This is a genomic window from Agrobacterium sp. ST15.13.013 (genome assembly GCF_027956525.1).
GTDB classification, from domain to species: Bacteria; Pseudomonadota; Alphaproteobacteria; order Rhizobiales; family Rhizobiaceae; genus Agrobacterium; species Agrobacterium salinitolerans.
The window spans coordinates 57,672-107,183 of the sequence record NZ_JAQKGP010000020.1; the positions used below are offsets into that span (position 1 = coordinate 57,672).

The window sequence follows — 49,512 nt, forward strand, 5'->3', positions numbered from 1 at the left end:
TCGGCATCCGTGCTCTGGCCGGTCTTGTGGACGAGGGCGCGCATGCGCTCCACCTCGGCCGGCTTGGCGCGCATGGCCGCAAGCTGCGCCAGTTGCGGCTCGATGCGAAGACGCACTTCCATGATTTCCATGATATCCGTGCCGGCCACCAGTTCCGTCACCTGGGCGGACCAATCGTCGGGCTTTTCGCCCACAAAGGTTCCCGCCCCCTGCCGTCTCCAGATCAGACCTTCGGCTTCGAGAACCTCAAGAGCGCGACGGACCGCACGTCGGCCGACATTGAAGGTTTCCGCAAACGCCCGCTCCGTCGGCAGGCGACGGTCTTTCGCAAGATCCTGCGCCTGAATATACGCGCGCAATTTTCCTAGCGCATAGTTGGAGTTGTCGTTGGGGTTCACCGTCACGTCGCACCATTTACTGAACCAATCTCACATTGGTTCATTTGGTTCGAAATTTTCGCCGACGTCAAGCCTATTTTTGAGCGATAATTACTGACGCTCAAAATATGGGCATTTGGCGGTTTTTTGAAGTTTGCCGTTCGGCGGAGGGCGTTTGGGCGTCACAGGCGCACCCGCTCCTCCTAAAGATCGATGGAGAGCCTGATGCGCCCCGACAGGCGCTCGCCGGGGGCAACCGTCCCGAGACCCTGCCCTTCCCGCTGCGCCTGCGACAAACCAAGCGCTCCGGCGGCCATGGAGACCGGCTCAAGACAGAGGTAGCGCTGCATGCGGTGCACGGCGAGATGGCCGAAAACGGGATCGGCCTCGAGCCGCAGTGAAAACCGGTCGAAGTCGACCTGCGCGCTTGACCAATCGGTAAAATGCAGTGTGTATCCCGTTGCGGCGGGAATGGCAGGTTTCGGGCGAGGCGCCGCCGGCTGGCCGGTTGGCACGTTTTGCGCATCCAGCGGATATTGCAGCTTGGCGTCCGTCCGGGCATTGCGACCGAGCCCTGCCGCCAGATAGGGGTGCCAGCCTAGCGCCATCGGTGCTGGCACATCCGCGAGATTGGTTATCGACAGTTCCACGGCGAGGCTTTCGTCTTCCAGCAGGAAAGACTGCTCGGCGCGAAAAGAAAAAGGCCACTCCCCGTCGGCCTCGTAGTCCAACATCAGTGAAACCCGATCCGAAGACAGATCTGAAATCGCCCACGGCCGGCGGTGAGCCGGGCCATGCATGGCATCAGGCGCAAGCGCCGGATGCGGCAGCAGGTCATGGCGGATACCGGCATGGATGAAGGACCCGCCATAGAGCCGGTTGTGATAGGGAAACAAGGGGTATGCGCCAGCCCTTGGCCAGTTGAACGGCTCGAATTCCTGCTCCATTGTCGGCACCAGAATATCGCCGTAGTCAAAGTGCCGCAGATGGGTCATTCTGCCACCCCAGGCGGGGCGCAGGCGGGCGGAGAGCCGCCCGCAGGCAATCGCAACCGTTTCAGGCGAAGGCATATGAGCCGTCAGGCCGTTTCGGCACCCGTCTTTGCCAATGAACATAGCCATCCTCCTGCATGGCTTTTTCATCCATCTCGACACCCCAGCCGGGACGGTCCGGCCTCAGTTCCAGATATCCGTCCTTCGGCAGGTAGGGGTCGACGACATAACGGGTTTCATCCTCGCGTTTTTCGAGATCGGTGCCGCCATAGACGTAGCATTGCCCTTTCGGCAGGCGATATTCGAGAATTCGGAAATTCTGCTGGGCAGCGGAAAAATGCACATTGACGGCGGTGGCGAGCGGTCCCATAGGGTTATGCGGCGCGATGCTGACAAAATGGGCTTCCGCAAGCGTCGCGATGCGGCGCATCTCCGAAATGCCGCCGACGACGCAGATATCGGGCTGGATGATATCCGCACCTTTTACTTGAAGAAGGCGAAGGAACTCATTGCGATTATATAGACTTTCACCCGTTGCCAGCGTGCAGTTCAGCCCCTGTTTGAGGTCTCCCCACATCTCGATGTTTTCGGGACGCAGCGGCTCTTCGAAGAACAGCGGATCGTAAGGGGCAAGCGCGTTGCCAAGTTGGCGGGCGGCCGCGGGCTCGAAAATCTTGGCATGGGCGTCGAAGGCGATGTCGTAGTCAGGGCGCACGGTTTCACGAAGGGAGCGGAAATATTCAGCGGAACTGCGCACCACCTCGCCCCAGCGATGGGCATGGATATCGACACGCCATGGGCTGAGCTTGAAGGCCGTGAAGCCCCAATCCTCGTTGAGACGGTCGAATTCCTCCCTTGCCGCTGGCGCATCCGGGGCCGTGTAGACACCGGCATAGACCTTGATACGGTCGCGTACTTCGCCGCCCAGCAGCTTGTAGACTGGTACGCCCGCCGCCTTGGCTGCGAGGTCCCACAGGCAATGATCGAGCGCCGAGATGGCCGACAGACCGAGCGCTCCGGGCGGAAAGCGGTTCTGCTGAAGCAGGAGGTTATAGAGATACTCCACCCGCGTCGGGTCCTGCCCGGCTAGGAAGCCATAGAGGTAGTCCAGCACCGGCGGTAGGGCGAGATCGGGGCCGTGATTGTAACATTCACCCCAGCCGGTCAAACCGTCATCGGTATCGAGGGCGACGATGACGCGGGGGCGGTCCTTGTCGCGGGTGACGAATACCCGCATGCGGTCGATTTTCATGCTTCAGTCTTCCTCATGAATTGCAGCGTGCGGCATGCCCGGCACTATCGGGCGACGGCCCCGTTCTTGGCTTCGGATGGTTCGACGTAGCGGAATCTGCGCGTGCGATCCCGGTCGCGCGGATCCGGGCGCGGAATGGCGGAAAGAAGCGCCTGCGTGTAGGGATGGTCCGGCGCGTTGCAGACCTTTTCGGCGTCTCCCACTTCCACCAGCTTGCCGCGATACATCACGCCCACACGGTCGCACATATAGCGGATGACGCCGATGTCATGGCTGATGAAGATATAGGCGAGGCCCAGTTCATCCTGCAGCCGCATCAAAAGATCCAGGACCTGGAACCGCACCGAAACATCTAGCGCCGACGTCGCCTCATCCGCCACGATGACGCGCGGCTTCAGGGTTATGGCGCGGGCGATGCCGATGCGCTGGCGCTGGCCGCCGGAAAAGGCGTGCGGATAGCGTTCGCGCCCGCCCGGATCCAGTCCCACCTGCTCCATCAGCGCGCAGACGCGGTCATCCAGTTCTCTGCCTTTGGCAATGCCGTTGACCAGCAACGGCTCGCCGATGACCTGCGCCACCGTCATGCGCGGATTGAGCGAACCGAAAGGATCCTGGAACACCATGCGCAACTCACGCCGCGCGGCTTTCAACTCGGAACCTTCGATTTTGGCCAGATCGACCACCGTGCCATCCGCTCGGCGATATAGCATTTCGCCGCCCGTCGGATCGTAAAGGCGCATGATCGAGCGGCCCATCGTGGTCTTGCCGGAACCGCTTTCGCCGACAATACCGAGCGTTTCGCCCGGCAGAAGCTTGATCGAGACGCCATCCAGCGCCTTCATCTCGCCGAAGTGCATGGAGAGGTCATTCACTTCGAGCACGGGAGCAGCCGCAAGGTCGAGCGGAGGCCGCGCAAGGCGGATTTCCGCCTTCTGCTCCAGCTTCAGCACGGAGCCGATCAACATGCGGGTATAGGGGTCCTGCGGATTATGGAATATCTCATCAACGGTGCCATATTCCTTGGCGACGCCGTGATGCATGACCAGCACGTCATCGGCAATCTGCGCCACCACGCCCATGTCGTGGGTGATGAACAGCACCGCCATGCCATGCGCCTTTTGCAGCCGCGATATCAGGTCGAGGATCTCGGCCTGTGTGGTCACATCGAGCGCCGTCGTCGGTTCGTCGGCGATCAAAAGCTGCGGCTTGCAGGCCAGCGCCATGGCGATCATGGCGCGCTGGCGCATGCCGCCGGAATACTGGAAAGCGTAACGATCCAGCGCCTTTTCAGGGTTAGGGATCTCCACTTGCCGCAACAGCTCTATGGCCTCGGCCCGCGCCTCTGCCTTACTCATCTTCAGATGCAGACGCAGGACCTCCGTGATCTGGTCCCCGACCGTATGCACGGGTGAAAGCGACGACATCGGCTCCTGAAAGATCATCGCGATATCAGCGCCGCGCACCGAGCGGATGGCCCGGCTGCGCGGATCGAGCTTCGCCAGATCGAGGGACGTGCCGTCGGCACGGTTGAGGATGATCGATCCGGACGCAATGCGGCCGGGGCTGTCGATGATCTGCAGGATCGAACGGGCGGTGACGGATTTGCCCGAGCCGCTTTCGCCGACGACGCAAAGCGTCTTGCCGGGATCGATGGAAAAAGACAGGTCATTGACCGCCCGGAAAATGCCGTTTCTCACCGGAAATTCAGTGACCAGATTGCGGACTTCAAGCAGCGGTTTGGCTGGCTTCATAGAGAGAATATCGCTCATCCGGGGCCTCACTTGTTATAGGGATCGGCTGCGTCGCGCAGGCCGTCACCGAGCAGATTGAGCGCCATGACGGCAATGACGACCGCCACACCGGGCAGGAACAGCCAGGGTGCAGTCGCAATCGAGCGGATATTCTGCGCCTCGCGAAGCAGCACGCCCCAGGAAATGGTGGGCGGCTGAAGGCCAAGGCCGAGGAAGGACAGCGAGGTTTCCGCGAGGATCATCGCCGGAACCGCAAGCGTGACCGAGGCGATGATATGGCTCGAAAAACTCGGCAGCATATGGCGGAAGATGATGCGCCCTTCCGGCACGCCATCCAGCCGCGCTGCGGCCACGAATTCTTCGGTCCTGAGCGACAGGAACCGTCCGCGCACGACGCGGGCAAGCTGCGCCCAGCCGGTCAGGGACAGGATGATGGTGATCATCATATACTGAAGCGTGGCGGGCCAGCCCTGCGGCAGTGCGGCGGCCAGCGCCAGCCAGATGGGAATGGTGGGCAGCGAGAGTACGAAGTCGATCACGCGCTGCATGGTGAAATCAATGCGACCGCCATAATATCCCGATATGCCGCCGAGAACGACGCCGAGCAGCAACGAGAAGAACACGCCGACAAGACCGATCGACAAGGAGACCTGCGCCCCCTGGACCACGCGGCTGAAGACATCTCGCCCAAGGCGATCCGCGCCGAAGAGGAAGAGCGGCCGCGTCTTGTCGGCGGACGCCAGCAGATGGATATCCGTGGTGAACAAGCCGAATACGGAATATTCGTAACCGCGACCGAAAAACTGGACCGGGATTTTCTTCGCCGTATCCTCGACAAAGACCGCCGCCAGTGTCTCGGGGTCACGGGTCAGCTTCAGCGGATAATAATGCAGCCCGAGCGAGAAACCCTCGGTCGTATCGATGAAATGCACGCGCTGCGGCGGATGGAAGGTGGCGCGGGCATTCTGCAATACCGGATCGTTGATGGCGAAGAAGCCCGGTACCAGCGCAACGATATACATGGCGATGGTGATGAACATGGCGGCCATGGCCAGCTTGTGGCGCTTGAAGGCCCACCAGATGAGCTGCCACTGCGAGGCGACGGCCGCGCGGTCCTGCCGGGCATTGGCGGTGATGGTGATATCGCTCATGGCGCCCTCCTATTCGAGCCGGATGCGCGGATCGACCAGCGCAAGCAGGATGTCGCTGATCAGCGATCCGATCAGCGTCAGCGCACAGATCAACAGCACGAAAGCGCCCGCAAGATACATGTCCTGCGCCATCAGCGACTGCAGAAGCAGCGGCGCGGCCGTCGGCAGATTGAGCACGATGGCGACAACGACGGAGCCCGAAATAAGATTGGGCAACAGCCATGCGATGGTGGAAATGAACGGGTTAAGCGCAATTCTGAGCGGATATTTCGTCAGCAGTTTGAACTCGGACAAGCCTTTTGCCCGCGCGGTGGTGACATATGGCTTGGGCAATTCATCCAGCATATTGGCGCGCATGACGCGGATGAGACTTGCGGTGGAAGACACGGCAAGAATGGCGACCGGCAGCCAGATATGGGCCATGAGGTCCATCATCTTGGCGATGCTCCATGAGGCAGTCTCATATTCGGCTGAAAACAGCCCGCCGACATCGGCCCCGAACTCCACCGCAGCCACATACATCAGCACCAGCGCCAGCAGGAACGAGGGTATGGAGAGGCCGAAGAAAGAAAAGGCAGTGAAGAGATAATCGCCAATCGAATATTTGCGGACGGCGGAAAAGACGCCGATCGGAAGCGCGATGGCCCAGGTTGCAAGAAGGCTTGCGATGGCAAGAACGAGCGTCAGCGCCATGCGTTCCCAGATAAGGCCCGAAACCGGCTGCTGCCACTCGAACGAAATACCGAAATCGCCGCGGCTGATGATGCCCCATATCCATTTAAGATATTGCACGATCATCGGGTCGTCGAGGCCAAAGCGCTCGCGAAGCTGCGCCGCCGTGTTGTGGTCGATGACCTCGTTGGAGGCGGCCAGTGTGGCGATATAGGTCGTCACATAGTCGCCGGGCGGCAGCTGGATCAGGACAAAGGCAAGGAAACTGACGGCAAACAGGGACGGTATCATCCACAGCAGGCGTTTTACGATAAAAAGCAGCATATCGTTCTCGCAATCACATTGTGCCGCACGCCCCGTCTCCTTCCAAGGAGGCGGGCTGCGGGTGGTCGAAACAACCTGAGAGGCGTCGCCGCGTTTCGGCAGCGACGCCCATGTGGCGGTATCAGCTTGTGAAGGTGAACTGTTGCGGCAACGCCGGGCCGGGGTTGGGCCAGGTCCAGCTGTCGGGTTCCGTTTCCGGCACATTGCGCAGATTATTGCGGATGATGCCGAAACCACCAACGGCAAGGCAGAGGCCGATCGTCTCGAACTCTTCCGCCGCGATATCGAAGATTTCCTTCATCTTCTGACCGCGCTTGGCAAGGTCGGCCGTCGAGCGCGCCTCGTCGAAAAGCTTGAAGCGCTTCTTCTGGCTCTCCGGCGGCTCTTCGCCCTTCTGGCCATTCGACGTGTACCAGAGCGCCCAGGGAATGGCGTAACGCGACCCCTGCGGATGGAAGGCGAAGAAATCGCGCGGATCAAGCATCGGATCAAGACCGCCGGGGCCGGGCCAGACGGCGGCATCATGGGCGTTGTCATCACCGCGTGTATAATAGAGTGCACGTTCGATGGTGTTGACCTTGATGTCGACGCCGATCTGCGCCCATTGCGCCTTCACCAGTTCCAGCGCATCGACCAGATCGGGATAAAGCGTCGGGATGACATCGATCGAGAAGAAGATCGGCTGGCCGTCAGGTCGCAACCGCATGCCGTTGCCGTTCTTCTTGTCATAACCGGCCTTGTCGAGAAGCTCGTTCGCCTTGTCCGCATTATATTCGGTGAATTGTCGCGCCAGCTTTTCATTGTACCAGGGATGTGTCGGGCGCGGCCCGGCCTGATAACCCTCGCTCTGGCCGAAATAGACGATGTCGATGATTTCTTGCCGGTTGAGCGCGATGGACAATGCCTGACGGAACGATTTGTCGGCAAACATCTTGCGCATTGCCGGGTCTTTGTGGGTGATGTTGAGATAGATCTGGCACTGCTGCGCGGCAGACGGCACCAGCGTCAGCAGCCGGTAATCACCCTTTTTCATGTTCTGTGACAGGGTCGGCTTGTTGGCAAGAACGCTGATGTGGCGCTCCTGAATGTCAATCTTGCCGGAAATCACGTTCAGCATCAGCGATTCAACATCCTGCGAAATGCCGAAATTGATTTCATCGATATAGGGCAACTGATTGCCTTCGGTATCGACCTGCCAGAAGTAAGGGTTGCGGGTCATGACCACCCGTGTCGCACCGCCGGAATAGGGCTCCTTCACCACCCATGGATCGAGCGTCGGCTTGTCGACATTCGACCAGCGGGAGGGAATTTCGATATCGCCGCATTTGGCCCGGAACAGTTCCGTCCAGCTCGAGACACCCGCCGCCTTCACATCGGCATCGAGCGACGTATTGTATTTCGGCAGGAACTTGCTGCAATAGTGCTTGGGAAACAGCGTCGGATGCTGGCCGAGCGGCGTGGCGAGATTTTCGAGATAAAGCGCATTCGGCGCTGCGAATTTGAACTTTACCGTGAAATCATCGACTTTTTCGACATCGACCGCCTTGCCGGCCACGGAAAGCTGCGCCGGCGTGGCGCTGTAAAGCTCCTTGTTCTTGATGCAGTCCTCGATGGCGAACACCACGTCATCGGCTGTGAAGGGGTGGCCATCCGACCATTTTGCGCCCTCCAGCAAATGGAAGGTGAATTGCGAGGCATCGTCGTTGACTTCCCATTTCACCGCAAGGTTCGGCAGAACCTCGGTAAAATCCATGTTCCAGCGGACAAGGCCCTGATTGCCGACCATGCGCAGGATGCCGTTATGGTCCGATGAACCGCGCAGGCCACGACGCAATGTGCCGCCATAGGCGCCGATTTTCTCGTGCGGCGTCACCACCATCGGATTTTTCGGCAGGCGTTCGGCCAAAGGCGGCAATTTGCCGTCCTTTACCAGCGCCTCCAGTTCCGGCGCCTGCTTGCCGGCAGCAGCCCGCGCCGAGGTCCCGATGACGGAGAGCGCGGCCACGCCGCCAACACCCGCCATAAAGGTTCGGCGCGTTACGCCCAGTGAAAATGTATCGCCATCGCGCATCGACAATCCTCCCAAAAAATCACCGGCAGCGAGACGGTTTTCACCGAACCGCGACGGCCCTCCCGGCCAGCCAGCACGCCGATCCTCCATCGGCAGGGGCAGACCATATGGGCGTTTTCAGATGATTACAAGTATTGACAGATTTTTACATCTTTTTTATTTGTAGACCGGTTTTCAGGATCAGGCTTGAAGGAAAATCGGTCAGGACAGCCCCCTCGCTCACAAAAACCCGGTATTTCTGTTGCGATTGAAATGCAGGAAACCCATTAACTTCAGCGATTTGCAACGGAAGGGCTGCTGATGGACAATCACACTGCATCTGCCGCCGCTCGAGGCGAAACTCGGCTGAGCGACATCATCTACGAAAAAATCGTGGGCATGATTTCGGACGGGCGGTTTCCCGTGAACGAGCGGCTGCCATCGGAACAGAATCTGGCATCGCTGTTTGGCGCGTCGCGACCGGTTGTGCGGGAAGCGCTGGAGCGGCTTCGGAACGACGGGCTTATCGTTTCGCAAAAGGGATCCGGCTCCTATGTACGCCAGCAGCCGGACTCTTCGGTCTTGCAGCAGGTGCCGGTCGGCTCGCTGGCAGATGTGCAGCGTTTTTTTGAGTTCAGGGCCGGATTGGAGGCTTCCGCGGCTGAGCTTGCGGCCCGCAATTGGCAGGCAACGGACAAGGTCCGCATAGAGCAGGCGATTGCCGCGCTGGAACAATGTCTCGAGCGCAACGATCTCGGCGCGGAGGAAGACTTCGCCCTGCACGAAGCAATTGCGAAAGCGAGCCATAACCAGTTCCACATTACGGTGCGGATCTGGTTCAAGCCTCATTTCGCCATCGGCCAGTCGGTGACACGCAGCCTCAGCCTCAAGCGGACCCCGCAGCATGTGCGCGAGGTGCAGGACGAGCACACGGCGATTGTGGAGGCGATTTTTGCGCGGCGCGAGCAGGCCGCGCATGACGCGATGAAAGACCACATATTGAAGGCGCGCGCCCGCATGTTTCAGGGCGTCGGCAGTTAGGCCGCACCCTGCAATGTCGAAAATAGAATCATAAAGCGCGGATGAGGGAGAGGAACCAGTGAGCCAGCCGCATATCGTCGAACCGAAGCTTCGTTCCCTGATCGATACCCCGTTGAGGGTTGGCGAATCGCCGGCCTGGGATGAGCGAACCGGCGATCTGTGGTTTGTCGATATTCTCGCACCCGCCATTTTCCGTCTCTTCCCCGACGGAAAACTCGACCGATACGACATGCCCGCCCAGGTCGGCTGTCTCGGCCTCTGCGACAATGGCTTGATCGTGGCGGGCCTCAAGAGCGGCGTGCATCTTCTCGATCCCGCGAGCGGCAAGCTCGATCTTCTCTGCGACCCGGACGACGGGCGGCCTGACAGCCGCCTCAACGACGGAAAGGTTGGTCCGGACGGCCATTTCTGGGTGGGGACCCGCGACGAGGCCGCGATACAGACAGGCAATGCACGCCTCTATCGCGTCGCCCCGGATGGCGGCATCGAACGCGTCATCGATGGCGATATGTTCACATCGAACGGGCTTGCCTGGAGCCCGGACGGCAGACGCATGTATCATTCCGACAGCAGCGGCCTCATGTATCAGGCATTCGATTTCGACGCCGCGACCGGCAGGATCGGCCCAGCGGAACGGCTCCACGATTTCGCGCCGGATGAAGGCAGGCCGGATGGTGCAGCGACCGATTGCGAAGGCTGTTACTGGAGCGCCGGCGTTCAGGCGGGGCGCCTCAACCGCTTTTCGCCGGACGGCGAATTGCTCGAGGTCTACAGGCTGCCGTTCAAGGGGCCGACCATGCCGTGTTTCGGTGGTCCCGACCTCAAGACGATCTACGTCACAAGTCTCGTGACCGAGACGGGCGGAATAACCACCGCTGGAACGCTCGTCGCATTCGACGCCCCGGTCTCCGGCGCGCCTGTTCACAAATTTTCCATCTGAAGATGACTTTTGATCTTAAGGAACCCAGTTGATGACGACATTCGATTTTCGCCAGGCCCTGCAGGGCATCTCCGGCGTTCCGGTAACGGCTTACGATGCAGGCGGCGAAGTGGAGACCGGCGTTACCGCCGCGGTTTACGCCCGCGTCGCAAAGGCAGGCATCCACAATATCGTCGCGGCAGGCAATACCGGCGAATTCTACGCCTTGACGCCCGCAGAAATTCTGAAGGTTTATGAGGCTGCGATAAATGGCGTCAGTGGCAAAGCCCCGGTCACGGCGGCTATTGGACGCTCGCAGCGCGAGGCGCTTTCCATGGCGCGTCAGGCAAAAGAAATGGGCGCATCCGCCGTCATGTCGCATCAGCCGGTCGACCCTTTTGCAGCCCCGCAATCGCAGATCGACTATTTTATCGGCCTTGCGGAGGGCAGCGAATTACCGCTGGTCGCGTATGTCCGGGCGGACGGCTTCTCGGTCAATGACATGGTAAGGCTTTCCGGCCACCCGAATGTCGCAGGTATAAAGTTTGCGACGACCGACATCATGCTTCTGTCGCGCGCGATTGCCGCTTCCGATCCGAACGGCGCTCTATATGTCTGCGGACTGGCTGAAAGCTGGGCGCCGGCCTTTTCGGCGGCTGGCGCACGCGGCTTCACCTCCGGTCTCGTCAATGTCGCACCGCAATTTTCCCTGCAGGTTCATGACGCCCTGACGGCCGGCGATTTCCCGGCGGCACGGAAGATCATTGAAAAGATCGAGCTGTTCGAACGGCTACGGACACGATACCGCAACGGCGCAAACGTGACCGTGGTGAAGGAAGCCATGGAAATCCTGGGGTTCGAGGTTGGCCCCGTTCGCGCGCCTGGGCTTGCCCGTCTGGACAAGGAAGATCGCGCAACGCTTGAAGGACTGCTTGCCAGCTGGCGTTGATGGAAGCCTTGCCGGCAAGCTGCACGTTTTCGCTTTTATCTGTTTATATGCCGGCCATGAGCCGGCATATTTTTTTCGGCCGTGCATCAATCCTGCACGACCGAGGCCGATGGACGTCAGCCGAACAGGGCAAGGCTGCTTTTCACGGTAACCCACACACCCCACAGAAGCGGAATACCGACGGCGACCCAGGCAAGCGCCGCCTTGGTGTCCAATCCGCCCCGTCCGATGCCGAAGGAGCCTGTCGGGCCGGCATTGGCGGCAGCGGTCTTTGCCTGCAGGGCTGCAACTTCCGCATCCGGCATGAACCACTTGTCCGAGAGCGGCCGCACGAAGGCATTGGCCACGAGGCCGATCGCCAGCATGCCTGCCAGAATGTACATGGTGCTGGTGTAGAGCGCGGGTCCTGGCGCCACACCCGCCGCAATCTGTGCCTCTCGGATGTAGTTGACGACGACCGGACCGGCAATGCCCGCAGTCGCCCACGCCGTCAGCAGGCGGCCGTGGATTGCGCCGACGAACTGCGTGCCGAAAATATCCGCGAGATAGGCCGGTATGGTGGCGAAACCGCCGCCATACATGGACAGGATGATACCGAAGGCCAGAACGAACAGCGCCTTGTTGCCCATCGTCGCAAGCGTCGGCGCCAGCGCATAAAGAATGATGCCGAGAATAAAGAAGCAGAAATAAGTGTTCTTGCGGCCGATCTTGTCAGACATCGACGCCCAGAAGAAGCGGCCACCAATGTTGAAGAGCGAAAGAAGCCCGGTGAAACCGGCGGCAATCGCCGCGATCTGCGCCTTCTGTCCGGCATCGAGATCTGCAAAGCCCACGCCCGGCAAGCCGATCAGCGAGCCAGCGAAGATTTCCTGCAGCATGGGCGAGGCCATACCGATGACGCCGATACCCGCCGAAACATTCAGGCACAACACCGCCCAGATGAGCCAGAACTGCGGCGTCTTGTGCGCATCGCGCAGATGTACATGACGATGGGTTATCATGGCGCTTTTGGCAGCCGGCGCCGTCCAACCTTCGGGACGCCAGCCCGATGGCGGAATGCGGTAACCGAAGGCGCCCGCCATCATGAAGGCGAAATAGATCAGCGCCATGACGACGAAAGTCTGCCAGACGCCGACAGAGACATCCGTCTTGAAGTTGTTCATCAGGAGATTGGCGAGCGGCGCACCAATCATCGCACCACCGCCGAATCCCATGATAGCCATGCCCGTCGCCATGCCACGACGGTCCGGGAACCATTTGATCAGCGTCGACACCGGCGAAATATAGCCAAGGCCGAGCCCGATGCCGCCAATGACGCCAGCGCCCAGCCACATCAGCCAGAGTTGGTGCGTGATGACGCCGACTGCCGCCACCAGAATACCGCCGCACCAGCAGCAGGCGGAAACGAAGCCGGCCTTGCGCGGCCCCACTCTTTCCAGCCAGCCGCCCCAGATGGCCGCCGAGCAGCCCAGAAGAACGAAGAAAAGCGTATAGATCCAGCCGAGATCGGCCACGCGCCAGTTGCACTCAGTGGTGAACAGCGCACCCAGCAGGGTGAGGCTGGAGCAACTGGGGTCCGTGGCCGGCAGCGCCTTGGACAGCGGCAGCCAGAACACGCTGAAACCATAGGCCATGCCGATGCATAGATGGATGGCAAGGGCAGCCGGAGGCACCAGCCAGCGATTGAAACCCGGTCTTGCGATTATTCGTTCGCGGTCCAAAAAGCCGGCTTGCGCCGCTTCTCCCGCTGTTGCACCTGCTACTGCCATTGACATTACCTCCCTCGTGGATGTCTGGACATGTCACGTTCGCCCCGCCAGGCGAACACCGATATCGCCGAACGTCCCCCGTCCGGTCGAAAGTGTGATTATGCGGTCACGCCGCTCAAGCCTGTGTGCTTTCCGGGACGCTCGGCTCTGAAAGGGACTCTCCCGCAACCGGTCCTTTGCCACCCGGCGCACCCTTGGCATCGTCGCCGAGCCCCACAGCATCGGGCGCCGGATCGTCGGGCCGCTTGATCTCCTTCGACGCGGCAAGCACAAGCGGCAGAAAATCACCTGCCCCGGCATCCGCCATCTCGAAGAACCGGCGTCGCATGCGCGGTTCCCAGAACTTGTTGATGTGGGTGGCGACACCCTCGATGCGAATATCTTCCGGCTGCGACAGAAAGAACGTCGCGATCTGGTTCGCCATTCTCACCAGCTTTTCATCGGTGTGGTTGAGCAACATGACCTCTTCCCCCGCGTCGGCTGCCGGCCGACGCCTCTATGTGTGACAAGGCCGGGCGCACCCGGCCCTCCTTATTCCGCCGCTTCGAGCTTGCCGCTGATCCGCCGCGAACGGCGACCAAGCGCATCATATTCCTCCTGCCATTCCGTCGGACCGTTGGACGGCGATACCTGCACGGCGGTCACCTTGTATTCGGGGCAGTTGGTCGCCCAGTCGGAGAAGTCAGTCGTAATGACATTCGCCTGCGTGCCGGGATGGTGGAAGGTCGTATAGACCACGCCCGGCGCCACACGGTCGGTGATCAGCGCCCGCAGCGTCGTGTCTCCTGACCGGCTGGCAAGCTTGATCCAGTCGCCGTCCTTCACGCCGCGCTGTTCGGCATCGTGCGGGTGGATTTCAAGACGATCCTCCTCATGCCAGACGACGTTTTCGGTGCGCCGCGTCTGCGCGCCGACATTGTATTGCGACAGGATGCGGCCGGTGGTGAGAAGCAGCGGGAAACGCGGACCGGTGCGTTCGTCCGTCGCCACATATTCGGTGCGGATGAACTTGCCCTTGCCGCGCACGAAACCGTCCACATGCATGATTGGCGAACCATCCGGGAATTTCTCATTGCAGGGCCACTGCACCGAGCCCTTTTCTTCCAGATAGTCATAGGAAACACCGGCAAAGCTCGGTGTCGTCGCCGCGATCTCGTCCATGATCTCGGACGGATGCATGTAGTTCCACGCAAGTCCCATAGCCTGTGCCAGCTTCTGCGTCACTTCCCAGTCGGCATAACCGTTTTTCGGCGACATGACCTTGCGAACGCGGTTGATGCGGCGCTCGGCATTGGTGAAGGTGCCGTCCTTTTCGAGGAAGGTCGAACCCGGCAAGAAGACATGGGCGTAGTTCGCCGTCTCGTTCAGGAAGAGATCGTGCACCACGACACATTCCATCGCGGCGAGACCGGCCGAAACGTGCTTCGTATCCGGATCGGACTGGAGAATGTCCTCGCCCTGAATATAGATGCCCTTGAAGCTGCCATCCACGGCCGCATCGAGCATGTTGGGAATACGCAGCCCCGGTTCGTTGTTCAGCTTCACGCCCCAGAGTTTTTCGAAGATGTCGCGCGTGGCGTCGTCGGAAATATGCCGATAGCCCGGAAGCTCGTGCGGGAAAGACCCCATGTCGCAGGAGCCTTGCACATTGTTCTGCCCGCGAAGCGGATTGACGCCCACACCGGGCCGCCCGATATTGCCGGTCGCCATGGCCAGATTGGCGATCGCCATGACGGTCGTCGAACCCTGGCTGTGTTCTGTGACACCAAGGCCATAATAGATCGCGCCGTTGCCGCCCTTGGCATAAAGCCGGGCAGCACCACGCAGATCTTCTGCAGGAACGCCCGTGTAACGTTCCGTCTCTTCCGGGCTATGCTGGGGTTCTGCAACGAACGCCGCCCAATCCTCAAATTCCGACCAGTCGCAGCGTTCGCGGATGAAGGCTTCGTTGAACAGGCCTTCCGTGACGATGACATGCGCCAGCGCCGTCAGCACCGCAACGTTGGTACCCGGCAGCAGCGGCAGATGGAAAGCGGCCTCCACATGCGGTGTGCGCACAAGATCAATACGGCGCGGATCGATGACGATCAGTTTTGCACCCTGACGCAGCCGCTTCTTCAATCGCGAACCGAAAACGGGATGCCCGTCCGTCGGATTGGCGCCGATCACCAGCACCACATCGGATTGCTCGACACTGTCGAAATTCTGTGTGCCGGCGGAGGTGCCAAAGGCCTGGCCGAGGCCATAACCTGTCGGCGAATGGCAGACGCGGGCGCAGGTATCGACATTATTGTTGCCGAAACCGGCGCGGATAAGTTTCTGGACGAGGAAGGTTTCTTCGTTCGTGCAGCGGGACGAGGTGATACCGCCGATGGATTCCCGGCCATATTGGCCCTGAATACGCCGGAACTCCGACGCGACATGGGAGAAGGCTTCCTCCCAGGTCACTTCCCGCCACGGGTCGCTGATCTTTTCGCGGATCATCGGGTTGAGAATGCGGTCCCTGTGGGTGGCATAACCATAAGCAAAGCGGCCCTTGACGCAGGAATGACCGCGATTGGCCTGCCCGTCCTTCCACGGCACCATCCGCACCAGTTCCTCACCGCGCATTTCCGCCTTAAAGGAGCAGCCGACGCCGCAATAGGCGCAAGTCGTGACCAGCGAATGTTCCGGCTGGCCAATCTCGATCACCGATTTCTCCGTCAGCGTCGCCGTCGGGCAGGCCTGCACGCAGGCGCCGCAGGAAACACAGTCGGAATCGAGGAACGCCTCATGCGCACCGGGCGATACACGGCTTTCGAAACCGCGCCCTTCGATCGTTAGTGCAAAAGTGCCCTGCACTTCCTCGCAAGCGCGTACGCAGCGGGAGCAGACGATGCATTTGGAAGGATCATAGGTGAAATAGGGGTTGCTTTCATCCTTCGGCATAAAGCGGGCATTGAGATCACCATCACCGGTGCGGGCCTTGACGTGGTTGTCGCCTTCGTAACCGTAACGCACATCGCGCAGGCCAACGGCGCCCGCCATATCCTGTAGCTCACAATCGCCATTGGCGGCGCAGGTCAGACAATCGAGCGGGTGGTCGGAGATATAAAGCTCCATCACACCCTTGCGTATCTGCTTCAGCCGCTCCGTCTGGGTATGCACGACAAGACCGGCAGCAACCGGCGTGGTGCAGGAGGCGGGGGTGCCGTTGCGGCCCTCCACCTCGATAAGACAGAGGCGGCAGGAGCCGAAGGCGTCCACCATGTCGGTGGCGCAGAGTTTCGGCACATCGATACCTGCTTCGCGCGAGGCGCGCATGATCGACGTTCCCGCGGGAACAGTCACCTGACGTCCATCGATGGTGAGCGTCACCATGTCAGTGGCGAGGGACTTGGGGGTTCCATAGTCGAATTCTGTCACAAGGGCCATGGTCTTACTCCGCCGCTTCAACATGTGGGGTGGGGGCAAAATCATCCGGGAAATGCCTCAGTGCGCTCATCACCGGATAGGGCGTGAAACCGCCAAGCGCACAGAGCGAACCGAATTTCATGGTTTCACAGAGGTCTTCCAGCAATGCCGTGTTTTTCTCCCGCTCGATGCCGAGCGCGATCTTGTCCACCGTCTCGACGCCACGCGTCGAGCCGATGCGACAGGGGGTGCACTTGCCGCAGCTTTCGACCGCGCAGAATTCCAGTGCAAACCGCGCCTGATGCAGCATGTCTGCCGTGTCATCGAAGACAACGATGCCCGCATGGCCGATGAGGCCACCAGCGGACGTGAACGCCTCGTAGTCGAAGATCGTGTCGAACAGCGAAACCGGGAAATAGGCCCCGAGCGGACCGCCCACCTGCACCGCCTTGACCGGACGGCCAGTGATCGTGCCGCCGCCGATACCATTGACGAGTTGTCCGAGTGGCAGGCCGAAGGCGGTCTCGTAAAGCCCGCCATGTTTGATGTTTCCGGCAAGCTGGATCGGGATGGTGCCATGCGAACGGCCGACACCGAAATCGCGATAAAACGCTGCGCCACGATCCATAATGACGGGAATGGATGCAAGCGAGATGACATTGTTGACGACGGTCGGCTTGCCGAACAGGCCCTGAAGCGCGGGCAGCGGCGGCTTAGCGCGCACCGTGCCTCGTTTGCCTTCAAGGCTGTTGAGCAGCGACGTTTCCTCGCCGCACACATAGGCACCGGCGCCCATGCGCACTTCCATGTCGAACGCGCGACCGGAGCCGAGGACGGAAGGCCCAAGAATACCCTCACGCCTTGCGATCTCGATTGCCTTTTCCATGACCTTGATCGCGTAGGGATATTCCGAGCGAGTATATATGAACCCCTTGGTCGCACCAACGGCGAGGCCGGCAATGGCCATGCCTTCGATCAGCACAAAGGGGTCGCCCTCCATGATCATACGGTCGGCGAAGGTGCCGCTGTCGCCCTCATCCGCATTGCAGACGATATATTTCTGGTCGGCCACCGCATCAGCGACGGTCTTCCATTTGATACCCGTCGGGAAACCAGCCCCGCCACGTCCACGCAGGCCACTCTGGGTCACCTCGGCAACGATATCGGACGGCGCCATCCCAACAGCTTTTTCAAGGCCCTTCATGCCGTGATAGGCGCGATAATCCTCCATAGACAATGGATCGGTCACGCCGCACCGGGCAAATGTGAGACGCGTCTGGCCTTTCAGGAAGGGAATGTCCTTCGTCGGCCCGAGGCAGAGGCGATGCTCGCCGCCGGTGAGAAAACCAGCATTAAAAAGCGAGGCGACATCGCTTGCCTTGACGGGACCATAGGCGATACGGCCATGCTCGGTGCGCACTTCCACCAGCACTTCAAGCCAGAGCATGCCGCGCGAGCCGTTGCGGACAATCCGGACGTCAAGGTTGCGGCCAGCGGCTTCGCGGGCGATGGCATCGGCGACGCGGTTTGCACCAACGGCAAGGGCGGCAGAATCGCCGGGAACAAAGACGGTGACACTCATCGGCGCGCCTCCGTCAGAATGTCGCTAAGACAGTCCTCATCAAGACGGGCATGGACTTCGCCATCCAGCATCAGCGCTGGCGCCTGCGCGCAAAGCCCGAGACAAAAGACCGGCTCCAGCGTCACGGAACCATCGGCTGACGTTTCATGCCAGTCGAGACCGAGGCGGTTCTTGACGGTTTCTGAAAGAGGCTCGCCACCCATCGACTGGCAAGCCTCGGCGCGACAGAGCTTCAGGACATGACGCCCGTGGGGATGATCACGAAAATCGGGATAGAAGGTGACGACGCCATGGACCTCGGCGCGCGAGATATTCAGCGCGGATGCGATGATCTGCTTGGCGCTTTCCGGGATATAGCCGAATTCATCCTGCACGGCGTGCAGGATGGGCAGCAGAGGCCCTTCCAGATGAAGAAGTTCGCCAATGACAGCGGAAATACGGGCCGCCTCATCTGCGGCAACCGCTCTTATATTCATAAGCCAGTCCTCCCAAACCGACAGGGGCAGGAATGGCGACCAAAACTTGCATCAAGCTCATCGCCACGCCCCTCATTTCATCGAGAATGGCGAAGTGCGGCTCGTCAGGTCAATAAGTCGTTTCCGTCGTGTGATAGGAAATTCCTATCAAATGATTTTTCTGCGGCTCTGAGACGCGCCTCATGCAGAAGCGCCGAAACTAGAGGCGTGTGCGGTTCCCGGTGTGTGGCAATCAGGCCGACGAGATGTTCCGGGTCAGGATCGGTGATCGGGATAATCCTGATCTGCTTTGGAAAACCGAACGATTCAGCGAGGTTACGCGGCATTATTGAAGCCCATTGTCCGGTGCGGATATGGGAAAACAGCACGATCATGGAGTTGGATTCAAGTGTCGGTTTGGCCTCCACTCCAGCTTCGGCCATGTGCCTGTTGATGATGCGCCGGTTCTGCATGTCCGGGGTCAATAGGCATAACCTAAGACCGGAAACCTGCTTCCAGGTAACGCTTTCCTGATCAGCGAGCGGCGTTCCGGCCGCGGCAATGAGGTGATATCGCTCCGAATAAAGCGGCACAGTCGTCACACGCCCGAGTGGTTCGTTGTCGAGGTAACTGATTCCCGCATCGATCTCGAGGTTTTCGATCTGGCTCAAGACCTGCAACGAGGTTCGTGAAGTCACCGAAAACGTCACATCGGGATGGCGCGCCTGAAAAGATTCCGTCAATCGCGGTACCATCGCCAGCGCGGTCGGAATGACGGCAAGGCGAATGTGTCCGGCAAGACCCTTGCGGGCAGCGCGCATTTCCTCGCGCATGGTGCGCGCATCGCCAACGATGCGACGCGCCCATTCGAGCACACGCTGTCCTTCCGGGGTCAGCCCCTGGTACCGCGCCGAACGCACGACGAGAACGACACCCAGCTGATCCTCCAATTGCCGGATTGCCGCCGACAGGCTGGGCTGGGAGACACCACATTCCTCCGCCGCCCGGCCGAAATGTTCTGCCCGCGCCAATGCAATGAAAAATTCCAGCTTGTCGATCATATGCTCTCCCCCGGCGCGCGATCCTTAGACCGGTGCACGCGGAAGAACACTAGAACGCGGCGGCGGCGCCCGCAAATAGCTGCAGGTATTTTCCTTGCGGCTAAGCGCAGGCGACGAGCGCCGGCCCCTTCAAGCGCGGATAATCGTAGGCGTTGACCTTCGAGGTGTTGTAACCCGCGCCCACCAGAGCTTCGGCAAGCTTGATCGCAGCCGTGACACCATCGATGACGGGCACGCCGGTGGCCTCCCGCAGGCGGTCGCAGAGAGATGACATGCCGGCGCAGCCAAGGATAATAGCCTCCGCCGCATTCTCACGCTTGGCAGCCTCGATTTCGCGGCGCAGCAGTGCTTCCGCGACCTCCGGATCCTCCTCAAGACCAAGAACCGGCAGGTCGATCGCGCGAACATTTCGGCAATGCCTTTGAGCGCCATAATCCTCCACCAGATCTTCGATGATCGGAATGGACCGAGGAAGCGTGGTGATGATCGAGAAACGGCGGCTGATCGTCATCGCCACCTGAACTGCCGCCTGGCAGATGCCGATAACCGGCCCCCGCGCCACTTCGCGCGCGGCGTGAAGTCCCGGATCGTCGAAACAGGCGATCACGTAGGCGTCCACACCCTGCCCCTCTCCTTTGCGGATTTCCGCCAGAAGCCCCGGAACGGCCATGGCCTCATCCGCCTGCCCTTCAATGCTGACGGGGGTGTCGACCGGATTTGCCGCGGAGACGTGGGTTTCCTTCTGCTTGACCCGCAGCGCGCTATCGAGTGCCTGCGCGGTCATGGAAGCGGTGGAATTGGGATTGATCAAACGAATATGCATCGCACGCATCCTGAAAAGCTGTCACTTGCCGTCAGGCGCGGTGAAATCGGTGATTGGCGGCGCCTTTAAAACGAACTGGCGGTCCGAGGTGATGTAGTTGTCGGCATGAAGTCGGGCGATCGGCTGGTAGCGATCGGGATCGACGTAACGCCCCTCCTCATCGAGGCACTCATTATGGACATGCATATGCACTACTTCGCCCAACACCAGTGTTCGGCGGGGGTAATCGATCAGTCGCTCCACCCGGCACTCGAAGGCGCAAGGCGATTGCGCAGCATAACTTGCGTCGATCTTGGTGCATGGCGTGGGCGTGAGCTTTGCCATCGACATCTCGTCAACTTCATTGTCAAAGCCGAGACCGCAGATCAGCATCTGTTCAGACAGCGCCATGTCCACCATGTTGACGACGAACTCGCCGGTGCGGCGGATATTCACCATCGTATCCTTTTCCTCCCCGCTGACCTTCGGCTGAATGCCGAGGACGACGATGGGCGGATCATGCGAAAAGACGTTGAAGAAGCTCATCGGCGCTGCATTGTTATGGCCCGCTTGTGAACGGGTCGTCACAAGCGCGATCGGTCGCGGACCGATAAAATTCGTCAAAAGGCGGTAGCGGCTCTGGGGCTCAAGCGCGCTGAAATCGAATTCCATGATCGGCATCCTAATTTAGTCGACAATTATCTTTCATATTGTTGACAATGTTGCAACCAAAATCCCGTTGATACAGTTGACTTTTTCATTCACATCGCGCTTCTCTACCGCGATTGGGGAGTATGTCGAATGAGCGAGCAGGCCGGCCCGTCCACGCAGCAGATTGTCGAGAAAGTATGGCTTTCGATTGCCGAACGCCGGCTGCGTCCGGGCGTGCAGTTGAAGGAAGAGCAACTGGCGACAATCTTCGGCGTCAGTCGTGCAAGAATCCGCCAGGCCTTGTCCGTTCTTGAGCGTGACGGGCTGGTGACGATTGTTCCCAATCGCGGCGCATTTGTCTCCAAACCATCGGTCGAGGAAGCCCGCGATGTGTTCTTCGTGCGCCGCACCGTCGAGCAATGCGTCGTCGAAAGACTGTGCAAATCCGCTACCAAAACCGATCTCAAAAAACTGCGCGACCATGTGGCGAAAGAGCGCGTGGCCAATACCAAAAACGTCACGACCGACATCATCAAGCTTTCCGGCGGGTTCCACCTGCTGCTTGCGGAAACGCTCGGTTCCGATTTCCTCTTTACCACCATGCGCGACCTCATCTCCCGCTCGTCGCTGATAACCGCCGTTTACCGTAACACGGATCGCTTCAACTGCGGCCCGGACGAACATGCGGAAATCGTCGATGCGATTGCCAACAACGATCCGTCGCGGGCCATCCACCTGATGACCCACCACCTTGAGCATGTGGAAGCGGAACTCGATCTCAGCGAAATCCGGGACCTTTCCCACGACCTGCGCGCAGCACTCGGCTGATCCCCCTCTCAGGCGCGCTGTCGCTGGCCGGTCCACTCCACATCATCTTCGACCAGATGACAGGCGACCCGCGTGCCGTTGGCGAGGCTTTTCACTTTTGGCACCTCTGCTGAGCATTGCGCCGTCGCCCGCGGGCAACGGGGGTGAAAAGCGCAACCCGAAGGTGGCTTTAGAGGACTCGGTACTTCGCCTGCCACAATCTCCCGATCCCGCTGCGGCGTCTTGATATTGGGGATCGTCTGGAGAAGCAGCCGCGTATAGGGATGGCGCGGATTGGCGAAAAGCTCTTCCGTATCCCCCTCCTCCACAATCCGCCCGAGATACATAACGGCGATACGGTCTGACATGTGACGAACAACGCTCATGTCGTGGCTGATGAAGAGATAGGTAAGGCCGAGTTCATCCTGCAAGCGGCGCATGAGGTTCAGCACTTGCGCTTGCACCGAAACGTCGAGCGCCGATGTCGGCTCGTCACAGACGAGGAATTCCGGTTCGCTGGCCAATGCGCGGGCAATGGAGATACGCTGGCGCTGGCCGCCGGAAAATTCATGCGGAAACTTTTCGCCGTCCGAGGCCGACAGCCCCACGGTTTTGAGAAGCTCTTCCACGCGCTCCATCGTTTGGGCCTTTGTCGCGCGCAGCTTCAGCTCGCGGATTGGCTCTGCGATGATGTTCTTCACGCGCCATCGTGGATTGAGCGAGGCATAGGGATCCTGAAAGATCATCTGCGCCGACAGGGGGCTGCCCCTGCCGCCCGCCGCAAATTGAAACTCACCGGCGCTTGGCCGGAAAAGCCCTGTTATCAGACGGGCGACTGTCGATTTGCCGCAGCCGCTTTCACCGACGATGCTGAGACAGCCCCCGGCCGGAACGGCGAAATCGATATCGTTGACGGCCTGGACGAACTGCCGGGGTTTGCGCTCGATGATGCGATTGAGAAGCGGGGCCGAAACATCAAAGGTTTTCGTCAGGCCCTTCACCGTCAAAGCCGGCTTGCTGAGTGCTGCTTTTTGAGCTGCGGATTGTGTCATGCTGTGCCTCCTGCGTTCAGCCAGCATGCACTGGCGCCGTTGCCGACTGTTTCGAGTTCAGGCCGTTCCCGCAGACAGCGCGGCCCGGCAAAACCACAACGGGGATTAAACGCGCATCCCGGCGGGATCGCATCGAGACGCGGCATCGCCCCGTCAATCTGGTTGAGCCGCTCTACCCTGGCGCCAAGCGACGGAATGGAGGCCATCAGGCCCTGCGTATAGGGGTGGCGCGGTTCGTGCAGCACCTGTTCAACCGGTCCCACCTCTATCAGCCGGCCGGCATAAAGCACCGCAACACGGTCGGCAGCCTCGGCAATCACGCCCATATCGTGGGTGACGAGCATGACCGCGGTCTGCTTTTCTTTGCACAGCCGCCGCAGCAGCGAAATGATCTGCGCCTGGATCGAGACATCGAGCGCCGTCGTCGGCTCATCGGCAATGATGAGTTTCGGTGAAGCGGCGAGCGCCAACGCAATAACTACTCGCTGGCGCATGCCACCGGAGAACTGGTGCGGATAATGATCGACACGATCCGCAGGTGATGGAATGCCGACATCTTTCAGCAGTTGAACGGCCCGAGCGCGTGCATCCGCTTTCGACAGTGGCAAATGCTGTCGGATCGTTTCGACAAGCTGTGCACCGACCGTAAACAGTGGATTGAGCGAGGTCAGCGGGTCCTGAAAGATCGCTCCGATCTCCCGACCGCGAATGCTTTCCATCGCCCGGTCATCCAGCTGATCGATACGGCGCGACCCGAGCCATATCTCACCGCCGGCAATGTGGCCGGGTTTTTCGAGCAGGCCCTGTATGGCAAGTCCCGTCATGGATTTACCGGCACCGGATTCACCGACGACACCCAGAATTTCGCCAGGCCGGATCGAAAGGCTGATATCGGAAAGCGCGGTAACGGTGCCACGCCGACCGGGAAACTCGACCTTGAGACTACGGACATCGATGACCGATTGGTTCATTTCAACCATGTTGGGCGACCTCCACCGGATAGCTCGGAGGAAAAATTTCGGAGACAGGCGGATTTGCCCAGCTCCGTTCGGGATATTTGGCAATCAGACGATCGAACTGAGCCTGCGCCTGTTCACGGGCACGCCGCATGTCGATATGAGCGACCTGTCTCTCACGCATGGAAAGACGGCCGTCGACAAAAACGGCCCGCGTGACCTTGCCAGAGCCGCCGGTCACCAGCGTGGTGATGGGATCGATGCTCGGCGCCATGACGATATCGTCGAGGTCGAATACGGCAATGTCTGCCCTTGCACCCGGCGAAAGATGGCCAAGGTCAGATCGTCCAAGCGCGTGCGCGCCGCCAAGTGTCGCCGCATCGAAAAGATCGGCACAGCGGATCTGGTCTGGAACGCCGTCATTGATACGACAGGTGATCAGACCAATGAGCAGGTTCATCAGCATGTCCGCCGGCACTGTGTCCGTCCCCATCGCAATGTTGATGCCGCGTTTGCGGCAGGAAGAGAAGGACGAGAGCGTGCTGCCGCCGCGGCTCGATACCAGCGGACAGTGGACGATCGACACGCCGTTCTCCGCATAAAGCGCCAGATCTTCCTCCGTCGCATTGGTGGCGTGCGGCGCGATCAGCCTTTCGCTGAGAAGCCCGGCCTTGGCCAGCCAGATCGGCGCGGTCGAGCCATGAAGCTTGCGGACCGTCTCGACCTCCATGACGCCTTGCGCCATATGAAGACGGAACTTGCAGCCGAGTTCGCGGGCAGCCGCATCGGTACGCTCGATCAGGCCCAGAGTGGAGGTTTCGACCCGATCCGGTGCGAGCATGCCGCGCACCAGATCGCCATGCCGCCCACTCTGCTTCTCGATGAAGGCAATTGCGTCTTTCAGGCCCTGGAAACCACGCTCTTCATCAAAGACCGGCACCATGCGGCCCGGTTCTTCCAGCACCATGCCGCCGGAGCGGAAGGCGGGGCTGAGATAAACGCGAAGGCCAAGTTCACCAGCAGCATCGGCCGCGGCCTCGAACTCAGTTACAGTCTCCCCCCACGCGCGATAAAACAGCGATGCAATTGGCGCTGCGGTGGTGATGCCGTTGAGAAGCAGTTGTCCAAACGCGAAACGCTTCTGGAAGGCAAGTTCTTCCTGCGAGTACATTTCGTAAGGACCGGCTTCGACATAGGAACGCGGCCAGACACGGCCCTTGGCCCAGCCCGGATGATGATCGATACCGAGGATCGTCGTATCGAGATCGGAAAGGGCGTCGAGATCGATCAGGCCGGGACTGACGAGAGCATTGCCGAAATCGATACGCCGGGCGACCTCTCCGGGAAATCCATGCCCGACAAAGACGATTTCGCCATTTTCGAAGACAACCTCGCCATTTTTGAGAAGGCGGTGCGTTCCATCCTTGTGTCCGACAATCCAGCTGGCTGTCAGCAACGTTCGCCCTTCCGGTCTTTCGCCCAATTGCAACGAATTGAGAATATCGCTCATCACGGCGCCTCCACGATGGCTTTGCCATCTCTCGCCGTGACCCGGCCGCCTTTAATGACCAACGGCCGCGGCGCGATGTCAACAACGGCCTGCGCCAGCGTTTCGCCGGTCAACAGCGTGAAATCGGCCGCACAGCCGATCTCCATGCCGTAATCCTCAAGACCCATGACATCGGCGCCACCCCAGGAAACGACGTGCAGCACATGCGCGAGTTCGATATCCGAGCGCAGACCGTTTTTCATGCCGATGATCTTGGCGCGATCCAGCATGTCCGGCTGTCCCCACGGACCCCATGTGTCGCGGATACCGTCACAGCCGCCGCCGACGCGGACGCCCGCCTCCTTGAGGCGCATAATCGACGGCACACTTGCCGATGGCGCGCCCGTGGTCAGGATGGCAACGTCCAGCCGTGCGATCTCGTCGATCAGCCTGCCGACGCGCAGATAGTCATTCATACCGAGTGCAAAGGCATGGCTGATGGCAACATTGCCCTGCATGCCGTTTGCCCGAATACGTTCGAAGATGAGTTCCATAGTGAAGGCACCGAGGTCGGCGGCTTCGTGCAGATGGATATCGATCGGCACGCCGTGTTTTGTCGCCAGCTGGAAAAGGACGTCCAGTTGGCCCTTCGGATCGCGGTCAATGCCGCAGGGATCGATGCCGCCAAGCACCTCGCAACCCTGCTTTAAGGCTTCATCGAGAAGCTCTACCGTGCCGGGCGTGACCATAACCCCGGATTGCGGGAAGGCGACCACCTCGATGTCGATGATGCCATCAAGCTTTTCGCGTGTTTCCCAAATGCCTTCGACCAGCTTCAACCCATGGGTCGGGTCGATATCGACGTGGCTGCGAATATGGGTGCCTCCATTGGCCGCAAGCCCGATGGCATGGCGCATGGACTGGCGATGCGGATCGATGCCGATCTGAACGCGGTTTTCCCGCTCGAAATCGATCCGCTCGCGCAGGATGGCGGCACGATTGTTGACGTGCCAGGGCATGCCCCACGTTGTCTTGTCCAGATGCGTATGAGCATCGATGAGACCGGGGACAGCGATTGCTCCCTTGCCATCCTCGACCGGCAATCCGGGTTCGGCTTCAAATGTTCCGAAACCTGAAATCTTGCCGTTCTTGATCAAAATATCGCAGGCTTCGCCCGCCATGGGCCGTACGTTGCGCAGAAGAAGATCATGCATGGAAATTACCTCAGTTTCGGATTGAGCGCATCGCGCAGCCAGTCACCCAGAAGGTTGACGGTGACGACGAGCAGGCAGAGCTGGAAGACCGGAAACAGCACAATCCACCAGGAGCCGGAAAACAGGAACTGGTTGCCGATGCGGATCAATGTGCCGAGCGACGGCTGGCTCGGCGGCATGCCGATGCCAAGGAAGGACAGGGTCGCTTCCGTCAAGATCGCCATGCCGAAATTAAGCGTCGCGGCAACCATGATTGGCGTCAGCGTATTGGGCAGAATATGCGCCGCCATGATGCGGCGGGCGGGAACGCCGATCAGCTTGGCGGCCTGAACATAGTCCTTGCCGGTTTCCACAATCGCCTGTGCGCGGACCGTTCGGGCATATTGCACCCAGGCGGAAAGCGCGATGGCGAGAATGAGCACGGCGGATGCACCGACCTCCCGCAGACTGTCCGGCAGCATCTGCCGCACGACGGTCGACACGAGGATGGCGACGAGAATGGTCGGGATGGAGAGCGTGATATCGCCAATGCGCATCAGTAAACCATCGGCAAAACCGCCGAAATAACCCGCCACCAGACCCGCCGTCATGCCGATGATGAGCGAGAGCACCACGGAGGCGACGCCGATGACGATGGAGATGCGCGTGCCGTAGAGAATGGCGGACAGCATGTCGCGTCCCTGCGTATCCGTTCCCAAAAGAAACGGCCATTCGCCGCCTTCCTGCCAGATCGGCGGCAGCTCAGCCTTCCACATGTCAAGCGATGCGCCGTCATAGGGGTTCTGTGGCGCTATCCACGGCGCGAAGATGGCGGCAAGGATCAATATTGCGAGGATGAGCGCGCTGATCTTGGCCGATTTGCTGCGGCTAAAGGACCAGTAGAGGTCGCTGTCACGCATGCGGCTTAAAAGTGACCGGCGGGCTGGTTTATCCGTTTGCGAAAGGTCTGTCATGAAACCGGCTCCTTTCGGTTAGCGCGCGGTGCGCAGACGCGGATCGATGACCGCATAGGCGATATCGACGAACGTGTTGAGGACAACGAAGATGAAGGAAATGATGCAGAGATAGGCCGCCATGACGGGAATATCGAGGAAGGTGACAGCCTGAATGAACAGCATGCCCATGCCCGGCCACTGAAAGACAGTTTCGGTGATGAGTGCAAAGGCGATGAGCGAACCGACATTCATCGTCGTCAGGGTCACCACCGGCATCAGACAGTTGCGAAGCGCATGGCGGAAATAGATCCGCCAGCGCGGGATGCCGCGTGCCCGTGCGAATTTTACGAAATCGGAGCGTAAGACTTCAAGCATTTCCGCCCGCACCAGACGCATGACGAGCGTGATCTGGTAGAGAGAAAGTGCAATGGCCGGGAGAATGAGGGCCGCCCGTCCGGAAGACGTCAAAAGCCCCGTCGACCACCAGCCGAGCTGGACGACATCGCCGCGACCAAATGCAGGCGCCCAGCCTAGCGACACCGAAAAGACCAGAATGAGAAGGATGCCGACAACAAAGCTTGGCAGGGAGACGCCGACAATCGACAGGAATTGCAGGCCCTCCGTATACCATTTCCCGCGCCGGATCGCCGTCAGAACGCCAAGAGGCAGGCCGACGACCAGTGATATGATGGTGGCAACCAGCACCAGCTCGAGCGTTGCGGGAAACCTTTCGGCGATCAATGGCAGCACCTGCTGGCCGTTGCGATAGGAAACACCGAAATTGCCCTCCGCCGCCTCTTTGACAAATCGCAGATACTGGGTCGGCAGGCTGTCATTGAGGCCGAGCCTCTCACGCAGGGCTGCGCGATCCTCCTGCGAGGTCTGTTCGCCGACCATCAGTTCGACGGGATCGCCCGCCAGCCGAAAGATCATAAAGGCGATAAGCGCAACGGAAAGCATGACCAGCACGGCATTTCCCAGACGCTTGATGATGAATACCAGCATTGTTACCTCTCGGACGCGCCCCTGAGCCGCGCAGGCTTTCAGGTTCGATCATTCTCTTCCAGAGATGGGGCAAAGGTTACGCGGCGTACAAGAACCACGAACACGGTGCAACTTTGTCGACAATTTTTGACACGGTTTCGTTCGGCTACACACCCGGTCAAACGAACTGGCGCGTAATCGAATGTCTGCTGAAACAGGCAGGGCGCTCGGTCCAGTGACCGGCGCCCCGCTTGCTCTCCGTCTTATTTGTCGAGCTGGGTCAGCCAATGGCGTGGCTTGTTATCGGCGCGGAAGTCGACACTTTTGACCTTGGCCAGCATCGCCCAGGCAATCGGCTGCTGATGCAACGGCACGAGCATGGTCTCGTCCTTGGCAATCTTCAGCGCGGCTTCTTCGAGCGCCAGACGCTTCGTATTGTCCTGCTCCTGTGCTGCCTGCGCGACAAGCTTGTCAATTTCCGGGTTGGACCAGCCGCCATAATTGGAGACGCCCATTGCACCCTTGCGGGTGGAGAGAATCTGCGACAGCATCGAGAAGGCGTCGAGCGTCGGTTCGTTCGCCCAGCTGAGGTTGAAAACGTCAGCCTTGCCGCCATTGCGCTTGGGTGACTGCACCGAACGTGGCGCGATATCGATGGTCGGCTGGAAACCGCCACGCTTCAACATATTCGCAACGCCAGAGCAGATATCCTCTTCGTTGACGCTCTCGTCATTCATGCAGGTATAGGTGAAAGCAAGGTTCTTCATGCCCGCATCGGCAAGCAGTTTCTGCGCCTTGGCCGGATCGGCCGGCTCGAACGTGTCGAGCGACTTGGCATAGCCGGCGATCTCAGGTGCGATCAATGACCCGGAAGGTCTTGCGAGACCACGCATGACTTTCTTGTTGATCAGATCACGGTCGACGGAAGCTTCAAAGGCCTGACGGACACGCAGGTCGTTGAAGGGGTTCGGCTGGCCGTTTTCCAGCTTCTCGCGGCGGTTGAAGCCGATAAAGAGCGTACGAAGCTCGGTGCGCTTCTTGACCGAGATATCGGGCGAGGATTCAAGGCGCGGCAAATCCTGGATCGGGGCGGAATCGATCAGGTCGATTTCACCTGACAGTAGTGCCGCGACGCGTGTTGCCGCAGATGCGATAGGCACAAATTCGATGCGGTCGAGATTGTGCTTCTTCTGGTCCCACCAGCCTTCATTCGCAACGAGAACAGTCTTGCTATCGGGAACGCGGCTTTCGAGCTTGAACGGACCGGTGCCGTTGGTGTGCATGGTGGTGTAGCCATCGACCTTCGACGCGAAGTCGGTGGGCTTCTCGCTATTGTTATCTTTCAACCACTTGGCATTAAAAATGAAGATGTTGGTGATGTCGTTCAGGAAGAGCGAGGTGGGCGCGTTGACATCGAGGTCAACCGTAAAATCGTCAACCTTTTTGACGCCAGCGTAAATCGGGATATTTCCCCGCAGCGGCGAGGTCGCGTCCGAAGCGCGGGTAAAGGATGCGACGACATCATCAGCGGTGAAGTCTGCGCCGTCATGGAATTTCACACCCTTGCGCAGGGTAAAGCGCCAGGTCTTTCCCTCAATCAGCTTCCATTCGGTGGCAAGCGCCGGCTCGATCTGGAAATCCGGTCCGTAGCGAACGAGGCCCTCATAAATATGATTCAGAAAAGCGAGGTTGGACGTAGACGGCACCGAATAGGGGTCTAGCGAATAGAGATCGGCGCGACCGGCCCAGCGAAGGGTCTCGGCATTGGCGGGGACGGCGATAGCGGCGGCAGCCATGGCCGCCAGGACGAAACTTCTGATACGGGACATTTGATCCCCCCTTTTTATAAATCGTTGGAAGACCGCTGGGCGGTCCGCTCGGGCAAAGGGAGTATTGTTTCGACCGGGCTTATTGTCAATAATATTGTTGACAATTATCGTACTCAAAATTGTAAGTTTTTGGATACGAGTTAAAAAAGGGAGGACGGAATATGACAGGCTTTCTGCTGCTGCACGGCACGATCGTCACGGTCGACAAGGGGCGGCGTATCATTGAAGACGGCGCATTGGCCATCGAGGGCGACAGGATTGTAGACATCGGCACTGTCGATGAACTGGAACCCCGCCATGGAGGCAAGGAGGTTATCGACTGCAGGGGAAAACTGATCATCCCCGGCCTGATCGATGCCCATGGCCATGCGGGCCACGCGCTTCTTCGCAGCATCGCTGCCGACACCAATGCGATGTGGATGAAAATCATCACCCCGACATACTACCACTACGTGACCCGCGACTACTGGTATGCCGACGGGCTGATTTCCGGCATCGAACGGCTGCGCGCTGGCGTGACGACCGGGGCCAGCATCATCACCTCGATGCCGCGCGCGGATGATCCCGACTTCGCCATCAACCACGCCCGCGCCTATAGCGAACTCGGCCTTCGCGAAATCATCTGCATTGGACCGTCAGGCTTGCCCTGGCCTCATCAGGTCACGCGTTGGGAGAGCGGTTCGCCAGAGTGTCGTGACGTAAGCTTCGACGAGATGATGGAGGGCAGCGAAGCGGTGATTGAAGCATTGCATGGAAGCGCCGATGGCCGCATTAGCGTTTTCCTGACGCCTTTTACCATCGTGCCTTCGGTCGAACCATCAAATGCATCGACGCCTGATCAGGCTGTGAAACTGACCGACGCCGACAGGATGCAGGCCCGCCGGATGCGCGAGATGGCGCGCAAGAGAGGTGTCAGGCTTCATTCCGACGCCTTTGCTGGACAAATCCGCATGGCGTTTCAGGACAAGGAAAATGCCCTGCTTGGTCCAGATATCCACCTCCAGCACTGCTGGGGCATCTCCCATGACGAGATCGACATCCTGGCCGAGACCGGCACCCGCGTGACCCACGCACCACCGGGCCGCGCGACACCCGTCATGGAAATGATGTCGAAAGGCATTCGTGTCGCGATTACCACCGATGGTGCAGCCCCGAGCCGCCATTTCGACATGCTTCAGACGGCGCGCCTGGCACAATTTACGCAGCATCTCCTGCACAATCATGACCGCTACCTGCTGCCGCCCGGCAAGATTTTCGAGATGATCACAATCGACGCTGCTCACGCCATTGGTATGGAAGACGAGATCGGTTCGCTCGAAATCGGCAAGAAGGCTGACGTCGTCATCATCGATATGCGCAAGCCACATCTGATGCCCATGTGGATGCCGGTCCACCGGTTGGTGCATCAGGTCCTTGGCAGCGATGTCGATGCCGTCTTTGTGGACGGAAAGTTACTGATGGAAAACGGGCGGGTGCTGACAGCAGATGTCGACGCCGCCATTGACTTTGGCCAACAGGAAGCGATGGCGCTGGCGGAGCGGGCCGGCCTGAAGGAACATATGCATGATCCCGGCTGGGGCCGCTTGCTGCGCACATTCGACGAGCCGGTGCACCCTCCCCGTCCACCGGAAGACGCAAGCTACCGCGCGAGCGCGCATGGGCTCGATCAGGATCGATAAATCAAAAGGCTACGGCAAATCCTCATTCACAACCCCGTCAGCATCACGACAAAAACTCCCCGGCCTGGAGTGGTCCGGGGAGCAAACCTGACATCATGTCAGGCACTTTGACTGGAGCTAGTGACTCACCCGTTCAAAACGGGGTGGATCTGAGTTGTCTAACCCGGTTTATGCTTTTTATGCAGACAATTAGAACGAACGCTCGAGACGAACGAAACCGGTCCAAGCTTCAGGCTTCTTTTCGACGTCGAGGTAGTTCGCATGGCGGCTCGCCCGTCTCTCCGGCAAATCCGTCAAATGGGGGAGCTTATGGCCTGTCGCTGGAAACGCCGGTGGGGAATGTCGTAGTATTTGCCAGCATTGCCTCAATCGCGTCCGCCGGAAGAGGTCGGCTGAAGTAATAGCCCTGGCCGTAAGGACAGCCCGCCATGCGCAGGAACGCGGCCTGTTCGGCGGTTTCCACGCCTTCGGCAATGACATCGATGTCCAGCGATCCCGCAAGCTGGATCATGATCGTGACGATGGCGCTATCCTTGGTTTTTTCCGGCAGGTGGGTCAGGAACGAGCGGTCTATCTTCATGCAGGACAGCGGAAATGTCTTGAGCATACCAAGGCAAGAATAACCAATGCCGAAATCGTCCAGCGCCAGGCTGACACCCATCTGTTTTATGGCGCGCATGATCCGTACCGATGCCTCAACATCCTGAATGATCAGCGTCTCGGTTATCTCGATTTCCAGAAGGGAGGGCGCTAGCCCGGTTTCCTTCAGCACCGACCTTATCTGCTGCACCAGCCCGCCCTGAAACTGCCGCGGAGAAATATTGACCGCCATTTTCATGGGCGGCAGGCCGGCGGCGGCCCATGCCTGCGCCTGGTGGCAGGCCTTTCTGAGGATGTTTGCCCCTAGCTCCACGATCAGTCCGGTTTCTTCCGCAAGCCCGATGAATTCCTCAGGGCCGAGCAGACCTTCCGCGGCATGCTGCCAGCGAACAAGCGCCTCCACGCCGCTGACCCGGCCGTTTGCAAGATCGACCTGCGGCTGGAAATGCAGGACGAATTCGTCCCTTTCCACCGCCTTGCGCAACTCCTCGATCCGGGTGAATTTCTTCCTCAGATCATCCGCCATATTCGGGGTGAAGGTGGCGATGCTGTCACGCCCGGCATGTTTGGCTTCATACATGGCGAGATCGGCCGCCGCGACGATTTCCGCCGTGGTTTCCCCGTGTTCCGGAAAAAAGGCCATGCCGATGCTGCAGGTGACCTTGATATCGTAATTGCCGATGCGCAAGGGCTGCGAGACTGCGGCCCGGATGCGCTGCAGGCGGTTTTCGACATCGTTCTTGCGCTCTTCGAGAATAATGACGAACTCGTCGCCGCCGACCCTGAGAACGAGATCGTTTTTCCGCAGGCTTTTCGCAATGCGCTCGGCGGTTTTCGACAGCAGGGCATCGCCGATGCTGTGGCCAAGCGTATCGTTGATGTGCTTAAAATTATCGAGATCGAGAAACCCGATACCGACCCTTCGGTTCGCCTTTGCCGCCACCGCCAATATTTCCGGCAGTCTCGTATCGAGGAAACGGCGGTTCGGCAGCAGGGTCAGCATGTCGTGATCCGCCAGAAAGGCGATATGTTCCGCCGCCCTTTTGCGGTCGATTGCCAGGCCCGCCATGCGCGCCGCAGCGCCGATAAACTCCACCAGCGCCGCGTCCGGCTCGCGGCCGGCCAGCATGCACCAGACGAAACCATGCGCCTTGCCTTCGCTGGCCGGAATATCGAAACTGAAGGCGACGTGTTCTGCCGGATGGGTGAGGCGCTCAGGATCACTGACACTGGCGAAAAGTGCAGCCAGCCCCTCCTGCTGCGCGAGCGCCGGCGAGGCGTAGACGGAAGGCTCCCCTTCCGCCGCCTCGAATACCCGCACCGCGCAGGCAAGGCCGGTGGCGAGATTTTCGATGGCCTTGACGAATTCCTCGAGAAAATCCTCGATCCGCGCCGCCTCCACAATCATTTGCAGGATACGCGCCTGCGCCTGAAGCAATCGCTCGGAGGCCTTTTTCTGGGTAATATCGCGCGAAGCGCCGACCACGCCGATGATGTTGCCAGCCTTGTCCTTCAGCGGCACACGCGACATCATGAGCCAGCGGTCGATATCGCCGCGCATGGCACGTTCTTCATAACCGAGATCCGGTTCGCCGGTGCGCATTACCCGCGCTTCGGTCTCGGGAATGCCGGCGCGCTGTGCCGCTTCACCATGAATATCGTAGTCAGTGAGCCCTATCAGTTGCTCGACCGTATCAAAGCCGTTTTCGGTGACGATGGCGCGATTGGCGAAAAGAAAGCGCCCTTCCAGATCCTTGGCATAGATAAAATCCGGTACGTGGTCGATCATCGCTTCCAGAAGCGCGTGCCGGTCGGAAGGATTGGCATTTTCGCCCATGTCAGGAATGGCGGATGGCGTGACATCGCGCTTTTTTCGCGACATCCGGTTCTCTTCGGGTGTCTTCGGGCCTTTGGAACGCACCTCTCCGCCTCATTACTTCATAATCAGGCAGAACAGTACGATTATACATATTATATAAGTATGAATGACAGGGCAAAGATCGCCGGGAATTCCGTCTTTTGCAGCAGCTTCCCCGAAGCCCTGCCCGACTGAAACCAAACAGCGCAACAGAAGCTGCGCCGTCACTTTATACAGGTGACAATTCGTTGCCCGTCACACCACCGGCGTCGGCAATTCTTTGCCGGCGAAATGCGCATCGAGATTGGCGAGAACCAGATCGGCCATGGCGCGTCTCGTCTGGTGCGTGCCGCTGCCGACATGCGGGGCGAGCGTGACATTATCGAAAGCGAAAAGCTCTTCCGGCACGCGCGGTTCGTCCTCGAAGACATCGAGCGCCGCGCCGCCGATCGCGCCGTTCGAAAGCGCCTCGACAAGCGCCGTCTCATCCACGAGCGACCCGCGCGCCACATTGACGAGCACGCCCTGGGGACCGAGGGCCTTCAGCACATCCGCATTGACGACATGGCGGGTCTCGGCCGTGGCGGCGGCGGCAATGATCAGCACATCACAATTGGCAGCCAGCGCTTCGATGCTGTCGTAATAATCATAAGCGACATCGCGGCGGCTTCTCGCGGTGTAGGAAATGCGCGCATCGAAACCCTCGAGGCGCTTTGCGATTGCCTGGCCGATGCGGCCGAGACCAAAAATGCCGTAACGGCGGCCGGCCACACGGGTGGAAAGCCCCATATCACCCTTCAGCCATTGGCCGGTGCGCACATGCTGGTCCGCCTGCGGCAGCTTACGCGCCTGCGCCAGAACGAGACCGAGGGCGAGGTCGGCGACATCGGCTGTCAGCACGTCAGGTGTATTGGCGACGCGGAAGCCGCGCCGTTTCGCGTCGGTCAGATCGACCTTGTCGAAACCGACGCCATTGATGGCGACGATTTCAAGATTGGGAAGCGCCGCGCCGATATCCGCCGGCAGGCCGATATGGCCGCCGGTGACGACGCCGCGGATCGCCGCGCCCTTTTCAGCAAGCAACGCCGCCTTGTCCGAAGCTTCGAACAGGCGATGCACGGTGAAGCGCTGCGCAAGTTCGTCTTCCAGTGCCGGGATGAGCGGGCACAGTTGCACGATTTCAGTGGTCATGGAGTTTCCTTTGCGCCGGCGAACTACTTCACATCGGCCTTGACGAATTGCCGGAGTTCCGGCGTTTGCGGATTGGCGAAGAGCTCGGAAGAACGGCCCTGCTCCCAGATCTTGCCCTTGTGCATGAAGATGGTTTCAGTCGCCACGCGGCGCGCGAAAGCCATTTCATGGGTGACAAGGATCATGGTCATGCCGTCCTTGGCGAGGTTTTCCATGACGGTCAGTACTTCCTCGGTCAGTTCCGGATCGAGCGCCGAAGTCACCTCGTCGAACAGCATTACCTTGGGCCGCATGGCGAGCGAGCGGGCAATCGCCACGCGCTGCTGCTGGCCGCCGGAAAGCTGGTCGGGATAGGAATCGAATTTCTCCGACAGGCCGACGAGCTGCAGAACCTCGCGGGCAATATCTCTCGTTTCCGATTTCGCCACATCCTTGACGATGCGCGGCGCGAGCATGATGTTTTCGCCGACCGTCAGGTGCGGGAAAAGATTGTAGCTTTGAAACACAATGCCGACATCGGTGCGCAGCTTGCGCAGCGCCTTGGCATCTTCGCCAATCGCATGACCGGCGATTTCGATGCGGCCCGAATTGATCTTCTCCAACCCGTTCATGCAGCGCAGCAGCGTGCTCTTGCCCGAACCCGAGCGGCCGATGAGGGCGAAGACTTCACCACGGCCGACCGAAAGCGACACGCCTTTCAAGACTTCCAGAGCGCCAAAGCTCTTGTGAACGTTTTCAACGATTACTTCCGGCATGAAGCCTCCTTTCCAGCCAACGCGACAGCTGGGACAACGGGTAGCAGACGATGAAATAAAGCACGGCCACGGCAACGAAGACGCGGAACGGCTGGAACGTGGCATTGTTGATGAGCTGCCCCGCTCTTGCCAGTTCGACGAAACCGATGATCGATGCGATGGACGTATTCTTGACGACCTGAACGGCAAAACCGACGGTCGGCGGCAGCGAAATGCGGATCGCCTGCGGCAGGATGACGTAACGATATTGCTGGGCGCGGGTGAGAGCGAGCGATTCCGATGCTTCCCACTGCTGCTTCGGCACCGCCTGGATGCAGCCGCGCCAGATTTCCGCGAGATAACCCGACGTATAGATCGTCATCGAGGCGCCGGCGGCGAAGAGCGGCGGCAATTCCAGTCCGGCAAGGCTGAGGCCGTAATAGGACAGAAACAGGATCATCAGCACCGGAATACCCTGGATCACCTGAATATAGGTGCCGGCGGCAATGCGCAGCGCCTTGAAATTCGAGGTACGGGCGAGCGCCACGAAGAAGCCGACGATGCCGCCGCCGATCAGCGCAATGATCGTCAGAAGCACGGTCCATTGCAGGGCGGTCAAGAGGAAGCCGAATTCGTTCCAGCCGAAAGTTCGAAGAGTCATGACTGCACCTCCGGCAAAGCGGTCATCGTCTTGCGCGCCACGCGGCGACCGAACAGCCACATGCCGACGAGGGCAAGAATAAGCCGCAGGGAAAGCGCCAGTGCCAGATAGATGAGCGTGACGACGATATAGACCTCGAAGGAGCGATAGGTCTGCGATTCCACGAAGGCTGCGGCGGCCGCAAGTTCATGGGTGGAAATAGCCGAACATATGCTCGACGCCAGCATCATCAGCACGAACTGGCTGCACAGCGAGGGATAGACCTTCGCAATAGCCGGCACGATAATGACGTGGCGATAAATCTGATATTTAGTGAAGCCGAGCGCCTCGCCCGCCTCAATCTGCGACTTGTGAACAGCCTCGATGCCGGCGCGGATGATCTCCGTCGAATAGGCCGCAAGGTTGATCGTCATGCCGATCAGCGCCGCCGTATCTGCCCCTACCCTGAAACCGAGGCCTGGCAGGCCGAAATAGACGATGAAAAGCTGCACGAGAAACGGCGTATTGCGTATGACTTCCACATAACCGTCCACGATGATGCGGACGATGCCGCCATTGATGGACCGCAGCGAGGCCAATAGAATGCCGAAAGCGCAGCCGAGCACAATGGAGAGGACCGACAGCTTGATCGTCAGCCATATGCCGTTCAGAATTTCATTCTGATATTGGGCGAGCGCGCCGAATTGGAATGTATAGGACATGCGTCACTCCGTTGACATTTCCCGGGCCCGCCGGAAGTTTCCCGGCGGGCGCGTTGAAAGGCTCAATCAGAAGCTTGGCAGTTGCGGCAGCGGACGGCCGGTCCACTTGACCGAGATGCGGTCGAGATCACCCGACATCTTCATGAGGTAGATTGACGTGTTCAGCCACTGGCGCAGCTCGAAATCCTCAAGCTTGGTCGCCATCGAATTGCCCTGCTGGAAGAAGGTGAAACCAACCTGCAGACCGGCTTCCGGGCGCTGCTTGATGATCGCTTCGCCAACCGTGGACGGCAGGGCGACAGCATCCACCTGACCGGCAAGCAATGCCTGTGCGCTGGTGGAATCGTCTTCGTAAACGACGATTTCGAGACCTTCGACATTGGCCTTGCGCAGCGCGGTTTCCTGCGAGGAGCCGCGATTGACCGAAACTCGCTTGCCCTTGAGGCTTTCGAGGTTTTCGAACTTCTGATCCTTGCCCGAGATGATGTCCATGTTGAACGCGCTGTAGGGCTGCGTGAACATCACGGTCTTGGCGCGCTCACCGGTCGGAGCGAGCGTCGCAACAAGGAAATCGACCTTGCCGGTCTGAAGGGCCGGAATACGCGCGGGCGGTGTCAGCGGCACCAGTTCCACCGGCAGCGACAGGTAAGAGCCGATGAGATTGGCGACATCGACGTCGTAACCGGAAGGATTGCCCTTCTCATCCACCATGCCCATCGGCGGCGCACCGGTCAGAACACCAATCTTGACCTTGCCGCGCGCGGTGATCTCGCTGAGCGAGACGGCTTGGGCAGACGTGGTGGCGGCAAGCGTTGCTGCTGCAACACCGACGGCAACGGTCATGTTCTTCAGAAATCTGGATATGCTCATGGTTTCTCCTCCAACCTTATAGTGGCTGCCCAGAATGGAACAGCGGCCTTGCGCAAACCGAAAAATGTTCTCGATAACATTTTAACGCGATTGACTAAAAACTCCTCCCAAGAAACTGCGAAAGCACAAAACCAGATGAATTTCCCATGAAATTCAATGATTTCGGCTGGTTATCGATTTTCCTCTGTTCGACACCGTTTCACGTTCTTGGCAGGATCAATAATGCATGTTATCGGTATCATTGCAAGTCCGATCTACAGAACTGTTTCGGGTCGGCAATCATTCGGGAGGAAACATGTATACACGCTCGGCAATTTTCGAAGGCAGGATTCACCCTGGCCGGGAGGAGGAGTTTTTCCGCATCGTCGAGGAAAAGTTGCTGCCGGTCTGGAAACGCATGCCGAATGCGCAGGCCGTGCGGGTGATGCGCACCGAGCGCACGGACCCGGACGCGGCCTCGATCATCATGGTGCAGGAAATCGACTATCCGTCGATGGAGGCGGTGGAGGAAGCGCTGGTTTCCCCCGTCCGGCTGGAAGGTCGGGTGCTGACGGATGAGATGATGAGCATGTGCGACGGGCGCTTTTATCATCTGGTCTATAGCCGCGTCGCATAAATCCGGTGCACGCCGCATCGATCTGCAATCATACGGCGTGCTTTCCCTTATTGTCTTCGTGTATGTCTTGTCCTGAACCGGTTCTAATTTAGGGAGACATGCTTTGGTGGAGCGCACGCCCTTGGCCGCAGCGTTAGTCACGTCAAAAAAAGCTACCATGAGCGATGTCTCGAAACTCGCGGGCGTCTCCAAGATGACCGTTTCGCGGGTGCTGGCCGATCCCGCCCTGGTGTCCGAAGAGACCCGCCAGAAGGTGATGAAGGCCATCGAGAAGCTGGGCTATGTGCCGGCCCGCATCGCCGGTTCGCTCTCTTCCCGCCGCACCAATTTCATCACCGCCATCCTGCCGACGCTCACCAACTCCAACTTCGCCGATAGCGCTCAGGGGCTCGCCAATGCGTTGCGCGCCGCCGACTACCAACTACTGATCGGCTACACCATGTACGATCTGCAGGAAGAAGAACGCGTCATCCGCACCATGATGGAGCGCCGTCCCGATGCCATCGTCGTCGCCGGCACGGTGCATACCAAGATGGCGAGCGAGGTGCTGATGCGCGCCGGTATCCCGATCGTGGAAATCTGGGATGTTCCCGAACACCCCATTGACCATGCGGTCGGTTTTTCCAACTACGAAGTGGGAAGAACTGCCGCCAAGCATCTGATATCGCTTGGCTTCAACAAAATCGGTGCGCTCGGATCGAGGGCCGATGGCGATGTGAAGGACTGGCGCGGCGAAAGCCGCCTGCTCGGTTTCGGCGCGGCCCTGCGTGAAGCGGGCATTGCCGACGATCTCATCATCCGCGAAGGCAGCGCCCCGGTCTCCTATGACCACGGGGCAAAGACCCTCGGCTCGCTGCTGGCCAAGGCGCCCGATGTCGAGGCCATCTTCGCCGTGTCGGATATTTCCGCCGTTGGCGCACTGATGGAATGTCATCGAAGGAAAATCAGTGTCCCAGACCGCATTTCCATCCTCGGCTTCGGCGATTTCGATATCGGCCGGCAATGTTATCCGGCGATTTCGACTATCCGGGTCGATGCCCAGATGATCGGCCGCAAGGCTGGCGAATTGCTGCTTTCGATATTGGAGCCGGAGAAGGGTGCCGCTGTTCCCGAAGGGGCGCGGGTGGATGTCGGATTCGAGCTGATCGTGCGGGAAACGACGAGGCGGTTGAACGTCTAACCCTATTGGAGGGAGCGGGAGCCGCTTGTTTCTTCTCCCCGAGGGGGAGAAGTCCGCGGCAGCGGGATGAGGGGGCAAGCTCTCCGAAATCCGGCAACGGTGCCCCCTCATCCGACCCTTCGGGCCACCTTCTCCCCGGCAGGGAGAAGAAAGACGCGGCACCGCCGTGGTCTCAACATTTCCCCTGAGTGACCCGTAAAGCCCCTACCGCGCGCCCCAGGTATCCGTCAGCCGATACCCCTCCGGCCAAGGGTCGGACGGATCGAGCATGTGCTGGTGAATGCCGGTGATCCAGCCGCGGCCGGAAATTTCCGGCAGGATGGCCAGACGGTCGCCAACCTTGGTGGTCCCGAGAATGCGGCCAGTAAAGGTAGAGCCAATCAGCGAAACCGCCGTCAGCGTTTCGCCCTCCTTCATTTCGCCTCGTGCATGCAGCACGGCCATGCGGGCTGAAAGCGCTGTGCCTGTCGGCGAGCGATCCACCTTGCCCGGCTGGATGGCGACGGCCGCACCTGCCCGCAAGCCTTCAGCCGTGCGCTCCACCTTACCGGCAAACAGGCAGAAGGAAAAATGCCGCCAGTCCGGGTTCTCGGGATGGTCGAAGCCCAAAGCCTTGTTGGCGGCATTGGTGATGCGCACGCCAAGGCGGGCGATCTCATGCGCCTCTTCCGGCTTCAGGCTGAAGCCCATCGCTTCCGCATCGACGATGACGAAGCTGTCGCCGCCATAAGCGGTATCCACCTTGAGCTTACCCAGACCTTCGACTTCGAGATCCACATTAAGTTGTGCGGCAAAGCTCGGCAGGTTCTGCACGAAAATGCGCTCGGCCTTGCCGTTGCGGCATTCGGCGCGCACCTTTACCAATCCGCCGGGAGCCTCCAGGAGCATATGGGTTTCCGGCTCCTGCATCGGCACGATGCCGCCATCCAGAAGCACGGTGGAAATGCAGATGGAGTTGGAGCCGGACATGGGCGGCGTATCTTCCGGCTCCATGATGATGAAGGCGGCATCCGCGTCAGGATGTTTGGGCGGTACCAGCAGGTTGACGTGGCGGAACACGCCGCCGCGCGGCTCATTGAGCACGAAGTTGCGCAGGGTTTCATCACGGGCGATGAAGCGGCTCTGCTCCCAGATCGTCTCACCCGGCGGCGGCTTCACCCCGCCAACGATCACATCTCCCACCTCGCCTTCCGCATGGGCGGAAATCACATGAACTGTCTTGATACTGCGCATTCATTTATCCTCACGAAAGCCAGGAAGGAAGACGGGAAACAGCATGGCCGGTCAGCGCGCTGCCGACGCAATCGGCAAGGCTGCCGAAGCGCACCGCGCGACCACTGAGGCCGGGGCCGTAATGGGCGTATTTGCCTGAATTGGTCATGAGCGCACGGGTCTTCGTCGGGAAAACCGGCTCGGAAATGGAGCACCAGCAGAGATCAGGCAGCACCTGTACGCCGCTGTCCTTCAATCTCCGCAGCGTGCCGTCCTGCACAGCAGCATCGATGACATGCTGACCGGCGGTGACGATGACGGCGACATCCGCGTGACGCCGGCGGCCGGCAAATTCAGCCGCAAGCGCTTGGCACTCCTCCAGCGAGGCATGCGGACTGCCGATGGCGACGAGTTGAACCTCTTCCGGCCCTTCGTTGAGCAGCGACCAGCCGGCGGCCATGTCAGCCAGCGAAATGGAGACGGTGTCGGCAGTTTCGAGAGGGGCAAGACCGGCTTCCGGCGTTGCGCCCTCTATATGCAGCATGGCCGCAGCGGAGGTGGTGCCGAAAGCGGCGCAAAGCGCCTTTAGATCATCCCGCGACGGCTTTGCGGGGCCAAGGCCGCGCAACAGGGGAATGCAATCGGGGGCCGCCTTGCCCGCCAGATAACCGACGAGCGGCCAGAAGGCATCATCCACGCCCTGCGGCAACGCCACATCGACGATGCGCTGAGGACGGCGATTTTCCTCCAGATAGACGCCGGCCAGCGGCGCCCTGCCCGTCAGTGCGATGCAGAGATCGAGAAAATCCGGATGTTTCGCCGTACGCGCGCCAAGAACCGTATTGGCGAAGATCACAGCGTTCGACTCGGCCCAGGCGATCATGTCGCCGGCCTGCGGCGCGCTGTCGAGCAGGTAAGGCGAACAGGTGAAAGTCGGGCGACAGCCCATGCGCACATAGGCATCTGCCAGCCTTGCGGCCGGATCGCCGAAATCCTCCGCCATGCCCTGTGAACGCCAATGCGCCTTGTCCACGGAAATGGCGTTCATGGTCGTCGGCACCCGAACCTTCGCGCCCATCTCCGCCATTTTTTCCGCGAAGGTGAGATTGGCGGGGCTGGCGTAGATACAACCGTCAATATGGCCCTGCGTGACATCGACAAGCGCCGACGCCCCTTGCTGGACGGCCATGGCGACGGTGATGCGCATGGCCTGCTGCACGGCGATGCCATCGCGCCCTTCGAGCATGGCCCGGTCGTCGTCCCGAAGATCGAGATGCGCCGTCGTCGGCGGCGTGACGGAAATGGATACGCCATCGGCTTCGATGGCAGTCTCATCGATACGGACATGAGCGGCTTTGGAGAACCGGGCGAAATTTTCCGCGTCAAGCCGCAGCACCGGCAAAGGCTTGCCGAACATTTCAGCGGCGATCAGCGCGCCAAGCGTCAGCACGTCCTCGGCCTCGCATAAGACCAGCGCCGAGGGAGCACGGCCCGTCAGGATAAGATCGAGCAGCACGCCCGAACCCGTGCACGAACCGCGGCTGGTTGGCATGAACAGCACGCCGCCGGTAAGACAGACACCATGCAACGGGTGGTGCACGTCGATCACCCTGCCAGTGGCGGGATCGACCCCACCCCAGAAACTCAGCGCTTCGGTCGTCGCAATCACGGGACCTTCGGCCGAACCGGCCAAAATACTGCGGGCTTCAGGAACGGCTGTTGTCGAGAGGGAAGAAGACATCGAAAATCTCCCTAAAGCATTTCCAGTAAAAGTCGTAGCGGTTCTACGCCCGGAAAATGCGTGAAAAAAGAACTCGAGAATTTTTGCGTTTCGGAGAAAAGCCAAAATTCTCTAGAACCGTTGCGGCGAAAATGCCCGTGTATCGATGGCGGGTTTTTGCCCCGTCAGTAGATCGGCGACGATGCGGGCCGTGCCCGCCGACTGGGTCAACCCCAGATGCCCGTGGCCGAATGCATAGACCACCCGCGCCGTGTGCCGTGCTTGCCCGATGGCCGGCAGGCTGTCCGGCAGCGAGGGGCGAAAGCCCATCCACTGCTTGCCGCCTTCGGTTTTCAGGCCCGGCAGGAAGGCTTTCGCCTTGGTCAGCAGCGCCTCGGAACGGGCGAAATTCGCCGGAAGCTCGAGCCCGCCCAGTTCCACGGCACCGCCAACGCGGATACCGGAGGAAAGGCGGGTAACAACAAAACCATGGCCGCCGAAAGTCACCTGCGTGCGCAGATCGAAGGCGCCAGACGGCAGGGTTGTATTATACCCCCGTTCGGTTTCCAGCGGAATTTTTTCCCCGAGCGAACGGGCGATACGATGCGAAAAGGCGCCGGCCGCCAGCACCACCTTGGCGGCCTTGCGGGTGCGCCCATCATGGCTTACCACCTCGACACCGTCTTCTAGTGGTCGAAGCGAAGCGATATCGAGGCATTCGATACGCCCGCCGATGGTGCGGAAATGATCGGCCAGCGCCAGCGTATAAAGCTTGGGGTCGGCGATGGAATACCAGCCGGGCGTAAAGGTGCCGCAGGTAAAACGCGGCGCGATGCCGGGCTGTATCTCGGCCATCTGTTCGGCATTGAGATGCCGGAACTCGATGCCGTGACGTTCGCGCGCCTTCCAGCCGGCAAGCGAGGCTTCGAATTCCGCCTCGCTTTCATAGACCTGAAGGTTCCCCTCCTTGCGCAGCATCGCAATCGTGTCCGTCTTTTTGAGGAACGGCTCCAGCTCTGCCTTGGAAAGGTCCATCAGCGCCGTCTGGGCGGCGGTGGAATGTTCCACCTTCGAAGCGGCGCAGGCCCGCCAGAACCGGAACATCCACGGCGCGATCTTCAGCGCATAGGCCGGCGGCACGCTGAGCGGCCCGAGCGGATCGAGAAGCCACTTCGGCGCTTTCCAGAGAATGCCTGGCGATGCCAGCGGGAGAATATCGGTGAAAGCGAAGGCGCCGGCATTGCCGGCGGACGCGCCCGCCGCCGGTCCTTCACGGTCGATGACCGTGACCGACAGGCCGCGGCCCTGCGCCGCGATTGCTGCCGAGAGGCCGACAACGCCGGCCCCGATGACGATGACATCATTGGCTGGCATTACCGCACGCTCGCCAGAAACTTCTGCGTTTCAGGATGCTGCGGTGCGCCGAAGAGCTGATCCGGCGTGCCGATTTCCGCCATGACGCCCTGATGGAAGAAGGCGACGCGGTTCGAGACATCGCGGGCGAAGGCCATTTCGTGCGTGACGCAGATCATCGTCATGCCCTCATCCGCCAGCATCTTCAGCGTATCAAGCACTTCGCCCACCAGCATCGGGTCGAGCGCAGACGTGACTTCATCGAACAGCATATATTCCGGCGACATGGCAAGCGCACGGGCAATCGCCATTCGCTGCTGCTGACCGCCCGACATGCGGTTCGGATAGACCTTCAGCTTTTCGGCAAGACCCACATGGGTCAGTTGTTTGACCGCAATCTCTTCGGCCTGCTCCTTCGAGATACCGAGCACCTTGCGCGGCGCGAGCATGACGTTTTCCAGCACCGTCAAATGCGGAAAGGCGTTCCATTGCTGGAAGACGATGCCGACCTTGCGGCGCAGCTTGTTGAGGTCTGTCGATTTGGCGTGCACCTCGGTGCCGTCGATGACGATCTTGCCGCTGTCGATCGGCTCAAGGCCGTTGATGCAGGTCAGCAGGGTCGATTTGCCGGAACCGGAGCCGCCGATGATGGTGACAACCTCGCCCTTGTTGACGGTGAGGTTGATCCCTTTCAGAACCTCCAGCGGGCCGAAGGATTTGCGGACGTTTTCGATCTCAATCATTGGGGGACCACCGTCTTTCGAGATACCCGCCGAAACGGGCGATGGGGAAACTGATAAGGAAGTAGATGGCGCCGCAGATCATCAAGATCGTCAGCGGCTCCTGCAGGCGGGTGACGAGGATCTGCGAGGCACGCAGAAGTTCGATGAGGCCGAGCCAAAGAACGAGCGCCGAATCCTTCATGACACCGAGCGTGAGCCCGATCCACGCCGGCAATGACACGCGCGTGGCGAGCGGCAGCACAATGTAGCGCATGTCCTGGGACCAGGTCATGCCGAGCGACCGGCAGGCGCGGCGGGGGTTTGACGGGACTGCTTCGATGCCGCCGCGCACGATCTCGGGGCAGGAGGCAGCGGGATAAAACGACAGAACCACGCAGGACGTTGTGAACGGCGGCCAGCCGAGCTTTGCGATCGACTGGAAGGCGTTGCCGAGAACAAGCTGGATCAGCAGCGGTACGGAACGGAAAATATCCAGAACGAAGGTCAGCGGCAGCGACCAATAGGGTCCGAACTGGAAACGGATGATGCCGAAGATGATACCCAGAATAGTGCCGGCCGTGACGGCAACGGCGGTGACGGCAAGCGTCATGCCGGCACCCTTGGCCAGGAAAGCGAGATCACTCCAGGTGAGAGCGGTTTCAAACATGGCTCACCTCTCTCAATAACGGAACAGACGCGCGGCCAGCAATCTGGCGGCGAGCGTGACGATTTTGGCGATCACGTAATAGATGACCGCGGCGAGCGCGAAAAATTCGAAAGTGCGGAACGAACGGGCGTTCAAGGCCTGCGTGACACCGGCGAGATCCGTATTCATGCCGACGGTGACACCGAGCGAGGTCATGAGGATCGCCCAGATCATCTGGTTGGTGGCAGGTAGAAACGCAACGCGCAGCATTTGCGGCAGGATGATCAGCCGGAAGGTCTGCATCGAGGTCATGCCGAGCGAACGGCCCGACCGCGTCTGCGTATCCGGTATCGCTTTCAGCGCGCCGCGGAAATTTTCCGTGAGATAACCGGCATTGTTGAAGGCGATGCCGACCAGGAGCGCCGTATAGGGGCTGAGGTGAATGCCGAAATTGCCAAGACCGAAATGGGCCATGTAAATCTGGAACAGCGCCGGCGTGTTGCGGGCGATTTCCACCCAGACGGCGGCGAAAGCGCCGAGAATGCGGTTGCCGGAGAGCCGGCACAACGTCAGCACGATGGCGCAGGAAAGACCGATCACCATCGACAGAATGGCGATCTGCAGCGTCACCACCGCACCGTCCAGAAGCTGCGGCAAAGCCTTCAGCGCCTGATTCCAGTGGAATGTATAGTTGAACATGAAGCGTCCCGCCTTTTCAGAAACGATCAACGGCGCGACCATTTTGACCGCGCCGTTTACGAAAAGTCCTGATCAGCGATAAACGCCGTTGACGGTGAGCGAGGGAACTTCGCCGCCAACCCATTTTTCATAGAGTTCGGCGTAACGGCCGGTGCGAACCTGCTGGTTGATGAAAAGGTTCAGATAGTTGATGAAGCCGTATTCATCGCGGTTGGTGAACAGCGACACGTAGTCGATGTCATAAGGCGCCTTGCCGACGACAGAGACGCCTGCGAACTTGCCGCTCTTGACGGTCGACTGCGCAACGGTGGAGGTGGAGACGGTGGCGTCGATCTGGCCCTGGCTAAGCGCAAGGAACACGTCAGCCTGCGTCTGGTAAGGACGGAACTCGCCCACGCCCCATTCCTTGACTGTCTTTTCGAGCGCGATGGCTTCGAAAGTGCCGGCGGTTGCGCCAACCGTCTTGCCCTTCATGTCTTCGAAGGACTTGATGCCGGACTTGTCGTTGGCGGTGACAGCCATTTCAAAGGCAAAGTAAGGCACGGTCATGCCGACCGTCTTGGCGCGTTCCAGCGTATCAGACGTCGAGGCAACGCCGACGTCGACGCGTCCGGACATCAGCGCCGGAATACGCTCGGGGAACGGGGTCTCGACGATTTCAGCCGTGACGCCAAGCACCTTGGCCAGATCGTTGCAATAATCGACGTCAAAACCAACAGGGTTATTGGCATCATCACGCGCGCCCATGGGCGGGAAATCGAGCACAACAGCGCAACGCAGCGTGCCGGAGGAAATAATGTCGTCGAGTTTGTCGGCCTTGGCCGGCGTAATAGCGAAAGTGGCGGCCAGAAGGCCGGCGATGATGACCGATTTTTTCATTGTTGATTTGCTCCCATCAATTGGTCTGCCTTTGAAGGCGCGGTCACTATTTCCCCATGAAGTCGATAAATCAACACAAAAATACAACGAGTATACAAAAAGAATTTTTGCACGTGCGAACGAGTGAGGCGGCACGGATTGCCCAAGTAAGCTTGCGCATGGAGGGAACAACAGCCCAAGCCCTTGGACTGAAACACTCTTTCCGACACCCAGACGCGCGCCGGCCGGTTTCTTGCGACAAGCACCAGAATGATGGTTAGGGTATCGTCATGTCTAACGGGCTGGCCTTTTGCTCTGACCGAGCTTCACAGAAAAGACCCATTGCAATACTCACACCTTTGTATACTTTATGTATTCAAAATGTGCGAACCCTATCGGAGGACTATGATGAGCGACACGACCACCTTGACCATTGAGGCGCTTTTCCAGCGGGTCGAGTCGATTTTCTTGAGGGCCGGCCTCAACGCCGTGCAGTCGGGAGCGCTGGCGCGCGTCATTACAGCCGGTGAGCGGGACGCCTGCAAGTCCCACGGAATCTACCGTATCGAAGGCGCGCTCCGCACCGTCAAAGCCGGCAAGGTAAAGCCCGATGCGATACCTGAGGTGGCTGAAGACGATGGCACGGCCATCGTGAAGGTCAATGCCCATGGCGGCTTCGCCAACCCTGCCTTCGAACTCGGCCTGCCGGTTCTGGCGGAACGCGCAAAGCGCCTGGGCGTTGCCGCGCTCGTCATCAATGACTGCACCCATTTTTCGGCGCTCTGGCCTGAAGTGGAGGGGCTGACCTCGAACGGGCTCGCCGGTCTGGTAATGTGCCCGAGCTATTCCACCGTCGCGCCGACGGGAGGAACCAAGCCGCTGCTCGGCACCAACCCCTTCGCTTTCGGCTGGCCGCGCAAAGGCACTTCGCCTTATGTCTTCGATTTTGCGACATCCGTTGCCGCCCGCGGAGAGATAGAACTGCATCGACGCGCGGGGAAATCCCTACCCGAAGGCTGGGCGGTCGACGCCGATGGCAATCCGACGACGGACCCCGAGGCGGCCCTTGCCGGTGCCATGTTGCCCTTTGGCGGCCACAAGGGTTCTGCCATCGGCACGATGATCGAGCTTCTCGCCGGCATCATGATCGGCGACCTCACCAGCCCCGAAGTGCTGGACTATCTCGGCACCACCACACTTGCGCCCTTCCATGGTGAGTTGATCGTCGCCTTCTCGCCGGAAGCCTTCGCCAAGGGGCGCCCGGGGGATCCCTTCCAGCGCGCGGAAGCACTTTTCGACGCCATCATCGGCCAAGGCGCCCGCCTGCCCTCCGGCCGCCGCTTCACTGCCCGCGCCAAATCCGAAAATGAAGGCATTACATTGACCGCAGAAGAAATGGCCAGCCTCGAGCGGTTGCTGGAGAATGGTCTGGCGGCGATCTCCTGACTGTGTCGGAGAACAATATACATAAGGCCCACGGCCCGGTGCAGAGTTGCCGACGCCGAGAGAATATCCACTCTTCATCACCAGCTTCGTGGGGATTGTAGCCGGCAAAAAAAATTTAAACGGACAGCCGTGGGACAAGTCCGGGGTGACGTCGAAGCCAAGAAACGCTCAAACCATAAATGCAATAAAGGCCCGCATTTTGCGGGCCTCCAGACTGCTGACAAACCCCTGGCGTGAGCTGGGGGTTTATGATTCATTGGGACATGTTGAAGAAACCTGCTCCTGAACAGACCGCTCTCGAGATGGTGA

General features: G+C 59.8%; 43 protein-coding genes (1 of these 43 cut by a window edge). 8 read left to right on the forward strand and 35 right to left on the reverse strand.

What is annotated here, in order from left to right:
- The 7 genes from PL597_RS19180 to PL597_RS19210 all read right to left on the reverse strand — a co-directional run.
- Window positions 1-404, reverse strand: partial view of a FadR/GntR family transcriptional regulator gene (locus PL597_RS19180; protein ID WP_137411127.1) — the 5' portion only. The gene continues 370 nt to the left of window position 1, outside the view; only the first 404 of its 774 coding nucleotides appear in the window; it begins with the start codon at window positions 402-404; its stop codon lies off the left edge, out of view.
- A gap of 176 nt (window positions 405-580) precedes the next feature.
- Window positions 581-1,447 (reverse strand): aldose 1-epimerase, encoded by an 867-nt coding sequence (locus PL597_RS19185; RefSeq protein ID WP_269834842.1) that lies wholly within the window; start codon window positions 1,445-1,447, stop codon window positions 581-583.
- Window positions 1,434-2,621, reverse strand: coding sequence for a galactarate dehydratase (locus PL597_RS19190; RefSeq protein ID WP_077983884.1), 1,188 nt, complete (start codon window positions 2,619-2,621; stop codon window positions 1,434-1,436). The genes PL597_RS19185 and PL597_RS19190 overlap by 14 nt, the downstream gene beginning before the upstream one ends.
- A 44-nt stretch (window positions 2,622-2,665) precedes the next feature.
- Complete coding sequence (locus PL597_RS19195) at window positions 2,666-4,390, reverse strand: ABC transporter ATP-binding protein (RefSeq protein ID WP_162520595.1); 1,725 nt, start codon at window positions 4,388-4,390, stop codon at window positions 2,666-2,668.
- A gap of 8 nt (window positions 4,391-4,398) precedes the next feature.
- The gene (locus tag PL597_RS19200; protein ID WP_137411129.1) at window positions 4,399-5,523 is read right to left on the reverse strand and encodes an ABC transporter permease; all 1,125 of its coding nucleotides are present in this window, start codon (window positions 5,521-5,523) and stop codon (window positions 4,399-4,401) included.
- 9 nt (window positions 5,524-5,532) lie between these two features.
- Window positions 5,533-6,519, reverse strand: coding sequence for an ABC transporter permease (locus PL597_RS19205; protein ID WP_137066339.1), 987 nt, complete (start codon window positions 6,517-6,519; stop codon window positions 5,533-5,535).
- A 121-nt stretch (window positions 6,520-6,640) separates the two neighbouring features.
- Entirely contained in the window at window positions 6,641-8,590 is a 1,950-nt protein-coding gene (locus tag PL597_RS19210; protein ID WP_137411130.1) for an ABC transporter substrate-binding protein, read from the reverse strand.
- A gap of 300 nt (window positions 8,591-8,890) precedes the next feature.
- Between PL597_RS19210 and PL597_RS19215 the strand changes: the two genes are divergently transcribed.
- From PL597_RS19215 to PL597_RS19225, 3 genes are read left to right on the forward strand one after another with little or no spacing between them, the layout of a single operon-like run.
- The gene (locus PL597_RS19215; RefSeq protein ID WP_077983889.1) at window positions 8,891-9,610 is read left to right on the forward strand and encodes a FadR/GntR family transcriptional regulator; all 720 of its coding nucleotides are present in this window, start codon (window positions 8,891-8,893) and stop codon (window positions 9,608-9,610) included.
- A gap of 58 nt (window positions 9,611-9,668) precedes the next feature.
- The gene (locus PL597_RS19220; RefSeq protein ID WP_271366010.1) at window positions 9,669-10,550 is read left to right on the forward strand and encodes an SMP-30/gluconolactonase/LRE family protein; all 882 of its coding nucleotides are present in this window, start codon (window positions 9,669-9,671) and stop codon (window positions 10,548-10,550) included.
- A gap of 31 nt (window positions 10,551-10,581) precedes the next feature.
- A complete protein-coding gene (locus PL597_RS19225; protein WP_077983891.1) occupies window positions 10,582-11,478 on the forward strand; it encodes a dihydrodipicolinate synthase family protein in 897 nt (298 codons plus the stop codon).
- A gap of 116 nt (window positions 11,479-11,594) precedes the next feature.
- On the opposite strand, the gene PL597_RS19230 is transcribed toward PL597_RS19225, so the two are convergent.
- From PL597_RS19230 to PL597_RS19265, 8 genes are all read right to left on the reverse strand, one after another.
- Window positions 11,595-13,247, reverse strand: coding sequence for an OFA family MFS transporter (locus PL597_RS19230; RefSeq protein ID WP_080793511.1), 1,653 nt, complete (start codon window positions 13,245-13,247; stop codon window positions 11,595-11,597).
- A 115-nt stretch (window positions 13,248-13,362) separates the two neighbouring features.
- Window positions 13,363-13,707 carry a formate dehydrogenase subunit delta gene (locus PL597_RS19235; protein WP_077983893.1) on the reverse strand — a complete coding sequence of 115 codons (345 nt, stop codon included), beginning with the start codon at window positions 13,705-13,707 and terminating at the stop codon, window positions 13,363-13,365.
- A gap of 71 nt (window positions 13,708-13,778) precedes the next feature.
- The gene (gene fdhF / locus PL597_RS19240; RefSeq protein ID WP_271366012.1) at window positions 13,779-16,661 is read right to left on the reverse strand and encodes a formate dehydrogenase subunit alpha; all 2,883 of its coding nucleotides are present in this window, start codon (window positions 16,659-16,661) and stop codon (window positions 13,779-13,781) included.
- Window positions 16,662-16,665: 4 nt separating this feature from the next.
- The gene (locus PL597_RS19245) at window positions 16,666-18,222 is read right to left on the reverse strand and encodes a formate dehydrogenase beta subunit (protein WP_271366013.1); all 1,557 of its coding nucleotides are present in this window, start codon (window positions 18,220-18,222) and stop codon (window positions 16,666-16,668) included.
- Window positions 18,219-18,698, reverse strand: a complete 480-nt coding sequence (locus tag PL597_RS19250) for a formate dehydrogenase subunit gamma (RefSeq protein ID WP_077983896.1) — start codon at window positions 18,696-18,698, stop codon at window positions 18,219-18,221. Before PL597_RS19250 ends, PL597_RS19245 begins: the two co-directional genes overlap by 4 nt.
- 104 nt (window positions 18,699-18,802) lie before the next feature.
- The gene (locus PL597_RS19255) at window positions 18,803-19,738 is read right to left on the reverse strand and encodes a LysR family transcriptional regulator (protein WP_077983897.1); all 936 of its coding nucleotides are present in this window, start codon (window positions 19,736-19,738) and stop codon (window positions 18,803-18,805) included.
- A 100-nt stretch (window positions 19,739-19,838) separates the two neighbouring features.
- Entirely contained in the window at window positions 19,839-20,561 is a 723-nt protein-coding gene (locus PL597_RS19260; protein WP_137411137.1) for an aspartate/glutamate racemase family protein, read from the reverse strand.
- 21 nt (window positions 20,562-20,582) lie between these two features.
- The gene (locus tag PL597_RS19265) at window positions 20,583-21,212 is read right to left on the reverse strand and encodes a flavin reductase family protein (RefSeq protein ID WP_149148111.1); all 630 of its coding nucleotides are present in this window, start codon (window positions 21,210-21,212) and stop codon (window positions 20,583-20,585) included.
- A 129-nt stretch (window positions 21,213-21,341) separates the two neighbouring features.
- Here PL597_RS19265 and PL597_RS19270 point away from each other — a divergent pair, with 129 nt between their 5' ends.
- Window positions 21,342-22,019 carry a GntR family transcriptional regulator gene (locus tag PL597_RS19270; protein WP_044458905.1) on the forward strand — a complete coding sequence of 226 codons (678 nt, stop codon included), beginning with the start codon at window positions 21,342-21,344 and terminating at the stop codon, window positions 22,017-22,019.
- 8 nt (window positions 22,020-22,027) lie between these two features.
- Here PL597_RS19270 and PL597_RS19275 read toward each other — a convergent pair whose 3' ends face one another.
- From PL597_RS19275 to PL597_RS19305, 7 genes are all read right to left on the reverse strand, one after another.
- The gene (locus PL597_RS19275; protein ID WP_137411140.1) at window positions 22,028-23,050 is read right to left on the reverse strand and encodes an ABC transporter ATP-binding protein; all 1,023 of its coding nucleotides are present in this window, start codon (window positions 23,048-23,050) and stop codon (window positions 22,028-22,030) included.
- Window positions 23,047-24,030 (reverse strand): ABC transporter ATP-binding protein, encoded by a 984-nt coding sequence (locus tag PL597_RS19280; RefSeq protein WP_149148112.1) that lies wholly within the window; start codon window positions 24,028-24,030, stop codon window positions 23,047-23,049. Before PL597_RS19280 ends, PL597_RS19275 begins: the two co-directional genes overlap by 4 nt.
- Window positions 24,023-25,516 (reverse strand): amidohydrolase family protein, encoded by a 1,494-nt coding sequence (locus tag PL597_RS19285; protein ID WP_271366014.1) that lies wholly within the window; start codon window positions 25,514-25,516, stop codon window positions 24,023-24,025. The genes PL597_RS19280 and PL597_RS19285 overlap by 8 nt, the downstream gene beginning before the upstream one ends.
- A complete protein-coding gene (locus tag PL597_RS19290) occupies window positions 25,516-26,709 on the reverse strand; it encodes an amidohydrolase family protein (RefSeq protein ID WP_271366015.1) in 1,194 nt (397 codons plus the stop codon). Before PL597_RS19290 ends, PL597_RS19285 begins: the two co-directional genes overlap by 1 nt.
- A gap of 5 nt (window positions 26,710-26,714) precedes the next feature.
- Window positions 26,715-27,662, reverse strand: coding sequence for an ABC transporter permease (locus tag PL597_RS19295; protein ID WP_271366016.1), 948 nt, complete (start codon window positions 27,660-27,662; stop codon window positions 26,715-26,717).
- Window positions 27,663-27,680: 18 nt separating this feature from the next.
- Entirely contained in the window at window positions 27,681-28,649 is a 969-nt protein-coding gene (locus PL597_RS19300) for an ABC transporter permease (protein WP_080793537.1), read from the reverse strand.
- Between the two features lie 242 nt (window positions 28,650-28,891).
- Window positions 28,892-30,457 carry an ABC transporter substrate-binding protein gene (locus tag PL597_RS19305; RefSeq protein ID WP_080793540.1) on the reverse strand — a complete coding sequence of 522 codons (1,566 nt, stop codon included), beginning with the start codon at window positions 30,455-30,457 and terminating at the stop codon, window positions 28,892-28,894.
- A 161-nt stretch (window positions 30,458-30,618) separates the two neighbouring features.
- On the opposite strand from PL597_RS19305, the gene PL597_RS19310 reads away from it, so the two are divergent.
- A complete protein-coding gene (locus tag PL597_RS19310) occupies window positions 30,619-32,136 on the forward strand; it encodes an amidohydrolase family protein (RefSeq protein ID WP_271366018.1) in 1,518 nt (505 codons plus the stop codon).
- A gap of 307 nt (window positions 32,137-32,443) precedes the next feature.
- Here the strand turns inward: PL597_RS19310 and PL597_RS19315 are convergent, their stop codons facing one another.
- The 6 genes from PL597_RS19315 to PL597_RS19340 form a co-directional block, all read right to left on the reverse strand.
- Window positions 32,444-34,618 (reverse strand): putative bifunctional diguanylate cyclase/phosphodiesterase, encoded by a 2,175-nt coding sequence (locus PL597_RS19315; RefSeq protein WP_271366019.1) that lies wholly within the window; start codon window positions 34,616-34,618, stop codon window positions 32,444-32,446.
- A gap of 231 nt (window positions 34,619-34,849) precedes the next feature.
- The gene (locus PL597_RS19320; protein ID WP_137411148.1) at window positions 34,850-35,785 is read right to left on the reverse strand and encodes a 2-hydroxyacid dehydrogenase; all 936 of its coding nucleotides are present in this window, start codon (window positions 35,783-35,785) and stop codon (window positions 34,850-34,852) included.
- A gap of 23 nt (window positions 35,786-35,808) precedes the next feature.
- Entirely contained in the window at window positions 35,809-36,540 is a 732-nt protein-coding gene (locus PL597_RS19325; protein WP_089153256.1) for an amino acid ABC transporter ATP-binding protein, read from the reverse strand.
- Window positions 36,521-37,180, reverse strand: coding sequence for an amino acid ABC transporter permease (locus PL597_RS19330; RefSeq protein WP_003521700.1), 660 nt, complete (start codon window positions 37,178-37,180; stop codon window positions 36,521-36,523). Before PL597_RS19330 ends, PL597_RS19325 begins: the two co-directional genes overlap by 20 nt.
- The gene (locus PL597_RS19335) at window positions 37,177-37,881 is read right to left on the reverse strand and encodes an amino acid ABC transporter permease (protein WP_080793548.1); all 705 of its coding nucleotides are present in this window, start codon (window positions 37,879-37,881) and stop codon (window positions 37,177-37,179) included. The genes PL597_RS19330 and PL597_RS19335 overlap by 4 nt, the downstream gene beginning before the upstream one ends.
- A gap of 66 nt (window positions 37,882-37,947) precedes the next feature.
- Window positions 37,948-38,751, reverse strand: coding sequence for a transporter substrate-binding domain-containing protein (locus PL597_RS19340; RefSeq protein ID WP_271366020.1), 804 nt, complete (start codon window positions 38,749-38,751; stop codon window positions 37,948-37,950).
- 295 nt (window positions 38,752-39,046) lie between these two features.
- Here PL597_RS19340 and PL597_RS19345 point away from each other — a divergent pair, with 295 nt between their 5' ends.
- Window positions 39,047-39,367 carry a hypothetical protein gene (locus PL597_RS19345; RefSeq protein WP_003505663.1) on the forward strand — a complete coding sequence of 107 codons (321 nt, stop codon included), beginning with the start codon at window positions 39,047-39,049 and terminating at the stop codon, window positions 39,365-39,367.
- A 157-nt stretch (window positions 39,368-39,524) separates the two neighbouring features.
- A complete protein-coding gene (locus tag PL597_RS19350) occupies window positions 39,525-40,547 on the forward strand; it encodes a LacI family DNA-binding transcriptional regulator (RefSeq protein WP_271366022.1) in 1,023 nt (340 codons plus the stop codon).
- A 204-nt stretch (window positions 40,548-40,751) separates the two neighbouring features.
- On the opposite strand, the gene PL597_RS19355 is transcribed toward PL597_RS19350, so the two are convergent.
- The 7 genes from PL597_RS19355 to PL597_RS19385 form a co-directional block, all read right to left on the reverse strand.
- The gene (locus PL597_RS19355; RefSeq protein WP_271366023.1) at window positions 40,752-41,780 is read right to left on the reverse strand and encodes a trans-3-hydroxy-L-proline dehydratase; all 1,029 of its coding nucleotides are present in this window, start codon (window positions 41,778-41,780) and stop codon (window positions 40,752-40,754) included.
- Window positions 41,781-41,790: 10 nt separating this feature from the next.
- Window positions 41,791-43,500, reverse strand: a complete 1,710-nt coding sequence (gene lhpI, locus PL597_RS19360) for a cis-3-hydroxy-L-proline dehydratase (protein WP_271366024.1) — start codon at window positions 43,498-43,500, stop codon at window positions 41,791-41,793.
- A gap of 111 nt (window positions 43,501-43,611) precedes the next feature.
- Window positions 43,612-44,853, reverse strand: a complete 1,242-nt coding sequence (locus tag PL597_RS19365; RefSeq protein ID WP_269824344.1) for an NAD(P)/FAD-dependent oxidoreductase — start codon at window positions 44,851-44,853, stop codon at window positions 43,612-43,614.
- Window positions 44,853-45,575 (reverse strand): amino acid ABC transporter ATP-binding protein, encoded by a 723-nt coding sequence (locus PL597_RS19370; protein ID WP_065657687.1) that lies wholly within the window; start codon window positions 45,573-45,575, stop codon window positions 44,853-44,855. The genes PL597_RS19365 and PL597_RS19370 overlap by 1 nt, the downstream gene beginning before the upstream one ends.
- Window positions 45,568-46,221 (reverse strand): amino acid ABC transporter permease, encoded by a 654-nt coding sequence (locus PL597_RS19375; RefSeq protein ID WP_271366025.1) that lies wholly within the window; start codon window positions 46,219-46,221, stop codon window positions 45,568-45,570. The genes PL597_RS19370 and PL597_RS19375 overlap by 8 nt, the downstream gene beginning before the upstream one ends.
- Window positions 46,222-46,233: 12 nt before the next feature.
- Window positions 46,234-46,899, reverse strand: coding sequence for an amino acid ABC transporter permease (locus PL597_RS19380; RefSeq protein WP_271366027.1), 666 nt, complete (start codon window positions 46,897-46,899; stop codon window positions 46,234-46,236).
- 72 nt (window positions 46,900-46,971) lie between these two features.
- A complete protein-coding gene (locus PL597_RS19385) occupies window positions 46,972-47,778 on the reverse strand; it encodes an ABC transporter substrate-binding protein (RefSeq protein ID WP_077983916.1) in 807 nt (268 codons plus the stop codon).
- Window positions 47,779-48,165: 387 nt separating this feature from the next.
- Between PL597_RS19385 and PL597_RS19390 the strand changes: the two genes are divergently transcribed.
- Entirely contained in the window at window positions 48,166-49,203 is a 1,038-nt protein-coding gene (locus PL597_RS19390) for an Ldh family oxidoreductase (RefSeq protein WP_271366028.1), read from the forward strand.
- Window positions 49,204-49,512: the final 309 nt, after the last annotated feature.

Excerpts from the sequence above, each read along its gene's own strand:
- PL597_RS19185 (WP_269834842.1), bottom strand. The coding sequence starts at position 1,447 with ATGCCTTCGCCTGAAACGGTTGCGATTGCCTGCGGGCGGCTCTCCGCC.
- PL597_RS19190 (WP_077983884.1), bottom strand. The coding sequence starts at position 2,621 with ATGAAAATCGACCGCATGCGGGTATTCGTCACCCGCGACAAGGACCGC.
- PL597_RS19195 (WP_162520595.1), bottom strand. The coding sequence starts at position 4,390 with ATGAGCGATATTCTCTCTATGAAGCCAGCCAAACCGCTGCTTGAAGTC.
- PL597_RS19200 (WP_137411129.1), bottom strand. The coding sequence starts at position 5,523 with ATGAGCGATATCACCATCACCGCCAATGCCCGGCAGGACCGCGCGGCC.
- PL597_RS19205 (WP_137066339.1), bottom strand. The coding sequence starts at position 6,519 with ATGCTGCTTTTTATCGTAAAACGCCTGCTGTGGATGATACCGTCCCTG.
- PL597_RS19210 (WP_137411130.1), bottom strand. The coding sequence starts at position 8,590 with ATGCGCGATGGCGATACATTTTCACTGGGCGTAACGCGCCGAACCTTT.
- PL597_RS19215 (WP_077983889.1), top strand. The coding sequence starts at position 8,891 with ATGGACAATCACACTGCATCTGCCGCCGCTCGAGGCGAAACTCGGCTG.
- PL597_RS19225 (WP_077983891.1), top strand. The coding sequence starts at position 10,582 with ATGACGACATTCGATTTTCGCCAGGCCCTGCAGGGCATCTCCGGCGTT.
- PL597_RS19230 (WP_080793511.1), bottom strand. The coding sequence starts at position 13,247 with ATGGCAGTAGCAGGTGCAACAGCGGGAGAAGCGGCGCAAGCCGGCTTT.
- PL597_RS19235 (WP_077983893.1), bottom strand. The coding sequence starts at position 13,707 with ATGTTGCTCAACCACACCGATGAAAAGCTGGTGAGAATGGCGAACCAG.
- fdhF (WP_271366012.1), bottom strand. The coding sequence starts at position 16,661 with ATGGCCCTTGTGACAGAATTCGACTATGGAACCCCCAAGTCCCTCGCC.
- PL597_RS19245 (WP_271366013.1), bottom strand. The coding sequence starts at position 18,222 with ATGAGTGTCACCGTCTTTGTTCCCGGCGATTCTGCCGCCCTTGCCGTT.
- PL597_RS19250 (WP_077983896.1), bottom strand. The coding sequence starts at position 18,698 with ATGAATATAAGAGCGGTTGCCGCAGATGAGGCGGCCCGTATTTCCGCT.
- PL597_RS19255 (WP_077983897.1), bottom strand. The coding sequence starts at position 19,738 with ATGATCGACAAGCTGGAATTTTTCATTGCATTGGCGCGGGCAGAACAT.
- PL597_RS19260 (WP_137411137.1), bottom strand. The coding sequence starts at position 20,561 with ATGCATATTCGTTTGATCAATCCCAATTCCACCGCTTCCATGACCGCG.
- PL597_RS19265 (WP_149148111.1), bottom strand. The coding sequence starts at position 21,212 with ATGGAATTCGATTTCAGCGCGCTTGAGCCCCAGAGCCGCTACCGCCTT.
- PL597_RS19270 (WP_044458905.1), top strand. The coding sequence starts at position 21,342 with ATGAGCGAGCAGGCCGGCCCGTCCACGCAGCAGATTGTCGAGAAAGTA.
- PL597_RS19275 (WP_137411140.1), bottom strand. The coding sequence starts at position 23,050 with ATGACACAATCCGCAGCTCAAAAAGCAGCACTCAGCAAGCCGGCTTTG.
- PL597_RS19280 (WP_149148112.1), bottom strand. The coding sequence starts at position 24,030 with ATGGTTGAAATGAACCAATCGGTCATCGATGTCCGTAGTCTCAAGGTC.
- PL597_RS19285 (WP_271366014.1), bottom strand. The coding sequence starts at position 25,516 with ATGAGCGATATTCTCAATTCGTTGCAATTGGGCGAAAGACCGGAAGGG.
- PL597_RS19290 (WP_271366015.1), bottom strand. The coding sequence starts at position 26,709 with ATGCATGATCTTCTTCTGCGCAACGTACGGCCCATGGCGGGCGAAGCC.
- PL597_RS19295 (WP_271366016.1), bottom strand. The coding sequence starts at position 27,662 with ATGACAGACCTTTCGCAAACGGATAAACCAGCCCGCCGGTCACTTTTA.
- PL597_RS19300 (WP_080793537.1), bottom strand. The coding sequence starts at position 28,649 with ATGCTGGTATTCATCATCAAGCGTCTGGGAAATGCCGTGCTGGTCATG.
- PL597_RS19305 (WP_080793540.1), bottom strand. The coding sequence starts at position 30,457 with ATGTCCCGTATCAGAAGTTTCGTCCTGGCGGCCATGGCTGCCGCCGCT.
- PL597_RS19310 (WP_271366018.1), top strand. The coding sequence starts at position 30,619 with ATGACAGGCTTTCTGCTGCTGCACGGCACGATCGTCACGGTCGACAAG.
- PL597_RS19315 (WP_271366019.1), bottom strand. The coding sequence starts at position 34,618 with ATGTCGCGAAAAAAGCGCGATGTCACGCCATCCGCCATTCCTGACATG.
- PL597_RS19320 (WP_137411148.1), bottom strand. The coding sequence starts at position 35,785 with ATGACCACTGAAATCGTGCAACTGTGCCCGCTCATCCCGGCACTGGAA.
- PL597_RS19325 (WP_089153256.1), bottom strand. The coding sequence starts at position 36,540 with ATGCCGGAAGTAATCGTTGAAAACGTTCACAAGAGCTTTGGCGCTCTG.
- PL597_RS19330 (WP_003521700.1), bottom strand. The coding sequence starts at position 37,180 with ATGACTCTTCGAACTTTCGGCTGGAACGAATTCGGCTTCCTCTTGACC.
- PL597_RS19335 (WP_080793548.1), bottom strand. The coding sequence starts at position 37,881 with ATGTCCTATACATTCCAATTCGGCGCGCTCGCCCAATATCAGAATGAA.
- PL597_RS19340 (WP_271366020.1), bottom strand. The coding sequence starts at position 38,751 with ATGAGCATATCCAGATTTCTGAAGAACATGACCGTTGCCGTCGGTGTT.
- PL597_RS19345 (WP_003505663.1), top strand. The coding sequence starts at position 39,047 with ATGTATACACGCTCGGCAATTTTCGAAGGCAGGATTCACCCTGGCCGG.
- PL597_RS19350 (WP_271366022.1), top strand. The coding sequence starts at position 39,525 with ATGAGCGATGTCTCGAAACTCGCGGGCGTCTCCAAGATGACCGTTTCG.
- PL597_RS19355 (WP_271366023.1), bottom strand. The coding sequence starts at position 41,780 with ATGCGCAGTATCAAGACAGTTCATGTGATTTCCGCCCATGCGGAAGGC.
- lhpI (WP_271366024.1), bottom strand. The coding sequence starts at position 43,500 with ATGTCTTCTTCCCTCTCGACAACAGCCGTTCCTGAAGCCCGCAGTATT.
- PL597_RS19365 (WP_269824344.1), bottom strand. The coding sequence starts at position 44,853 with ATGCCAGCCAATGATGTCATCGTCATCGGGGCCGGCGTTGTCGGCCTC.
- PL597_RS19370 (WP_065657687.1), bottom strand. The coding sequence starts at position 45,575 with ATGATTGAGATCGAAAACGTCCGCAAATCCTTCGGCCCGCTGGAGGTT.
- PL597_RS19375 (WP_271366025.1), bottom strand. The coding sequence starts at position 46,221 with ATGTTTGAAACCGCTCTCACCTGGAGTGATCTCGCTTTCCTGGCCAAG.
- PL597_RS19380 (WP_271366027.1), bottom strand. The coding sequence starts at position 46,899 with ATGTTCAACTATACATTCCACTGGAATCAGGCGCTGAAGGCTTTGCCG.
- PL597_RS19385 (WP_077983916.1), bottom strand. The coding sequence starts at position 47,778 with ATGAAAAAATCGGTCATCATCGCCGGCCTTCTGGCCGCCACTTTCGCT.
- PL597_RS19390 (WP_271366028.1), top strand. The coding sequence starts at position 48,166 with ATGAGCGACACGACCACCTTGACCATTGAGGCGCTTTTCCAGCGGGTC.